Source organism: Leekyejoonella antrihumi (assembly GCF_007845645.1).
GTDB classification, from domain to species: domain Bacteria; phylum Actinomycetota; class Actinomycetes; order Actinomycetales; family Dermatophilaceae; genus Leekyejoonella; species Leekyejoonella antrihumi.
In genome coordinates this window covers 57,672-115,342 of record NZ_VCQV01000001.1, presented here as the reverse complement: position 1 = coordinate 115,342, position 57,671 = coordinate 57,672, and the positions used below count along the sequence as shown (strand labels likewise).

At 67.9% G+C, this 57,671-nt stretch carries 51 protein-coding genes and 3 tRNA genes (2 of these 54 cut by a window edge); 36 read left to right on the top strand and 18 right to left on the bottom strand.

All coding sequences use genetic code 11. The features are described from left to right. Window positions 1-216 carry the 3' end of a GntP family permease gene (locus FGL98_RS00525; protein WP_146314705.1) on the top strand. Its footprint begins 1,257 nt before the window's first position, so 216 of the gene's 1,473 nt are visible here — the last part of the coding sequence; its start codon lies off the left edge, out of view; the stop codon is at window positions 214-216. 44 nt (window positions 217-260) lie between these two features. Here FGL98_RS00525 and FGL98_RS00520 read toward each other — a convergent pair whose 3' ends face one another. Next, window positions 261-2,183: an acyl-CoA dehydrogenase family protein gene (locus tag FGL98_RS00520; RefSeq protein ID WP_146314704.1), complete on the bottom strand. Its 1,923-nt coding sequence runs from the start codon at window positions 2,181-2,183 to the stop codon at window positions 261-263. Between the two features lie 4 nt (window positions 2,184-2,187). After that, window positions 2,188-2,931, bottom strand: a complete 744-nt coding sequence (locus tag FGL98_RS00515; RefSeq protein WP_186525893.1) for a TetR/AcrR family transcriptional regulator — start codon at window positions 2,929-2,931, stop codon at window positions 2,188-2,190. Between the two features lie 164 nt (window positions 2,932-3,095). On the opposite strand from FGL98_RS00515, the gene FGL98_RS00510 reads away from it, so the two are divergent. The 11 genes from FGL98_RS00510 (at window position 3,096) to FGL98_RS00460 (ending at window position 10,791) form a co-directional block, all read left to right on the top strand. Continuing rightward, on the top strand, window positions 3,096-4,379 hold the full coding sequence (locus tag FGL98_RS00510; RefSeq protein WP_146314702.1) for an acetyl-CoA C-acetyltransferase: 1,284 nt from the start codon (window positions 3,096-3,098) through the stop codon (window positions 4,377-4,379). Continuing rightward, window positions 4,376-5,740: a 3-oxoacyl-ACP reductase gene (locus FGL98_RS00505; RefSeq protein ID WP_146314701.1), complete on the top strand. Its 1,365-nt coding sequence runs from the start codon at window positions 4,376-4,378 to the stop codon at window positions 5,738-5,740. Before FGL98_RS00510 ends, FGL98_RS00505 begins: the two co-directional genes overlap by 4 nt. 4 nt (window positions 5,741-5,744) lie before the next feature. Continuing rightward, a complete protein-coding gene (locus FGL98_RS00500) occupies window positions 5,745-6,644 on the top strand; it encodes a MaoC/PaaZ C-terminal domain-containing protein (RefSeq protein WP_222431936.1) in 900 nt (299 codons plus the stop codon). A 55-nt stretch (window positions 6,645-6,699) separates the two neighbouring features. Beyond that, a tRNA-Thr gene (locus FGL98_RS00495) sits at window positions 6,700-6,772 on the top strand. A gap of 51 nt (window positions 6,773-6,823) precedes the next feature. Then, window positions 6,824-6,897 (top strand) — tRNA-Met (locus FGL98_RS00490). A gap of 76 nt (window positions 6,898-6,973) precedes the next feature. Beyond that, on the top strand, window positions 6,974-7,144 hold the full coding sequence (gene rpmG / locus FGL98_RS00485) for a 50S ribosomal protein L33 (RefSeq protein ID WP_146314699.1): 171 nt from the start codon (window positions 6,974-6,976) through the stop codon (window positions 7,142-7,144). Window positions 7,145-7,239: 95 nt separating this feature from the next. Next, window positions 7,240-7,686 (top strand): FAS1-like dehydratase domain-containing protein, encoded by a 447-nt coding sequence (locus FGL98_RS00480; RefSeq protein ID WP_146314698.1) that lies wholly within the window; start codon window positions 7,240-7,242, stop codon window positions 7,684-7,686. Further along, window positions 7,686-8,111 carry a MaoC family dehydratase gene (locus FGL98_RS00475; protein ID WP_146314697.1) on the top strand — a complete coding sequence of 142 codons (426 nt, stop codon included), beginning with the start codon at window positions 7,686-7,688 and terminating at the stop codon, window positions 8,109-8,111. The genes FGL98_RS00480 and FGL98_RS00475 overlap by 1 nt, the downstream gene beginning before the upstream one ends. A gap of 7 nt (window positions 8,112-8,118) precedes the next feature. Continuing rightward, the gene (locus FGL98_RS00470) at window positions 8,119-9,192 is read left to right on the top strand and encodes a UDP-N-acetylmuramate dehydrogenase (RefSeq protein WP_222431935.1); all 1,074 of its coding nucleotides are present in this window, start codon (window positions 8,119-8,121) and stop codon (window positions 9,190-9,192) included. Window positions 9,193-9,291: 99 nt separating this feature from the next. Then, complete coding sequence (locus FGL98_RS00465) at window positions 9,292-9,663, top strand: hypothetical protein (RefSeq protein WP_146314695.1); 372 nt, start codon at window positions 9,292-9,294, stop codon at window positions 9,661-9,663. 135 nt (window positions 9,664-9,798) lie between these two features. Continuing rightward, window positions 9,799-10,791 (top strand): hypothetical protein, encoded by a 993-nt coding sequence (locus tag FGL98_RS00460; protein ID WP_146314694.1) that lies wholly within the window; start codon window positions 9,799-9,801, stop codon window positions 10,789-10,791. A 102-nt stretch (window positions 10,792-10,893) separates the two neighbouring features. Here the strand turns inward: FGL98_RS00460 and FGL98_RS00455 are convergent, their stop codons facing one another. After that, entirely contained in the window at window positions 10,894-11,925 is a 1,032-nt protein-coding gene (locus FGL98_RS00455; protein WP_146314863.1) for an adenosine deaminase, read from the bottom strand. A 210-nt stretch (window positions 11,926-12,135) separates the two neighbouring features. Between FGL98_RS00455 and FGL98_RS00450 the strand changes: the two genes are divergently transcribed. The 11 genes from FGL98_RS00450 (at window position 12,136) to FGL98_RS00400 (ending at window position 28,522) form a co-directional block, all read left to right on the top strand. Continuing rightward, window positions 12,136-12,208 (top strand) — tRNA-Trp (locus tag FGL98_RS00450). 32 nt (window positions 12,209-12,240) lie between these two features. After that, entirely contained in the window at window positions 12,241-12,504 is a 264-nt protein-coding gene (gene secE, locus FGL98_RS00445; RefSeq protein WP_186525892.1) for a preprotein translocase subunit SecE, read from the top strand. 123 nt (window positions 12,505-12,627) lie between these two features. Continuing rightward, on the top strand, window positions 12,628-13,587 hold the full coding sequence (nusG, locus tag FGL98_RS00440) for a transcription termination/antitermination protein NusG (protein WP_146314693.1): 960 nt from the start codon (window positions 12,628-12,630) through the stop codon (window positions 13,585-13,587). A 90-nt stretch (window positions 13,588-13,677) separates the two neighbouring features. After that, window positions 13,678-14,112, top strand: coding sequence for a 50S ribosomal protein L11 (gene rplK / locus FGL98_RS00435; RefSeq protein WP_146314692.1), 435 nt, complete (start codon window positions 13,678-13,680; stop codon window positions 14,110-14,112). Window positions 14,113-14,205: 93 nt separating this feature from the next. Continuing rightward, window positions 14,206-14,925 carry a 50S ribosomal protein L1 gene (rplA, locus tag FGL98_RS00430; protein ID WP_146314691.1) on the top strand — a complete coding sequence of 240 codons (720 nt, stop codon included), beginning with the start codon at window positions 14,206-14,208 and terminating at the stop codon, window positions 14,923-14,925. 163 nt (window positions 14,926-15,088) lie between these two features. Then, the gene (locus tag FGL98_RS00425; RefSeq protein WP_146314690.1) at window positions 15,089-15,580 is read left to right on the top strand and encodes a glutathione peroxidase; all 492 of its coding nucleotides are present in this window, start codon (window positions 15,089-15,091) and stop codon (window positions 15,578-15,580) included. A 316-nt stretch (window positions 15,581-15,896) separates the two neighbouring features. Continuing rightward, window positions 15,897-16,493 (top strand): 50S ribosomal protein L10, encoded by a 597-nt coding sequence (rplJ, locus tag FGL98_RS00420; protein ID WP_146314689.1) that lies wholly within the window; start codon window positions 15,897-15,899, stop codon window positions 16,491-16,493. Window positions 16,494-16,583: 90 nt separating this feature from the next. Next, window positions 16,584-16,967, top strand: coding sequence for a 50S ribosomal protein L7/L12 (gene rplL, locus FGL98_RS00415; RefSeq protein ID WP_146314688.1), 384 nt, complete (start codon window positions 16,584-16,586; stop codon window positions 16,965-16,967). A 174-nt stretch (window positions 16,968-17,141) separates the two neighbouring features. Beyond that, the gene (locus tag FGL98_RS00410; RefSeq protein WP_246136309.1) at window positions 17,142-20,630 is read left to right on the top strand and encodes an ATP-binding cassette domain-containing protein; all 3,489 of its coding nucleotides are present in this window, start codon (window positions 17,142-17,144) and stop codon (window positions 20,628-20,630) included. A gap of 372 nt (window positions 20,631-21,002) precedes the next feature. Continuing rightward, window positions 21,003-24,491: a DNA-directed RNA polymerase subunit beta gene (rpoB, locus tag FGL98_RS00405; protein WP_146314687.1), complete on the top strand. Its 3,489-nt coding sequence runs from the start codon at window positions 21,003-21,005 to the stop codon at window positions 24,489-24,491. 131 nt (window positions 24,492-24,622) lie between these two features. After that, window positions 24,623-28,522: a DNA-directed RNA polymerase subunit beta' gene (locus tag FGL98_RS00400; protein WP_146314686.1), complete on the top strand. Its 3,900-nt coding sequence runs from the start codon at window positions 24,623-24,625 to the stop codon at window positions 28,520-28,522. Window positions 28,523-28,723: 201 nt separating this feature from the next. Here FGL98_RS00400 and pstB read toward each other — a convergent pair whose 3' ends face one another. From pstB to FGL98_RS00355, 9 genes are all read right to left on the bottom strand, one after another. Next, window positions 28,724-29,500, bottom strand: a complete 777-nt coding sequence (gene pstB, locus FGL98_RS00395) for a phosphate ABC transporter ATP-binding protein PstB (RefSeq protein ID WP_146314685.1) — start codon at window positions 29,498-29,500, stop codon at window positions 28,724-28,726. 30 nt (window positions 29,501-29,530) lie between these two features. After that, on the bottom strand, window positions 29,531-30,454 hold the full coding sequence (pstA, locus tag FGL98_RS00390) for a phosphate ABC transporter permease PstA (RefSeq protein WP_146314684.1): 924 nt from the start codon (window positions 30,452-30,454) through the stop codon (window positions 29,531-29,533). After that, the gene (gene pstC, locus FGL98_RS00385) at window positions 30,451-31,434 is read right to left on the bottom strand and encodes a phosphate ABC transporter permease subunit PstC (RefSeq protein WP_246136294.1); all 984 of its coding nucleotides are present in this window, start codon (window positions 31,432-31,434) and stop codon (window positions 30,451-30,453) included. Before pstC ends, pstA begins: the two co-directional genes overlap by 4 nt. Window positions 31,435-31,454: 20 nt before the next feature. After that, window positions 31,455-32,603 (bottom strand): phosphate ABC transporter substrate-binding protein PstS, encoded by a 1,149-nt coding sequence (gene pstS / locus FGL98_RS00380; protein WP_222431934.1) that lies wholly within the window; start codon window positions 32,601-32,603, stop codon window positions 31,455-31,457. 214 nt (window positions 32,604-32,817) lie between these two features. Then, window positions 32,818-33,456, bottom strand: a complete 639-nt coding sequence (gene phoU / locus FGL98_RS00375) for a phosphate signaling complex protein PhoU (protein ID WP_146314682.1) — start codon at window positions 33,454-33,456, stop codon at window positions 32,818-32,820. A gap of 120 nt (window positions 33,457-33,576) precedes the next feature. Next, on the bottom strand, window positions 33,577-34,530 hold the full coding sequence (locus FGL98_RS00370; RefSeq protein WP_146314681.1) for an NUDIX hydrolase: 954 nt from the start codon (window positions 34,528-34,530) through the stop codon (window positions 33,577-33,579). Beyond that, on the bottom strand, window positions 34,527-36,824 hold the full coding sequence (locus FGL98_RS00365; protein ID WP_146314680.1) for an RNA degradosome polyphosphate kinase: 2,298 nt from the start codon (window positions 36,822-36,824) through the stop codon (window positions 34,527-34,529). The genes FGL98_RS00370 and FGL98_RS00365 overlap by 4 nt, the downstream gene beginning before the upstream one ends. 5 nt (window positions 36,825-36,829) lie before the next feature. Beyond that, the gene (gene mshD / locus FGL98_RS00360; RefSeq protein WP_146314679.1) at window positions 36,830-37,774 is read right to left on the bottom strand and encodes a mycothiol synthase; all 945 of its coding nucleotides are present in this window, start codon (window positions 37,772-37,774) and stop codon (window positions 36,830-36,832) included. Further along, window positions 37,771-38,487 (bottom strand): winged helix-turn-helix transcriptional regulator, encoded by a 717-nt coding sequence (locus FGL98_RS00355; RefSeq protein WP_146314678.1) that lies wholly within the window; start codon window positions 38,485-38,487, stop codon window positions 37,771-37,773. The genes mshD and FGL98_RS00355 overlap by 4 nt, the downstream gene beginning before the upstream one ends. 105 nt (window positions 38,488-38,592) lie before the next feature. Between FGL98_RS00355 and FGL98_RS00350 the strand changes: the two genes are divergently transcribed. Together FGL98_RS00350 and FGL98_RS25155 are read left to right on the top strand one after the other, a co-directional pair. Further along, entirely contained in the window at window positions 38,593-38,832 is a 240-nt protein-coding gene (locus FGL98_RS00350) for a MoaD/ThiS family protein (protein WP_146314677.1), read from the top strand. Between the two features lie 15 nt (window positions 38,833-38,847). Further along, complete coding sequence (locus FGL98_RS25155) at window positions 38,848-39,627, top strand: hypothetical protein (RefSeq protein WP_186525891.1); 780 nt, start codon at window positions 38,848-38,850, stop codon at window positions 39,625-39,627. Between the two features lie 76 nt (window positions 39,628-39,703). On the opposite strand, the gene FGL98_RS00340 is transcribed toward FGL98_RS25155, so the two are convergent. Beyond that, window positions 39,704-40,201 carry a heme-binding beta-barrel domain-containing protein gene (locus tag FGL98_RS00340; protein WP_146314675.1) on the bottom strand — a complete coding sequence of 166 codons (498 nt, stop codon included), beginning with the start codon at window positions 40,199-40,201 and terminating at the stop codon, window positions 39,704-39,706. 32 nt (window positions 40,202-40,233) lie between these two features. Continuing rightward, complete coding sequence (locus FGL98_RS00335; protein WP_246136293.1) at window positions 40,234-41,310, bottom strand: LCP family protein; 1,077 nt, start codon at window positions 41,308-41,310, stop codon at window positions 40,234-40,236. Window positions 41,311-41,382: 72 nt separating this feature from the next. Here FGL98_RS00335 and ygfZ point away from each other — a divergent pair, with 72 nt between their 5' ends. The 4 genes from ygfZ (at window position 41,383) to FGL98_RS00315 (ending at window position 44,760) form a co-directional block, all read left to right on the top strand. Beyond that, the gene (gene ygfZ, locus FGL98_RS00330) at window positions 41,383-42,429 is read left to right on the top strand and encodes a CAF17-like 4Fe-4S cluster assembly/insertion protein YgfZ (RefSeq protein ID WP_146314674.1); all 1,047 of its coding nucleotides are present in this window, start codon (window positions 41,383-41,385) and stop codon (window positions 42,427-42,429) included. A gap of 104 nt (window positions 42,430-42,533) precedes the next feature. After that, complete coding sequence (locus FGL98_RS00325; RefSeq protein WP_146314673.1) at window positions 42,534-42,881, top strand: helix-turn-helix domain-containing protein; 348 nt, start codon at window positions 42,534-42,536, stop codon at window positions 42,879-42,881. Between the two features lie 97 nt (window positions 42,882-42,978). Next, on the top strand, window positions 42,979-43,623 hold the full coding sequence (locus tag FGL98_RS00320; RefSeq protein WP_146314672.1) for a hypothetical protein: 645 nt from the start codon (window positions 42,979-42,981) through the stop codon (window positions 43,621-43,623). Window positions 43,624-43,788: 165 nt separating this feature from the next. Continuing rightward, the gene (locus FGL98_RS00315; protein WP_146314671.1) at window positions 43,789-44,760 is read left to right on the top strand and encodes an asparaginase; all 972 of its coding nucleotides are present in this window, start codon (window positions 43,789-43,791) and stop codon (window positions 44,758-44,760) included. 215 nt (window positions 44,761-44,975) lie between these two features. On the opposite strand, the gene FGL98_RS00305 is transcribed toward FGL98_RS00315, so the two are convergent. Then, window positions 44,976-48,245 carry a S41 family peptidase gene (locus FGL98_RS00305; RefSeq protein WP_222431933.1) on the bottom strand — a complete coding sequence of 1,090 codons (3,270 nt, stop codon included), beginning with the start codon at window positions 48,243-48,245 and terminating at the stop codon, window positions 44,976-44,978. A gap of 130 nt (window positions 48,246-48,375) precedes the next feature. On the opposite strand from FGL98_RS00305, the gene FGL98_RS00300 reads away from it, so the two are divergent. The 4 genes from FGL98_RS00300 to manA are packed head-to-tail and all read left to right on the top strand — an operon-like array spanning window position 48,376 to window position 51,744. Continuing rightward, window positions 48,376-48,705, top strand: a complete 330-nt coding sequence (locus FGL98_RS00300) for a DUF2516 family protein (RefSeq protein WP_146314670.1) — start codon at window positions 48,376-48,378, stop codon at window positions 48,703-48,705. Continuing rightward, the gene (locus tag FGL98_RS00295) at window positions 48,702-49,502 is read left to right on the top strand and encodes an alpha/beta fold hydrolase (RefSeq protein ID WP_246136292.1); all 801 of its coding nucleotides are present in this window, start codon (window positions 48,702-48,704) and stop codon (window positions 49,500-49,502) included. The genes FGL98_RS00300 and FGL98_RS00295 overlap by 4 nt, the downstream gene beginning before the upstream one ends. Continuing rightward, window positions 49,499-50,551, top strand: a complete 1,053-nt coding sequence (locus tag FGL98_RS00290; RefSeq protein WP_146314668.1) for a zinc-dependent alcohol dehydrogenase family protein — start codon at window positions 49,499-49,501, stop codon at window positions 50,549-50,551. Before FGL98_RS00295 ends, FGL98_RS00290 begins: the two co-directional genes overlap by 4 nt. Beyond that, window positions 50,551-51,744, top strand: coding sequence for a mannose-6-phosphate isomerase, class I (gene manA, locus FGL98_RS00285; protein ID WP_146314667.1), 1,194 nt, complete (start codon window positions 50,551-50,553; stop codon window positions 51,742-51,744). The genes FGL98_RS00290 and manA overlap by 1 nt, the downstream gene beginning before the upstream one ends. 118 nt (window positions 51,745-51,862) lie before the next feature. On the opposite strand, the gene FGL98_RS00280 is transcribed toward manA, so the two are convergent. Both FGL98_RS00280 and FGL98_RS00275 read right to left on the bottom strand, forming a co-directional pair. Continuing rightward, window positions 51,863-53,479, bottom strand: coding sequence for an APC family permease (locus FGL98_RS00280; RefSeq protein WP_222431932.1), 1,617 nt, complete (start codon window positions 53,477-53,479; stop codon window positions 51,863-51,865). A 7-nt stretch (window positions 53,480-53,486) separates the two neighbouring features. Then, window positions 53,487-53,879: an OsmC family protein gene (locus FGL98_RS00275; RefSeq protein ID WP_146314666.1), complete on the bottom strand. Its 393-nt coding sequence runs from the start codon at window positions 53,877-53,879 to the stop codon at window positions 53,487-53,489. Between the two features lie 144 nt (window positions 53,880-54,023). Between FGL98_RS00275 and FGL98_RS00270 the strand changes: the two genes are divergently transcribed. After that, complete coding sequence (locus FGL98_RS00270; protein WP_146314665.1) at window positions 54,024-54,953, top strand: LysR family transcriptional regulator; 930 nt, start codon at window positions 54,024-54,026, stop codon at window positions 54,951-54,953. A gap of 169 nt (window positions 54,954-55,122) precedes the next feature. Here the strand turns inward: FGL98_RS00270 and FGL98_RS00265 are convergent, their stop codons facing one another. Beyond that, a complete protein-coding gene (locus FGL98_RS00265; RefSeq protein WP_246136291.1) occupies window positions 55,123-55,914 on the bottom strand; it encodes a class I SAM-dependent methyltransferase in 792 nt (263 codons plus the stop codon). A gap of 59 nt (window positions 55,915-55,973) precedes the next feature. Here FGL98_RS00265 and mshA point away from each other — a divergent pair, with 59 nt between their 5' ends. Together mshA and FGL98_RS00255 are read left to right on the top strand one after the other, a co-directional pair. After that, complete coding sequence (gene mshA, locus FGL98_RS00260; protein ID WP_186525890.1) at window positions 55,974-57,275, top strand: D-inositol-3-phosphate glycosyltransferase; 1,302 nt, start codon at window positions 55,974-55,976, stop codon at window positions 57,273-57,275. 23 nt (window positions 57,276-57,298) lie between these two features. Then, a protein-coding gene (locus FGL98_RS00255; RefSeq protein WP_146314663.1) for a type III secretion system chaperone family protein crosses the window boundary here: on the top strand, window positions 57,299-57,671 show its 5' portion. 158 nt of this gene lie beyond the right edge of the window; the window shows 373 of its 531 coding nt (coding positions 1-373); its start codon is at window positions 57,299-57,301; its stop codon lies off the right edge, out of view.

The following is a 57,671-nucleotide window of genomic DNA, read 5'->3' as shown; positions in this document are numbered from 1 at the left end:
GGGCACACCCTCAGTCAGCCGCACCTGGCGTTGCTGGTGCTTGCCGTCGGTTCCGGATCGCTGTTCTTCAGCCACGTCAACGACGCCGGATTCTGGCTCGTCAAGGAATACTTCGGTCTCACGGTCTGGCAGACGATCAAGTCCTGGTCGGTGATGGAGACGGTGATCTCCGTGGTCGCCCTGATCTGCGTGCTGATCATCGGCACCATCGTCTGATGAGGCACCGGCCGCGCGAGGGACGCGCGGCCGGTGCTGGCGGGTCAGAGCTGGGCGATCGGTGCGGTGATCAGAGCGTCGGGGATCGCGAAGGCATCGACCAGGTCGAGCGCACGCGGCCGCAGGGCGCGGCACAGGTCGTTCACGGCGGCCGTCACCGAGCGAGATCGCGTGGTGGTGAGCCGTCCGTGCTCGAGGAACCAGGCGCGGTCGTCCTCGATCGAGGAGAGCGCATACAGGCTCAGCACCTGACCGAAGAGGTCCTTCGCGGGCCCGTCGGCCATACCGTCCTCGGCCTCGCACGCGGCCTCCATCACGCACCGGTCGATATGCGTTCGCGCGGCGAACAGCACGTGATCCTGCGCCCCGTTGAACAGCTCGAACGCGTTGTCCTTGGTCGCCTTGCGCAACCGCAGACCCACGGTCTCCAGCGTGTGGTCGGCCCGCTGCTCGAACATGGACAACTGCCAGCCGCGGTCGTCCATCGCCGACTCGTCGTCGCGACCCTTGGCAGCGTCCACCAGCCGCTGCAACCCGGCACGGCCCGTCGTCCGCTCCACGAGGCCTTCGGCGACCTGGCGGGTCACCATGCCGACCATCTCGGTGACATCCAGATCACCCCACATGGACTGGTATTCGGTGAGCAGCCCCTTCGCGACCAGCTGCAACAGGACCGTGTTGTCACCCTCGAACGTGGTGAAGACGTCGACGTCCGCGCGCATCTGGGCGAGCTGGTTCTCGGCCATGTAGCCGGCGCCACCGCAGGCCTCCCGACACGCCTGGATCGTGTCAAGCGCATGCCAGGTGGTCACCGCCTTGAGGCCGGCGACCCGGCTCTCCAGCTCGCGCTGCGCGACCTTATCCTCCTCCTGGCCCTCCGGCCGGGGCGTGCCGTGCAGCTCCTGCAACCGCTCGGTCACCGCGTTCTGCGCAAGGCTCAGCGCGTAGGACTTCGCCAGGCGGGGGAGCAGCTTGCGCTGGTGTGCGAGGTAGTCGAGGACGACGATCTCGTCATCCGACCCGGGCGCCTCGAACTGCCGGCGCTGGGCGCCGTACCGCACGGCTATGGCCAGCGCCTTCTTGGCGGCGGACCCCGAGCCGCCACCGACGCATACCCGCCCGCGCACCAGGGTGCCGAGCATGGTGAAGAACCGCGCGTTCTTGCCCTCGATGTGCGAGACGTAGATCCCGTCGTCGCCGATGTCGCCAAAGGCGTTCAGCAGGTTGTCCTTGGGCACGTGGACCTCATCGAAGCTGAACGTGCCGTTGTCCACCCCGGGCAGGCCGGCCTTCACGCCGTTGTCACCGATCGTGACGCCGGGCAGCGCATTGCCGCCTGCGTCGCGCACGGGCACGAGAATCGCGTGCACGCCGTGGTTCTCGGCACCGGTCACCAGCTGGGCGAATACGACGGCCATTCGACCGTCGCGGGCGGCGTTGCCGATGTAGGTCTTCTTCGACGACGGTGTCGGCGAGGTGATCACCAGCTCCTGGGTGTCGGGGTCATAGGTGGCGGTCGTCTCCAGCTGCTGCACATTGCTGCCGTGTCCCTCCTCGGTCATCGCGAAGGAGCCGAGCAGCCTGGCCGTCATGATGTCCTCGAGGTAGGCCTGGTGATGCCGCTCGGTGCCGAGGCGGGCGACTGCGCCACCGAACAGCCCGAACTGCACGCCGGTCTTCACCACCAGCGAGAGATCTCCGTAGGCCTGCATCTCGAACATCACGCACGATGCGCCGTAGTCGAGGGTCCCGCCGTAGGCCCGCGGGAAACCGATTCGTCCGTAGTCGCGCTTCGCGAGCTCCAGCAGCTGCCGGTGCACCCGCTCACGCTGAGCCTCGACCGGCTCCCCGGGCTCGCCGAGTGCCCACTCGGGTTCGAGGTCGGTGCGTGCTCGCTGCCTCAGGTCCTCCCAGTGGCCGTCGAGCAGGTGGCGGAGCTCGTCGATGGCTACGGACTGTTCACTCATCGGGTCACCATTTTCTCTCGGGGTCGTTTTCGCTCGGACGGCCTGCCTTCTGCGGCGCGAGGACGCCGGTCAGTCCGACGGCGGCAAAGTCCGCCAGGTGCCGGACAATCACCTCGCGTGGTTCGCGAGCGGGGTTGCCCAGCCACCGGTCCGCGGCCGCGCGGACCAACCCGATCAGCCCGTGAGCCCAGGTTGCCGCGGGTGCCGGGTCCTTGTCGGCGGTGGTGAGCGCGGTGCTGAATATCTGGGTGAGGGTGTCGGCGATCGCGTTGGTCAGGCCGACCACCGGATCGGACTCCGGCGGCACGCCCAGCAGCGGCCGTCGGACGACGAACCGGTAGACCTCCGGGTCGCGCTCGACCAGGTGCAGGTAGGCGTCGATGACCGCCATGAGCACCTCGTGCAGGTTGCGGCCCAGGAGGCTCTCGGCCGGGTGGGAGGCCCCCGCGGACGGGGCAATCTGCGGTGACAAGGCCTGGCGCAGATCGGACATGATCTGCGCATCCACCGCCTCGCAGACGGCAAGATAGAGGCCGAGACGGTCTCCGAGATGCCGGTAGATCACGGTCTTGCTGGTGCCGGCCTGTGCGGCGATCTCGTCCATGCCGACCGTGGCGCCGTGCTTGCGGATGGCGACGATGGCAGCCTCGGTGAGCTCTCGTCGGCGCGTCTGACGGTGTTGCGTCCAGCGGGTGTGTCGACCGTCCACTCGAGGGCCGGTCACCGCACCGTCTTCCGTCACGTCCATGGTCCACGAGAGTATCCGAAACTGGGTGTACCTGCTACTCTCGGTATCGGTAAATGGTGAGTTGCCCGCCGGCCGATGAAGGTTTTCCCCGGTCAGGTTGCTGGTGCGACTCACCTCAACATGAGCCCTCACGAAGGGCGTCGTTCGACACTGTGGAGGGTCCCATGAGCCAACGTGACGCATACGTCATCGGCGGAAACCGCATCCCATTCGCCCGTTCGGGCGGCAAATATCTGAAGGCGTCCAACCAGGACCTGCTGACCACGACCATCGAGGGTCTGGTCGCCCGCTTCGGTCTGGGCGGCGAGCGCCTCGGCGAGGTTGTCGCCGGCGCCGTGATCAAGCACTCGCGCGACTTCAACCTGACCCGAGAGGCGGTGCTCGGCTCGCACCTCGACCCGCACACCCCTGCCTACGACATCCAGCAGGCCTGTGGCACCGGCCTCGAGGCAGCGATCCTGGTCGCCAACAAGATCCGGCTCGGCCAGATCGAGTCCGGCATCGCGGGAGGCAGCGACACCACCTCGGACGCGCCGCTGGCAGTCAACGACGACCTGCGCAAGACGCTGATGAAGGTCAACTACGCCAAGACTCCGCAGCAGCGGCTGAAGGCGCTCGCCAAGATCCGGCCGGGTCAGCTCGCCCCCGAGCAGCCGAAGAACGCCGAGCCGCGCACCGGCCTGGCCATGGGTGACCACCAGGCGATCACCACCAAGGAGTGGGGGATCACCCGCGAGGCGCAGGACGAGCTCGCCGTGCGCAGCCATCAGAACCTCGCGGCGGCGTACGACCGCGGCTTCTTCGACGACCTGGTGACTCCCTACCTGGGCCTTACCCGCGACAACAACCTGCGTGCCGACAGCACGGTCGAGAAGCTCGCCAAGCTGAAGCCCGCGTTCGGCAAGGGCGATCCGGCCGCCACGATGACCGCCGCCAACTCCACCCCACTGACCGACGGCGCCTCGGCCGTGCTGCTGGGCAGCCAGGAGTGGGCCCAGGAGCGCGGCCTGACACCGCTTGCCCGGTTCGTGGACGGTGAGGCGGCCGCGGTCGACTACGTGCACGGCGACGAGGGCCTGCTGATGGCACCGCCGTATGCCATCGCCCGGCTGCTGAAGCGCAACAACCTGTCCCTGCAGGACTTCGACTTCTACGAGTTCCACGAGGCCTTCGCCTCGACCGTGCTGTGCCACCTCGCGGCGCTGGAGAGCCCCGAGTTCTGCAAGCAGCGACTCGGCCTGGACGAGCCACTCGGGCCGATCGACCGGGACAAGCTGAACGTCAACGGGTCGTCCCTAGCCGCCGGCCACCCGTTTGCGGCCACGGGTGGGCGGATCGTCGCCTCGCTGGCCAAGATGCTGCATGAGAAGGGCTCTGGCCGCGGACTGATCTCCATCTGTGCCGCGGGTGGCCAGGGCGTCGCCGCAATTCTGGAGGCAACCGCATGACCGACAAATACGCACAGCTGGTCAATCACGGCATCGGTAAGAAGGTCGCCACCCAGGTCGGCCTGCCCCGTCCGCCCCGCCTGCGCCGTTACGAGCCCGGCCAGGAGCTGCTCGAGGGGCCGGCCGCAGTCGGCGGCATCGGCCAGAGCCCGGTGACGCAGACCGTGGCGGCCGTCATCAAGGCCTCCGGCGGCGCCGTCGTCGACGCCGCCGCGGACACCACTTATGCGGACAAGCCGGCCGCCGTGGTCTTCGACGCCACCGCGGCGCGCACCCTCAAGGAGCTCGAGGAGCTGCGAGCCGCCGTCGGACCGGCGGTCAAGGCGCTCGGTCGTTGCGGACGAGTCATTCTCATCGGCACGCCGCCGGATGAGCTGGCGGACGCCGAGGCCGCGGCGGCCCAGCAGGCGCTCGAGGGCATCATGCGCTCCATCGGCAAGGAGCTGCGGGCCGGTGGCACCGCCAACCTGATCTGGCTGCAGGGTGAGGCCCGGGGGGACTCGGCTGCGCTCGCCGCGCCGCTCCGGTTCCTCCTGTCCAGCCGGTCGGCCTACGTCTCGGGCCAGCCGGTCCGCGTCGTCGCGGGCGACGTCCCCGAGGTCGACGACTGGCAGACCCCGCTCAAGGGTGAGGTCGCGGTCATCACGGGCGCGGCGCGAGGGATCGGCGCCGACATCGCGCACGTCTTCGCCCGTGCCGGCGCCAACGTCATCGCGGTCGACATCCCGGCCGCCGGTGATGCCCTCGCCAAGGTCGCCAACGGGATCGGAGCGGTGGCCCTGCAGCTCGACATCACCTCCGTGGATGCCGGTGAGCGCATTGCGCAGGCGGTCGCTCGCGTGGGCGATCACCTGGACGTGATCGTCCACAACGCCGGCATCACCCGCGACAAGCTCTTCGTCAACACCGACGCCGACCGTTGGGGCAGCGTCATCGACGTGAACCTCGCCGCACAGTTCCGCATCAACAAGGTGCTGCTGGATCCCGCCACCAAGGGCGGTCTGAAGGATGGCGGCCGCATCGTGGCCGTCGCCTCCACCAGCGGCATCGGCGGCAACCGCGGGCAGGCGAACTACGCGGCCTCCAAGGCGGGCGTCATGGGCATGGTGCGGCAGCTGTCGAAGAACCTGGCCGACCGGCACATCACGGTCAACGCGGTGGCGCCGGGCTTCATCGAGACCGAGATGACCTCGAAGATCCCATTGGCCACGCGCGAGGTGGGCCGCCGGATCAACTCGCTGCTGCAGGGCGGCCAACCGGTCGATGTCGGCGAGACGATCGCGTTCTTCGCCGAGCCGGGTTCGGCCGGGGTCACCGGTCAGGTCCTGCGCGTCTGCGGCCAGTCCCAGTTGGGCGCCTAGCCCGATGAGCCGAATGATCGAGCTGACCTCGACGCCGGCGCTTGTCAAGCTGTACGCCGCTGCGGTCGCCACCTCTCGCGGCCGCGGCGGCAAGAGCCCGCTGCCGGACGTGCAGGTGGTTCGCAGCGGCATCCACGTCGATCCGGCGCACCTGGCCGACTACGACCAGGTATGCGGTTTCGCCCTGCGAGATGAGCTGCCCGCCACCTACCTGCACAACCTGGCGTTCCCGCTGCAGGTCACCCTGTTCGTGGACAAGGGCTATCCGTATCCGCTCACCGGCAGCGTGCACCTGGCCAACCGGCTCATCCAGCACCGCCCGGTGCGGCTGGCCGAGGAGCTCACCGTACGCGTCCGGGCGGAGAATGCCCGGCCGCACAGGAGCGGCGTACAGGTCGACGTGGTCTCTCAGGCGCACGTCGGCGACGAGCTGGTGTGGGAGGGCCTGGCGACCTACCTCTATCGCGGTCAGCAGATGGAGGGAGAGGCGCAGCCTCGGCCGCCGGAGCCCGAGGCCGTCAGCGGTGCTGGGGCGACCTGGCGGCTGCCCGGCGACCTCGGCCGGCGCTTCGCCGGGGTGAGCGGCGACATCAACCCGATTCACCTGCATCCGCTCACGGCCAAGGCAATGGGATTCCCCAGGGCGATCGTGCACGGGATGTGGAGCCAGGCCGCAATGCTGGCCGGCATCGAGTCCCGGCTGCCGCCCGCCTACGTCGCCGACATGTCCTTCCGGAAGCCGGTGCTGATCCCGGGCACGGCGACGTTCGTGGCACATCGCGCCCCGGACGGCTCCTGGGATCTGGCGCTGCGCAACCCGAAGAAGGACACGGTGCTCGTGCGGGGCGCCGTCACACCGGCTATCGCGGTGTCCAATTTCGTAAATGGAGAGGTCGTCGGGTAGCCTTTCCGCTGCACCGCCGAGCGGTGGCCGGACGGTCACGCCCTGGTGGAGGCAGGCCCCTATAGCTCAGACGGTAGAGCGTCTCCATGGTAAGGAGAAGGTCAACGGTTCGATTCCGTTTGGGGGCTCTGGTGAGCAGCTGGCAGCGGAATACTTCCGGCTGCGAGCCGGTTCTCCGAGGCGGGATAGCTCAGCTGGTTAGAGCGCACGACTCATAATCGTGAGGTCGCGGGATCGAGCCCCGCTCCCGCTACTGAACGAGGCCCGCACCGACGGGCCGAAGCAGACCGTAGTACCACCCACAGAAGATTTCGAGAGCAGGTTGCCCCGTGGCTACAAAGAGCGCAGACGTTCGCCCCAAGATCACCCTGGCGTGCACGGAGTGCAAGGAGCGCAACTACATCACCAAGAAGAACCGCCGCAACAACCCCGACCGGGTCGAGCTGGCGAAGTTCTGCCCGCGTTGCGGCAAGCACACCGCCCACCGCGAGACGCGCTGAGCGCACTCCGCACAACTCCTCGCAAACGGCCACCCTGGGACACCCTGGGGTGGCCGTTGACGCGTCCGGCGCTACCCGATCAGTAAGGTCAAGGCATGGCTGTGAATCCAAAGGTGGAGGGCCGCACCTATCCGGCGACGAAGCCGTATGTCGTCTCCCGGGCCAAGATCGCGGAGTTCGCGCGTGCGGTGGGGGCCACCGACCCCGTGCACCTCGACCCGGCCGTCGCCAGAGAGCGCGGCTACTCCGACGTGATTGCCCCGCCTACCTTCGCGGTGCTGGTGGCCCAGCAGGCCGAGGCGCACGTCATGACCGACCCGGAGGCCGGCATCGACTACAGCCGCCTGGTGCACGGTGAGGAAGGCTTCGTCCATCACCGGCCCCTGGTGGCCGGTGACGAGGTGACGGCGCACACCACGGTCGTGCGCGTCCGCGCCGCCGGTGGCCACTCGATGGTCAACCTGCGCACCGAGGTCGACACGGTGGACGGGGAGAACGTCACGACCACCACCTCCGTCGTCGTGATCAGAGGAGACTCCTAGTGGGCGCGCCAGACTTCGACCAGTTGTCCGTCGGGGATCAGATCCCCGGAGCCACCGTGCACGTCGAGCGCGCCACGATGGTGCGCTACGCGGGGGCGAGCCTCGACTTCAACCCGATCCATTACGACGACCGGTTCGCCACCTCGGTCGGCCTGCCGGATGTCATCGCGCACGGCATGTGGACGATGGGATCGGCCATCCAGATCGTTGTCGACTGGGCCGGTGACGCGGGCCGCGTCGTCGAGTACACCGTGCGGTTCAGCGCTCCCGTGCCCGTCCCGTACGACAGCGGCACCGACGTGGCCGTAGCCGGCCGCGTCAAATCGCTCGATGAGGAGCGCAGGCGCGTCGTCATCGACATCACTGCCTCCGTCGGTGGCGCGAAGGTCCTCAGCCGGGCGCTGGCCACCGTCGATCTGGGCTGAGGCACGGGTGAAACAGGAGTGGGCCGCGCCACTGGCCCCGCTCACCACGATGCGCGTGGGTGGACCCGCGGCCCGACTGGTCACCGTCGAGTCGACCGACGCCCTGGTCGACGCGGTGCGCGAGGTCGACGACGCGGACGAGCCGCTGCTGCTGCTGTCCGGTGGCTCGAATCTGGTCATCGCCGATGACGGGTTCTCCGGCACCGTCGTGCGCATCGCGACGTCCGGTGTGCGGGTGGAGTCGGACGACCAGTGCGGTGGGGTCAACGTGCGGGTTGCTGCGGGGGAGGCGTGGGACGATTTCGTCGCCCACGCCTGTGAGCAGGGGTGGGCCGGCGTCGAGGCGCTGTCCGGCATACCCGGTCTGACCGGAGCGACCCCGGTGCAGAACGTCGGCGCCTATGGCCAGGAGGTGGCCCAGACCATCGCGCAGGTACGGGTCTTCGACCGGCGCACCCAGCAGGTGCATACCTTCGCGAACACGGACTGCGCCTTCACCTACCGGCACTCGATCTTCAAGGCATCGTCGCGCTACGTCGTGCTCGACGTGCTCTTCCAGCTGCGGCCGGCGACGCTGTCGCAGCCCATCGCGTATGCCGCGCTCGCGGACGGTCTGGGCGTCGCCGTCGGTGACCGGGTGCCGCTCGGCGATGCCCGTGCGGCGGTGCTCCGGCAGCGGCGCAGCCGCGGGATGGTGCTGGACCCCGACGATCACGACACCTGGTCGTGCGGGTCGTTCTTCACCAACCCGATCCTGGACCGGACCTCGTTTGCGCAGTTCCGGCGGCGGGCGGCCGACCGGCTGGGGTCGGACGGGCCGGTGCCGCCGGAGTTCCCGGCCGTGGACGGGCGGATCAAGACCGCCGCCGCCTGGTTGATCGACAAGGCCGGATTCGCCAAGGGCTATGGGATGCCGGGGCCGGCGGCGCTGTCGACCAAGCACACCCTCGCCGTGACGAACCGCGGTGACGCCAAGGCTGCCGACGTCGTGGCCCTGGCACGGGAGGTCCGTGACGGCGTCGAGGAGGCGTTCGGCGTCCGGCTCGTCAACGAGCCGGTCCTCGTGGGCCACCAACTCTGAGTCTCTCAACACCCCTTCCGCGGCACCCCCGTCTGACGCTCTGGTGGCTTGCCGCATTCAGTGGGATCATGGGAGGGGTAGCTGCACCGGAGGTGGGCCATGGAAGCGCTCGCGATCTTTGTCGGTATCTGTGTCGGACCGGCGGCGTTCTTCCTGCTGCTTGGATGGTCGTGGCGCGCCTGCAACGGGATGCGCCCCCTGCGCCGCCGCTCGACCTCGGCGCCGACTCATCCGCCGGTGGAGCGGATGGCGGTCGATCTGCACTGGCTGGCCGACGAGATGTGCCGATTGCGGGTCTCGCGCGCCCCAGCCAAGGTGCACCGGCTGACGGCGGTGGGCCTGGCCTACGACGACACGCTGCGGATGTGCTGCGACGCGCTGGACGTGCCGGTCCCGGATGGCCGGGAGCTGGACGGTGTGGAGCGACTGCAGCTCGAGGCGGAACTGGCTCAGGCCGGGCTGGACTGGTAGGTCCACCCGCCGAGAGGCATACACACCGATCGAGCGGCATACAAAATGTGTGCACCTCTCGGGCGCAAGTATGCCTCTCGGTGAGGCTGTGGATAACTTCCGTGGTCGGGCTCTGCGCAGTGGCAGGCTTCCGGAATGTCGCACGGTGCTGCCACGGACCCACTCCACCCGGCCGACCGGCTGGAACCGCAGCCGCCGTGGCCTGATCTGAGATTGGTCACCGCGGCCACGCTCGACCGGCTCGGAATCGACCCGGCACGTCCGGCCGCCGACGGCATGCTGCCATTTCGGCGGGTGCGTAAAGGAATCTATGTCTGTGGCCCTGCGGACCTGCCGCCTGAGGAGATCCTGCTGCTGCGTGCGTATGCCGTGGCCGCGGCGGCAGGCGGCACCCCGCTCTTCTCACACCACACGGCTGCGGCCGCCTGGGGCATTCCGACCATCGGACGTCGGCCGGCGCTGATCGAGCACATCACCGCCGCGGGCACCACGGGCCGCACGCCCGGTGTGCGGCGACGTCGCGCGCAAGAGATCCCGAACGGTGTCGAGGTGAACGGTCTGATGGTCACTGCCCCTGATCGCACGGTCATCGACCTGGCCAGGGAGGTGCCGCTGGAATCGGGGCTCGCCGCAGCGGATCATGCTCTGCGCGAACGGCTGTGCACGACGCAGGACCTGCGCGACCAGGTCGATCTGCTGAAACCCGGGGCGCGCGGCAGACGCAAGGCGAGACTCGTCATACGCCTGGCGGACGCCGGCTCCGAGTCCGTCGGAGAGTCGCTGAGTCGTGCGCGGATGTTTCAGCTGGGCATTCCACGGCCAGTGCTGCAGGTGAGGTTCGACGACGAGGATGGTTTCATCGGCCGGGTGGACTTCTGGTGGGAGGAGCTCGGGTTGATCGGCGAGTTCGATGGGCGGCTGAAATACCGCGCGACACCGCAGCTGACTGCTGAGCAGGCCTCGCAGGTCCTCTGGAAGGAGAAGCTTCGTGAGGACCGCCTGCGTGGTGGTGGGCGGCGGCGGGTCGCTCGGTGGGTGTGGAACGACGCGCTGGACAGCATGCAGTATCAGGAAGTGATGAGGCGGCATGGACTACGAACCGATGCCCACGAGACCTGGGACATCTGACATCTGACAGGCCCGCGCCGAGAGGCATACAAACCGATCGAGCGGCATACAAAATAGGTACACCTGTCGGGGTGAATGTATGCCCCTCGGCGAGTGGGTGGGTCAGGCCGGGTCGGCGGACAACCAGGCGTCGATATCGGCCAGCGTCTGCTTCTTGATGCCCTCCGGCGCGAATGACACCCGCACCGACGAGCGGGCCAGTTCGGCCAACTGCCCATCGGTGAACCCGTGATCCTCCCGCGCGGAGCGGTACTGATCGGCCAGGCGGCTGCCGAAGAGCATCGGATCGTCCGCGCCCAGCGCGATCTGTGCGCCGGCATCGACCAGCCGTCGCAGCGGCACCTGTGCCGCAGTCGCGTAGACCCCGAGCGCGACATTCGAGCCGGGACACACCTCGAGGGCGACGCCACCGTCCACGATCCGGTGGAGGATCTCGTCGGACTCGACGCTGCGGACCCCGTGCCCGAGGCGAGTCGGGGCCAGCGTGTCGAGCGTCTCGCCGATCGCCCGAGGACCGAGCAGCTCACCCGCGTGCGGCACGGAGGGTAGCCCGGCTCGGCGAGCGAGCGAGAAGGCAGGCGCAAAGTCCCTCGTGTCGGCGCGGCGTTCGTCGTTGCTCAGGCCGAAGCCGATCACTGCACCCGGCCCCTCGCCGACGTGCCGCGCCGCGAGACGGGCGAGCGTGCGTGCCTCGAACGGATGGCGCATTCGGGACGCGGCCACGATCACGCCGACGCCGATCCCGAGGTCATCGGACGCCGACCGGGCCTCGTCCAGCACGATCTCCAGCGTCGGCGTGACACCGCCCAACCGCGCGGCGTACGTCGTGGGATCAACCTGGATCTCCAGCCAGCGTGATCCCTCGGTCGCGTCGTCCTCGGCGGCCTCGCGCACCACCCGGCGCAGGTCGGACTCATCCTGGACACAGTGCCGTGCCGCGTCATAGAGGCGCTGGAAGCGGAACCAACCGCGTTCGTCTGCGCCGCTCAGCTGCGGTGGCCAGGAGGTTCGGAGCGCATCCGGGAGGCTCAGGCCGTGCTTGCGAGCCAGATCGTGCACCGAGCCGATGCGCATCGATCCGGTGAAGTGCAGATGCAGGTGTGCCTTGGGCAGCGCCACCACGGAGCGAAGCATCGGCTGCATGCCTCGACCGTATCGGCTGGCGGCGTCGGGAACGGCGCAGCGTCGATCCGAGTTGGCCTTGGTATGAGGTGGTCGCGTACACTCCTGCGAGGGTGGCTGACAAAGCCATGCTGACGGCTGTCCGCGAACGGGTCGGATCGGTAGTCAGCCTCTGGATCACCTGGCCATCCAGCTGCGCCGGATCCCCAAGTCCGGTGGCAAAGGGCACTAGCTCAATTGGTAGAGCACCGGTCTCCAAAACCGGGGGTTGGGGGTTCAAGTCCCTCGTGCCCTGCGTTCAAGACCATCGATTGGAGAGAAGGCGTCGTGACTGACACGAGGACCACTGCCGGCCGTGGCGCCGCTCGTGGTCCCTCTGCGAAAGGGCATGGCAGAGTGGGCGTTTTCGCCAAGATCTCGCTGTACCTCCGCCAGGTCATCGATGAGATGCGCAAGGTGGCGCGGCCAACGCGCGACCAGCTGGTCGACTACACGCTTGTCGTGATCGCGTTCCTGGTCGTCGTGATGGCTTACGTCGTGGGTCTCGACCAGCTCTTCCAGCGGCTGGTCAGCTGGGCTTTCGCCGGGTAGCGAAACAGGGCGGGCCGACGCGGCCTGTCGACGGGCCACCGCGTGCCAGCCGGTGACTGCAGTGCAGGACGGACGTTCCGGCAAGGGAACGCTACGAACATGGACGAAGAGGGAATCAGGTCAATGACGGATCAGTGGACGCCCGAGGCGCAGGCCGAGGAGCCGGAGGCGCAGGTTGCGCAGCCGACTGACGACGCCGCAACCCCCGGCGACGCTGCCCAGGCAGCCGACGATGTGCCCCAGGATGAGGACACCTCGCAGGAGGCGCTGCCCGAGCAGCAGGTCGACGGACCCAACTCCGAGGCCGACCCGAGCGCGACGGTGGAGGACGAGGCCGTGATCGTCGAGGGTGAGGAGCCCCCTGCGGACGAGACCGACGCTTCCGACGCCAACGCCGAGACCGACGAGGCCGACGCCGGTACCGACGAGGCGACTGCAGAGGACGCGGAGACGGCACCGACGGTCGACCCACGGGAAGCCTTCATCGCCGACCTGCGCGCACAGTTCGGGCAGTGGTACGTCATCCACTCCTACGCCGGGTATGAGAAGCGGGTCAAGACCAACCTCGAGAGCCGCATCACCAGCCTCGACATGGAGGACTACATCTTCCAGGCCGAAGTGCCGATGGAGGAGTTCACCGAGATCAAGAACAGCCAGCGCAAGACGGGCACCCGGGTGCGGATGCCGGGATACGTGCTGGTGCGGATGGACCTCACCGACGAGAGCTGGGGCGCAGTGCGCCACACCCCGGGTGTGACCGGGTTCGTCGGCAACGCCCACCAGCCATCCCCGCTGTCGATCGACGAGGTCGTCACGATGCTGAACCCGGTCTTCGAGGACGACCAGGAGTCGGACTCGAAGTCCGCCGGAACAGGTGCGCAGCAGTCGGCCAAGTCCTCCTCCAGCCCCGAGGTCGACTTCACCGTTGGCGAATCCGTCACCGTGATGGAAGGCCCCTTCGAGACGCTGCCCGCCACCATCTCCGAGATCAACACCGACACCCAGAAGCTCAAGGTGCTGGTGTCCATCTTCGGCCGGGAGACCCCGGTCGAGCTGTCGTTCAACCAGGTTGCCAAGATCTGAGGCGAACGACGCGGTCCTCCTGATGAGGACGGCACTGCAACCGGGTCATCGCCCACGGCGTGGGCCCACAACAAGGTAAGGACGAAAGACATGCCACCGAAGAAGAAGAAAAAGGTCTCCGGCTTCATCAAGCTGCAGATCAATGCGGGTCAGGCCACCCCGGCCCCGCCCGTCGGCCCCGCGCTTGCTCAGCACGGTGTCAACATCATGGAGTTCGTCAAGGCGTATAACGCCGCGACGGAGAACCAGCGCGGCAGCGTGATCCCGGTGGAGGTCACGGTCTTCGAGGACCGCTCCTTCACCTTCATCACCAAGACCCCGCCGGCCGCCGAACTGATCAAGAAGGCCGCCGGTGTCGCCAAGGGCTCGGGCGAGCCGCACACGAACAAGGTGGGCAAGCTCACCAAGGACCAGGTTCGCGCGATCGCCGAGCAGAAGCTGGCCGACCTCAACGCGCATGACGTGGAGATGGCCTCGCGGATCATCGCCGGCACAGCACGGTCGATGGGCATCGAGACCGAGTGACGACACCGGTCGATCGACTGGTCGACCGGTCTGCACCAACCCCGTGGATGGGCCTGCTTCGGCCCGCAGAACCACATCTCTGAAGGAGACAAAATGAAGCACAGCAAGTCCTACCGCAAGGCGGCGGAGACGATCGACGCCGACACGCTCTACTCACCGATGGACGCCGTGCGGCTGGCCAAGTCGTCGGCCGCCACGAAGTACGACTCGACCGTCGAGGTCGCCTTCCGGCTCGGCGTCGACCCGCGCAAGGCCGACCAGATGGTTCGCGGCACCGTCAACCTGCCGCACGGCACCGGTAAGACCGCCCGTGTGCTGGTCTTCGCCAATGGCGACAAGGCCGCCGCGGCGCAGGCTGCCGGTGCGGACTTCGTCGGCTCCGACGACCTGCTCGACAAGGTTGCCGGTGGCTGGACCGATTTCGACGCGGTCGTCGCGACCCCGGACCTGATGGGCAAGGTCGGTCGGCTGGGTAAGGTGCTCGGCCCCCGTGGCCTGATGCCGAACCCGAAGACCGGGACCGTCACGATGGACGTCGCGAAGGCCGTGACCGAGATCAAGGGCGGCAAGATCGAGTTCCGTGTCGACAAGCACTCCAACCTGCACTTCATCATCGGCAAGGTGTCGTTCGATGAGCGGAATCTGGTCGAGAACTACGCCGCGGCGCTGGACGAGATCCTGCGGGTGAAGCCGTCGTCGTCGAAGGGTCGCTACATCACCAAGGCGACCATGTCCACCACGATGGGCCCCGGCATCCCGCTGGACTCATCGCGCACGCGCAACCTCACCGAGGACGAGTCCGAGCAGGCCTGAACCGCCACACGTCCAGAACGGCCGCCACCCATTGCGGGTGGCGGCCGTTCGGCTTCCGCGGAGCGATGACGAGCCGAGCAGGTCGAGTCCGATCCCGGTGTCCTGGGTGCCTGAGCGGCCACTGCCCGGGCGGGCGCTGCGAGCGCGGCATAGAGTCGATCACATGAGCCTTCACGAGATTCCCCTGACAGCCCTCGATGGTGCGCCGACCTCGCTCGGCGACTACGCCGGTAAGGCGCTGCTCGTGGTGAACGTGGCCTCCAAGTGTGGGATGACACCGCAGTACACCGGCCTCGAGCAGCTGCAAAAGACCTACGGTGAGCGCGGATTCAGCGTGGTCGGGTTCCCCTGCAACCAGTTCGGTGGCCAGGAGCCCGGCAGCGCGGAGGAGATCCAGACCTTCTGCGCCACCAAATACGGAGTGACGTTCCCGATGATGGGCAAGATCGAGGTCAACGGTGGGGGACGCCACCCGGTCTACACCGAGCTGACTCGGCACGCGGACGCGTCAGGGGAGGCAGGCGACGTCCAGTGGAACTTCGAGAAGTTCCTCGTGGCACCGTCCGGCGAGGTCGTCGCCCGCTTCCGGACGCGCACCGAGCCGACCTCGGACGAGGTGATCTCGACCATCGAGGCGAACCTGCCCTCGACGTAGGCGGTGGGGTCGACCCTCGCAAGGGTCCGGCGCCATGCCGCCAGCCGACGTCGCCCGTACTCGATTTGGCGGTAGGCCACCGTGGGCCTTACCCTGAGTGCACCAAAGACCGCCGGTTGTCGCTGCACCATTTGCAGTGACCGAAGGTCCGCCGATGCGGGCGACCAGCGCAGGTGAAGCTAGGCATCACGCCGAGCAGCACGGTCTACGTTCGCGTATGCCATCTGCCGCCTCTGCGAGCCCCGCGCCATCTGCGCCGGGGCTCGTTTCGTTGTGGCCTCCGAGCGACCGGCACTCATCCCGGAAGGAGGTCCGCATGGCGAAGACCGACAAGCAGGCAGTCGTTGCCGAGTTGACGGAGCGATTCCGCAGCTCGAGTGCGGCCGTGCTGACGGAGTATCGCGGCCTGTCCGTGGCGCAGCTCACCGAGCTGCGCAGCTCCCTTCGCGAGCACGCGACCTACGCCGTGGTGAAGAACACGCTGACCAAGCGTGCTGCTGCGGAGGCCGGTATCACGGCCTTCGACGGGCAGCTCGAGGGTCCGTCCGCGATCGCCTTCATCACCGGTGACCCGGTGGAGGCGGCCAAGGGTCTGCGTGACTTCGCCAAGGACAACCCTGCTCTCGTCATTCGAAGCGGTGTGCTGGACGGCAACCCGCTCGACGCCGAGGGCATCAACAAGCTCGCGAGCCTTGAGTCTCGTGAGGTCCTGCTCGCCAAGCTGGCAGGCGCGATGACCGCGTCGCTCAGCCAGGCGGCCAGCCTGTTCGCGGCACCGCTGTCGCAGACGGCGCGGGTCATCGAGGCGCTGCGCGCCAAGGTCGAGGCCGAGGGCCCCATGCCCTCGCAGGCTCCGGCCACCGACGTGCAGGAGAGCAGTGCAGACGTCGCCGAGGGTGGCGACGAGTCGTAGGCCACGAGCCTGCGACAACCACAAGCGCAACACCCACGCCACTGACGGCATACGACCCACGGGTCGTACACAAACGAAAGGACGCCAACCATGGCGAAGCTCAGCACCGACGAGCTCCTTGACGCTTTCAAGGAAATGACCCTGATCGAGCTCTCCGAGTTCGTCAAGCAGTTCGAGGACACCTTCGACGTCACCGCGGCCGCCCCGGTCGCCGTTGCCGCCGCAGGCGCCCCGGCCGGTGGCGCCGAAGAGGCCGCCGAGCAGGACGAGTTCGACGTCGTCCTCACCGCTGCCGGTGACAAGAAGATCCAGGTCATCAAGGAGGTCCGTGCGCTGACCTCCCTCGGCCTGAAGGAGGCCAAGGACCTCGTGGACGGCGCCCCCAAGGCCGTCCTGGAGAAGGTCGACAAGGCTTCCGCCGAGAAGGCCAAGGAAGCCCTCGAGGGCGCCGGCGCCTCCGTCGAGCTCAAGTGAGCACCACCCCTCGACGTGCTTCGCGAAACGTCGCGGGGACCCCGACGGGTTGAGGGTTAGACCGACAACTCTCGCAGTGAGCGGGCCCGACCGGTTACGGTCGGGCCCGCTCTTCTGTGCGCATAAATGACTCGCGCCCTGTCGGTGATCGGCCGTACGCTGCAACGCGCCATGATGACCCTCACCCGAACGCCGTCGGCGGCGACACCTCCCATCGTCTCCGCGCAGCGGCAGGTGGGCTGGCGCCGGATGCGGAGCCCGATCACGCTCATCGCACTGAGCGCGTCGTTTGTGGCCGCGCTCGGCACAACCTTCGGCACCGTCGTCGCCGGGCGGCTGGCCGAGCATGCAACCGTCGCCCTGGTCTGGCTGTTGCTGCTGCTGGTGGTCGGCGGTGCGGTGCTTGACACGGTGGGCCGATTCTTGTGGGCGGGCGTGGTCGATCGGGCCGAGGGCCGGCTACGCGGGGATCTGCTCGATGCTGCTCTTCACCAGCCGCTCGCCGCTCTCACCGAGCAGGCCGTCGGCGAGGTCCTGGATCGCGTCGACGACGACACGCACGAGGTGGGCACGCTGGTGCGCACCCAGCTGTGGGGCGTGCTGCGGGCGGGGTCGGCGCTCCTGCCGATGTGGGTGGTCGCGAGCATCACCTGGTGGCCGGCCTGGATTCTCTTCCCCCTGACTGCGGGCCTCACCGTTGTGGTGATGCGACCGCTGCTGGGCGTCATCGCCGAACGCAAGGTCGTGGAGGAGATGGCCTGGACCGACCATGCTGCGGCGCTGGAAGAGAGTATTGCGGGCCGCGACGACCTGCGCACCAGCCTGGGCCAGTCCTTCGCGGTGCAGCGACTGGCTCAGCTCTCCGCACGGGTGCACGACCTTTTCTTCCGGGTGATCGTGTTCGAACGACGACTCACGCTGCGCGCCGGTGTGACGATGCACGGGCTGCTGGCTGGTGTCGCGGTGGCCGGCGTGGCGCTGGCGAGCGCACACCAGCTCTCGGTGGCGCAGCTGGTCACTCTTTTCCTGCTCACCAGCACGTTCGTCGGGCAGATCCACAACGTGGCGCACCAGCTGCCCGACCTGCAGGCCGGTCTGGGCGCGGTGCTGCGGCTACGCCAGATGCTGGCCGTCGCACCGGAGCCGGTAGGCGGTCGGAGCCTGCCGGCCGGCGCTCTCGATCTGGAGTTTCGGGGCCTGCACTTCTCCTATGGAGACGGCGGGTTCGCGCTGCGCGATATCGACCTGCACGTGCCCAGCGGGCAGAGCATCGCGCTGGTGGGCCGAACCGGCTCGGGCAAGTCGACGCTGGCGTCCCTGGTCTCTCGAGCCGTCGATCCGGAGCCGGGCGCGGTCCTGCTCGGCGGGTCCGATGTCCTCGATCTCGACCTGCACGAGCTGCGGGACGCCGTCGGAGTGGTCACCCAGCGCACCGAGATCATCGCCGGCACGCTGCTGGAGAACATCACGCTGTTCGCCGACAAACCGCGCGAGCGCGTCGAGGCGGCGGTGGTCGAGCTGGGCCTGGACGAGTGGGTCGCCGGGTTGCCGGGTGGGCTGGACACCCTGCTCGGGCCCGGCGGCGCTTCGCTGTCCGCGGGAGAGGAGCAGCTGCTCGCCTTCGCCCGGTTGCTGGTGCGGGACGTACGCCTGGTGGTGCTCGACGAGGCCACTGCCCGGATGGATCCGCTCACCGAGTCGAGAGTCGTGGCCGCCGCGCACCGGCTGCTCGTCGGTCGCACCGGAATCATCGTCGCGCACCGTTTGTCGACCATCCAGCGCGCGGACCTGGTCGCCGTCCTTGATCAAGGGCGGCTGATCCAGGCCGGCCCGAGGGCGTCATTGGCCGGCGCGCCCGGCCGCTTCCGGGAGCTGCTGCTGGCCGCGGATTTCGACCACGAGTCCGAGCCCGAGGTGGTCACCGGGGCGGTCGGTGGTGGGCGCCGCAGGGGCGTTCCTCCCGTGCGACCGGAGGTGGGGTGCGGTCCGTCGCTCGCCAAGGGCATTGCGAAGGCTCTCGCTGTGCAACCGGGCTGGGGCCTGGCCTCCATCGTGCTGTTCTTGACGGCTGCGCTGTTGGGATCGGTCGGTGCAGTGACCGGGTACGTCTGGGGACACACCGTGCAGGACCTTGGCGACGGGGGCGTCAGCGTGTGGTGGGTGGTCGCGCTGGTCGCCTGTGTAATGGCGGGGCCGCTGCTGCTCGCCGAGGCGATCGCACGCTACCCGCGGTGGTGGGTGGAGGTGCTGCTGCGCGTGCGCATGTCGGTGTTACTGGGCCAGACGGCCCAGCGACGGCTGAAGCGCACCCCTGCCGGTGAGGTGGTCGCTCGCGCCATGGACGCCGACCGGTACGCCCGGTATGCCGACCGCTGGGTCGACCTGGTCACCGGCGTGGTCATCGTGGTGGTCACGGCCGTCGCCGCCGGCACGTATCTCGCAGGCCTGGTGCTCGGCGGCGTCCTGGCCGTCTCGGCATTGGCCTCCGCCATCGGCCGTCCGATCGCGGGCCGCTCGGCGACCCAGGCCTCTGCCGCGCGAGCAGACTTCGGCCGTGCGCTGGTGTCCTCGCTGGAGTCGGCGCGCAGCATCAAGCTGGCCGGCCGCACGCCGGACGTGCACCGTCACCTGCGTGAGGTCGACCGTGGCCGAGTCGACGCCGCGGTTCGTGAGCACCGTGTTCAGGCGGTGCTGGACGGGGTCCCGACCGCCATGGTCCAGCTCGGCGCGGTGGCCGCGTGGGCCGCTCTCCTGTGGAATGTCTGGGGTCTGGCCACGGCGCTGCTCGTGGTGAACGCCGTCAATGGGTTCGACTGGTTCGGCCGGGTGGCCGGGGCGGTGGTCACCGAGGCACCCGGTACCCGGTCCTGGCAGGTGGCCACCAGCCAGATGGCCGGTGGAGTCGACCTGATGGATGTCCCCCCCGGCGTCGACCTGGTGACCGGTGCGGCCCCGTCGGTGCCCACGCCGGCGCGCACGCCACTGGAGTCCTTGGTCCTTCGCGATGTGAGCATCATCCATGACGATGGCACCATCGGGGTAGAGACCATCAACCTCGAGGTTCGCCGTGGCGAGCTTGTGCTGCTGCTGGGGCAGGTCGGCTCGGGCAAGTCGAGCCTGCTCGGCGCGCTGGCGGGGTTGCTGGAGCACACCGGCTCCATTCAGTGGAACGGCCGGGAGATCGAGGACGCGGAGTTGTTCTTGCGGCCCGCCCAGGTGGCGTACGTCGCGCAGGTCCCGCGGGTGCTCAGTGGCACCTTCGCCGACAACATCCAGCTGGGATTCCCGCGCGCCTTCGACGAGCCGGTCTCGGATGCCCGGTTGGCTCCGGATGTGGAGACCGCCGGTGGTCCGCATGCGCTGATCGGGCACCGTGGTGTGCGCCTCTCCGGCGGCCAGGTGCAGCGCCTGGCGCTGGCTCGAGCGCTCGCCGCCGATGCGGAGCTGCTGTTGGCCGACGATGTCTCCAGCGCACTCGACGCCGCGACCGAGATCGAGCTGTGGCACGCGCTGCGCAGCAGATCCGCCACGGTGGTCGGCGCGACCTCCAAACGGGCCGCCCTCGCGCAGGCCGACCGAGTGGTCGTGCTGCACGAGGGCCGGGTCGCGGCGATGGGCCCCTGGTCCGAGCTGGTCGACGACTGGGCACATCTTGCCGGCTGATCTGCGGCGCCCGGGACCGGCGTGTCGCAGCGGGAACCTCACGAATCGTGGGATTACCGGCGCGTAGTGCTTGACCCGTGGCGCGCCAGGGTGCACTCTCAACGGAGTCGAATGACTTGGCTGGGGGACGTGTGTGGTCCGACTGGACACGCACGGGCAAGAGGGGTATGCTGTTGCTTTGCGCTGCCCTTTACTCAGCCAACCCACCTTTTCCATGGCCCTCATCTCGCGCGTGCGCTGACCTGTCAGGTCGACGCGATGTGACTTGCGGCGCCAGTGCCACCCTGCCCGGGGTGACGGCGACGGTGGAGCGGCCAGGTGGGGTGCGCGCGACCGAACCGCCCGCTGTTAGGCCTGTGGAAGGATCCATCCTTGGCTGCCTCGCGTACTGCGACCAAATCTCTGTCCTCGGCAAAGACGGCTTCGGGCCGCCTGTCGTTCGCGAAGATCCATGAACCACTCGAGATGCCCGATCTGCTCGCACCGCAGACGGAGAGTTTTGACTGGCTGCTCGGCAACGAGCGCTGGCAGGAGCGCGTCGCCGCCGCGAAGGCGGAGGGACGCAACGACCTCGCCGAGCGCTCCGGCCTGGAGAACATCTTCGAGGAGATCTCACCGATCGAGGACTTCTCCGGCTCGATGAGCCTCTCGTTCCGTGATCACCGGTTCGAGGACGTCAAGTACTCCGTGGAGGAGTGCAAAGAGAAGGACATGACGTATGCCGCTCCGCTGTTCGTCACAGCGGAGTTCATGAACAACACCACCGGCGAGATCAAGAGCCAGACGGTCTTCATGGGCGATTTCCCGCTCATGACCGACCGCGGCACCTTCGTCATCAACGGCACCGAGCGCGTCGTGGTGTCTCAACTGGTGCGTAGCCCCGGCGTCTACTTCGAGCGCAACCTGGACAAGACCTCCGACAAGGAGGTGTACACCTCCAAGATCATCCCGAGCCGCGGCGCGTGGCTGGAGTTCGAGATCGACAAGCGTGACACCGTCGGCGTGCGCGTCGACCGCAAGCGCAAGCAGTCGGTCACCGTCCTGCTGAAGGCCCTCGGCTGGAGCGAGGCGAAGATCCTCGAGGAGTTCGGCGACTACGAGTCGATCCGGATCACCTTGGAGAAGGACCACACCGCCACGCAGGACGAAGCGCTGCTGGACATCTACCGCAAGCTGCGCCCGGGCGAGCCGCCCACCCGTGAGGCTGCCCAGAACCTGCTGGACAACCTCTACTTCAACGGCAAGCGCTACGACCTGGCCAAGGTCGGCCGCTACAAGATCAACAAAAAGCTCGGCCTGGAGGCCGACCTGTCGCAGTCCACCCTCTCGGTGGACGACATCGTCGCGACCATCCGGTACATCGTCGCGCTGCATGCCGGCGACAGCACCCTCAAGGGTCACCGGAACGGCGAAGAGGTCGACCTGCGCGTCGAGGTTGACGACATCGACCACTTCGGCAACCGCCGCCTGCGCAACGTGGGTGAGCTCATCCAAAACCAGGTCCGCACCGGCCTGTCCCGGATGGAGCGCGTCGTGCGCGAGCGGATGACCACCCAGGACGTCGAGGCGATCACGCCGCAGACGCTGATCAACATCCGACCGGTCGTGGCCTCCATCAAGGAGTTCTTCGGCACCAGCCAGCTGTCGCAGTTCATGGACCAGAACAACCCGCTGGCCGGTCTGACGCACAAGCGTCGGCTGTCCGCGCTTGGCCCCGGTGGACTGTCTCGTGACCGCGCCGGCATGGACGTGCGAGACGTCCACCCGTCCCACTACGGCCGCATGTGCCCGATCGAGACGCCGGAAGGCCCGAACATCGGCCTGATCGGCTCGCTCGCGTCCTACGCTCGGATCAACGCCTTCGGCTTCATCGAGACTCCGTACCGCAAGGTCGAGAGCGGCGTGGTCACCGACGAGGTGCACTACCTGACCGCCGACGAGGAGGACGAATTCGTCATCGCGCAGGCCAACGCCGCGCTGGACGATGCCGGTCACTTCGTCGAGGACCAGGTGCTGGTCCGCACCAAGGGCGGAGAGGCCAGTGACGTTCCGGCCGACGACGTCGACTACATGGACGTCTCCGCCCGCCAGATGGTGTCGGCGTCCACCGCGCTGATCCCGTTCCTCGAGCACGATGACGCCAACCGCGCCCTGATGGGTGCGGCCATGCAGCGTCAGGCGGTGCCGCTGGTGCGGTCCCAGGCGCCGCTCGTCGGCACCGGTATGGAGTACCGTGCCGCGCTGGACTCCGGCGACGTCATCCGGGCCGACAAGGCCGGTGTCGTCCAAGAGGTCTCCGCGGACCTGGTGACCGTCATGAACGACGACGGCACCTATACGACCTACCGCGCCTCCAAGTTCACCCGAAGCAACGCCGGAACCTGCTACAACCAGCGGGTCATGGTCAACGAGGGTGACCGGCTGGAGCAGGGTGGCGTCATCGCGGACGGCCCCGCGACCGACGGTGGTGAGATGGCGCTCGGCAAGAACCTGCTGGTGGCCTTCATGCCGTGGGAGGGCTACAACTACGAGGACGCGATCATCCTGTCCCAGCGTCTCGTGCAGGACGACACGCTCTCCTCGATTCACATCGAGGAGCACGAGATCGATGCACGCGACACCAAGCTGGGCCCGGAGGAGATCACCCGGGACATCCCGAACGTCTCCGAGGAGGTCCTGGCCGACCTGGACGAGCGCGGCATCATCCGCATCGGCGCCGAGGTCCGCGACGGCGACCTGCTGGTCGGCAAGGTCACCCCGAAGGGGGAGACCGAGCTGACTCCGGAGGAGCGCCTGCTGCGCGCGATCTTCGGCGAGAAGGCGCGGGAGGTCCGCGACACCTCGATGAAGGTGCCGCACGGCGAGACCGGCACCGTGATCGGTGTCAAGGTCTTCGACCGCGAGGAGGACGGCGACGAGCTGCCCCCGGGCGTGAACCAGCTGGTGCGCGTCTACGTGGCCAACAAGCGCAAGATCACCGATGGTGACAAGCTGGCCGGCCGGCACGGCAACAAGGGTGTCATCTCCAAGATCCTGCCGATCGAGGACATGCCCTTCCTGGAGGACGGCACCCCGGTCGACGTCGTGCTCAACCCGCACGGTGTGCCCCGCCGGATGAACCTGGGCCAGATCCTCGAGCTGCACCTCGGCTGGGCTGCCAGCCGCGGCTGGCAGATCGAGGGCGAGCCCGAGTTCGCCGTAGGGATCCCTGAGGATGCGTACGACGCACCCGCCGGGTCCCGGGTCGCGACGCCGGTCTTCGACGGCGCGTCCGAGGACGTCATCACCGGTCTGCTCGACTCGACGCGCAAGACCCGTGACGGTCAGCGTCTGGTCGGCGCATCGGGCAAGACCCGGCTGTTCGACGGTCGCTCCGGCGAGCCGTTCCCGGAGCCGGTGTCGGTGGGCTACATGTACATCCTCAAACTGCACCACCTGGTGGACGACAAGATCCACGCCCGCTCCACCGGTCCGTACTCGATGATCACCCAGCAGCCGCTGGGCGGCAAGGCGCAGTTCGGTGGCCAGCGATTCGGTGAGATGGAGGTCTGGGCGCTGGAGGCCTACGGCGCGGCGTACGCGCTGCAGGAGCTGCTCACCATCAAGTCCGACGATGTGAACGGTCGCGTGAAGGTCTACGAGGCCATTGTCAAGGGCGAGAACATCCCCGAGCCGGGCATCCCTGAGTCCTTCAAGGTGCTCATCAAGGAGATGCAGTCGCTGTGCCTGAACGTCGAGGTGCTCAGCAGCGACGGGCAGACGATCGACTTGCGCGACCCCGACCAGGAGGTCTTCCGCGCCGCGGAGGAGCTCGGCATCGACCTGTCTCGGCGTGAGCCCAGCTCGGTGGACGAGGTCTGATGACTGCTTCCCGTATGCCGCGCGACGTTCCTTGCCGCGGCATACGGGAAGGTCAGGCGACCTAACGAAAAACTACTGACAACCATCAGACTTCAGACTTTGAGAACAACCCCCGAGAGAAGGCAGCAAACGTGCTGGACGTGAACTTCTTCGACGAGATACGTATCGGCCTGGCCACCGTGGAGGACATCCGCGAGTGGAGCCACGGTGAGGTGAAGAAGCCCGAGACCATTAACTACCGGACCCTGAAGCCGGAGAAGGATGGTCTGTTCTGCGAGAAGATCTTCGGTCCCACTCGGGACTGGGAGTGCTACTGCGGTAAGTACAAGCGGGTGCGTTTCAAGGGCATCATCTGCGAGCGCTGCGGCGTCGAGGTGACCCGTAGCAGCGTGCGCCGTGAGCGGATGGGCCACATCGAGCTCGCCGCCCCGGTGACGCACATCTGGTACTTCAAGGGTGTGCCGAGCCGGCTGGGCTACCTGCTGGACCTGGCCCCGAAGGACCTCGAGAAGGTCATCTACTTCGCGGCCTACATGATCACGTCGGTTGACACCGACCAGCGGCACAAGGACATGCCGTCCCTGGAGGCGCAGATCGAGGTCGAGAAGAAGGAGCTGGAGAACCGCCGCGACAGCGATGTCAACACCCGCGCCGCCAAGCTCGAGGCCGACCTGGCCGAGCTGGAGACGGAGGGCGCCAAGGCTGACGCTCGCCGCAAGGTCCGCGAGTCGGCCGAGCGCGAGATGAACCAGATCCGCAAGCGCGCCGACCTGCAGATCGAGCGCCTGGAGCAGGTCTGGGACCGCTTCAAGAACCTCAAGGTCCAAGACCTCGAGGGCGACGAGGTGCTCTACCGCGAGATGCGGGACCGTTTCGGTCTCTACTTTGAGGGCGGTATGGGTGCCGCGGCACTGCAGAAGCGCCTGGAGACCTTCGACCTCGACGCGGAGGCCGCGTCGCTGCGCGAGACCATTGCCACCGGCAAGGGCCAGCGCAAGACCCGCGCCCTCAAGCGGCTGCGCGTCGTGATGGCCTTCCTGCAGACCAAGAACAACCCGACCGGGATGGTTTTGGACTGCGTCCCGGTCATTCCGCCGGACCTGCGCCCAATGGTGCAGCTGGACGGTGGCCGTTTCGCGACCTCCGACCTGAACGACCTCTACCGCCGCGTGATCAACCGGAACAACCGGCTCAAGCGACTGCTTGACCTGGGCGCTCCCGAGATCATCGTCAACAACGAGAAGCGCATGCTGCAGGAGGCTGTGGACGCGCTGTTCGACAACGGCCGTCGTGGCCGCCCGGTCACGGGCCCGGGCAACCGTCCGCTGAAGTCGCTGTCCGACATGTTGAAGGGCAAGCAGGGCCGGTTCCGTCAGAACCTGCTCGGCAAGCGCGTCGACTACTCCGGCCGCAGCGTCATCGTCGTCGGTCCGCAGCTGAAGCTGCACCAGTGTGGTCTGCCCAAGCAGATGGCCCTGGAGCTCTTCAAGCCGTTCGTGATGAAGCGTCTGGTCGACCTGGACCACGCCCAGAACATCAAGTCGGCCAAGCGGATGGTCGAGCGGGCCCGTCCGGTCGTCTGGGATGTCCTCGAAGAGGTCATCACCGAGCACCCGGTCCTGCTGAACCGTGCACCCACGCTGCACCGCCTGGGCATCCAGGCCTTCGAGCCGCAGCTCGTCGAGGGCAAGGCGATCCAGATCCACCCGCTGGTCTGCACCGCGTTCAACGCCGACTTCGATGGTGACCAGATGGCAGTCCACGTGCCGCTGTCGACCGAGGCGCAGGCCGAGGCCCGCATCCTCATGCTGTCGAGCAACAACGTGCTCAAGCCGGCCGATGGTCGCCCTGTGACCATGCCCGGTCAGGACATGATCACCGGTCTGTACTTCCTCACCTACGAGGAGGGCAAGGCGGTCCGTGAGGACAACCCCGAGCAGCTGCGAGCCTTCAGCGGCCCGGCAGAGGCACGGATGGCGTTCGACCGTGGCGAGATCCTGCTCGGGTCGCGCATCAAGATGCGCATCTTCGGGTATGTCCCGCCGGCCGGCTACGAGCTGCCCGAGGGCACCGCGGTCGACGAGCAGGGCCTGGCCGAGACGTTCGTGCTCGACACGACCCTGGGCCGGTTCCTGTTCAACGAGACGCTGCCCGAGGACTACCCGTACATCAACAACGTGGTGGACAAGAAGGGCCTGTCCGCGATCATCAACACGTTGGCGGAGCGCTACCCGAAGGCTCAGGTTGCGGCGTCCCTGGACGCGCTCAAGGAGGCAGGCTTCTCCTGGGCGACCCGATCGGGTTGCACCGTGGCCATCTCCGATGTGCAGACGTCGGCCGGCAAGTGGGAGATCCTCGCCAAGCACGAGGTGCGTGCGGCCAAGGTCCAGCAGCAGTACGAGCGCGGTCTGATCACCGATGACGAACGTCGTACCGAACTGATCGAGATCTGGACGCAGGCGAGCAACGAGATCGCGGCGCAGATGCAGGAGAACTTCGACGCGAAGAACCCAATCTTCCGCATGGTGTCCTCGGGCGCCGGTGGTAACTGGTTCCAGGTCCGGCAGATCGCCGGGGCGCGTGGCCTGATGGCCAACCCGAAGGGCGAGATCATCCCGCGTCCGATCAAGTCGAACTTCCGTGAGGGCCTGACCGTGGTCGAGTTCTTCATCTCGACGCACGGAGCCCGTAAGGGTCTGGCCGACACCGCGCTGCGTACCGCCGACTCGGGTTACCTGACCCGTCGTCTGGTGGACGTGTCGCAGGACGTCATCATCCGCGAGGACGACTGTGGCACCGACCGTGGTCTGGTGCTGCCGATCGGGCAGCGCGCGGCCGACGGAACGCTGGTGGCACACGAGGCGATCGAGACCTCGGTGTATGCCCGCACGCTGGCCACCGACGTCGAGATGGACGGGACGGTACTCGCCAAGGGCGGTTCCGACCTGGGTGACGTGAGCCTGGACAAGTTGCTGGCCGCAGGTGTGGAAGAGGTCAAGGTTCGCTCGGTGCTCACCTGTGAGTCCCGTGTCGGCACCTGCGCAAAGTGCTACGGCCGTTCGCTGGCGACCGGCAAGACGGTGGACATCGGCGAGGCGGTCGGCATCATCGCCGCCCAGTCGATCGGTGAGCCCGGCACCCAGCTGACGATGCGCACGTTCCACACCGGTGGCGCCGCGGGTGAGGACATCACCCAGGGTCTGCCGCGTGTGGTCGAGCTCTTCGAGGCTCGTACCCCCAAGGGCATGGCCCCGATTGCCGAGGCCACCGGCCGCGTCCAGATCGAGGAGACCGACAAGGCTCGTCGCATCCTGCTGACGCCGGACGACGGGAGCGACGAGCACGCCTACCCGGTGAGCAAACGCGCCCGACTGCTGATCTCCGACGGCGAGCATGTGACCGTTGGTCAGCTGCTCGTCGTGGGTGCGATCGATCCGAAGCAGGTGCTGCGAATCCTCGGTGCCCGCGACGTGCAGAAGCACCTGGTCGATGAGGTCCAGGCGGTCTACCGCCCGCAGGGTGTGTCGATCCACGACAAGCACATCGAGGTCATCGTGCGGCAGATGCTGAAGCGGGTGACGATCATCGAGGCCGGTGACACGACCCTGCTGCCCGGTGAGCTCGCCGAGCGCACCCGGTTCGAGGACGCCTCCCGCAAGGCGGTCGCCGAGGGTGGTCGCCCGGCATCGGGTCGCCCCGAGCTGATGGGCATCACGAAGGCGTCGCTGGCCACGGACTCGTGGCTGTCGGCGGCATCGTTCCAGGAGACGACGCGAGTGCTCACCGAGGCGGCCATGCACGCCAAGAGCGACCCGCTGCTCGGCCTCAAGGAGAACGTCATCCTCGGTAAGCTCATCCCGGCCGGCACCGGTCTGCACCGGTACCGCAACGTCAAGGTTGAGCCGACCGAGGAGGCCAAGGCGGCGCTGTACGCCCTGCCGGACTACCAGGCCTACGACTACCCGGTCTTCGGACCGGGTTCGGGTGAGGCCGTCCGACTGGACGACGCGTCACTGGGCTTCGACTCCTAGGTCAACCCCACGAAGTCTTCGCTGGTCCCTTGCTCAGTACTTCGCGGGGACTCCACGTAAGGCAACGGGAGAGCGCCCGGCCTCCGAAAGGAGGCCGGGCGCTCTTTGCTGACTGTGCACCTTTCGCTTCAAAGGGCGCAGCTACAGCTGCGCCCTTTGGAGCGGAAGTGCACATCTGAGTGAGTGCTGCGGGTGGTCCGGTCAGCCGAACCGACCAGAGATGTAGTCCTCGGTCACCCGCTGACTGGGCGTGCTGAAGATCGTTGCAGTGTCGTTCATCTCGACCAGTCGGCCGGGCTTTCCCGTCGCGGCGAGGTTGAAGAATGCGGTGGAGTCGGACACCCGTGCGGCCTGCTGCATGTTGTGGGTCACCACGACGACCGTGTAGTCCGCTTTGAGCCGACCGATCAGGTCCTCGATGGCGAGCGTCGAGATGGGGTCCAGCGCCGAGCACGGCTCGTCCATCAGCAGCACCTGCGGCTCAACGGCGATCGCGCGAGCGATGCACAGCCGCTGCTGCTGACCACCGGACAGACTGACCCCGGGCTTGCCCAGTCGGTCCTTCACCTCCTCCCAGAGGTTGGCGGCGCGCAGCGACCGCTCCATGGTCTCGTCAAGGGTCGCTTTCTCCTTGACCCCGTTGAGTCGAAGGCCGGCCAGGACGTTGTTCCGGATCGACATGGTCGGAAAGGGGTTGGGGCGCTGGAAGACCATGCCGATCGTCCGGCGGACGGCGACCGGATCAACGCCCGGCGCATACAGATCCTCACTGTCGAGGGTCACGGTGCCTTCCACCCGGCCGCCGGGGGTCACCTCATGCATCCGGTTGAGGGTCCGCAGGAAGGTCGACTTGCCGCACCCGGAGGGTCCGATGAAGGCCGTGACCGAACGCGGCGCGATGGTCATGGTCACATCCTCGACGGCCTTGAAGTCGCCGTAGTAGACGTGTAGGTCGCTCACGTCAACGCGCTTGCTCATGGATCTCTCTCCGCAGTAACGACAAGGGAATCAGCTCTTGACTCGAGTCAGGTGCCCGAGCAGTCGCCCGGCCAGGTTGATTGCCAGGACCAGCACGATGAGCGTGCAGGCCGCGCCCCAGACCCGGTCCGCGCTGATCGGATCGCTGCTCATGAACTGCACGTTGGTGTTGATGAGGGTGGGCAACGCGGCCATGCTGCCGGAGAACATGTTCTGGTTGAGAAACTGGGTGTAGGAGGCCACCAGCAGCAGCGGCGCGGTCTCACCGGCGACTCGCGCGAAGCCGAGCAGACCTCCGGTGACAATGCCCGACATACAGCTGGGCAGCACGACGCGCAGGATGGTCTTCCACTTGGGCACACCCAACGCGTAGGCCGCCTCACGCAGCTCATTGGGAACCAGTCGCAGCATCTCCTCAGCAGACCGCGTGACCACCGGAATCATCAGCAGCACGAGGGCAAGTGATGCACATGCGGGGACCAGCGTGAGCTTGAACGTCGTGACCCACACCGCGTAGATGAACAGCGCGGCGACAATCGATGGCACGCCGCTGAGGATGTCGACCATGAAGCTCACGATGCGTGCAATGCGCCCGCGCCCATACTCGACCAGGTAGATCGCGGTCAGGATCGCGATGGGCACCGCGATGAGCGAGGTCAGCGCGGCCATCAGCAGTGTGCCCACGATTGCGTGCCTCGCGCCGCGGACCTGGTGGTCGAACCCGGCGGGGCCGACTCCGGACTGGTCCTTGTTCCACCAGGTGAGGTGCAGCATGGAGGGCAGGCCGCGGGACAGGACGGTCCACATGATCCAGACCAGCGGAACCAGGGCTATGGCGAAGGCCAGCCAGATCAGTGCGGTGGCCGCGCTGCTGCGAAGGGTCCGCCCACGTGAGCGGCCGGGTGCCAGCGCAGTCGTGCGCGGGGCGGGCGCAGCGCGCAAGAGCGTGCTCATTCGGAGAAGTCTTTCTTGCCATCGATGATCAGCCGAGCGACGGCGTTCACGACGAAGGTCAGCAAGAAGAGCACCAGGCCGGCCGCGATGTAGGCGCCGGTGCCAAGACCCGGTGTCAGCTCGGCCGCATCACTGGCGATCTTGGAGGCGAAGGTTTCGCCGCCGTTGAAGAGCGACCACGTCCACGCCGACCCCTGGGGGAGCGCGGACAGGATGAACATGACGGCGATGGTCTCGCCGAGCGCTCGCCCGAGCCCGAGCATGGCGCCGCTGATGATGCCGGCGCGTCCGTAGGGCAGCACAGCCGTGCGCACCATCTCCCACTTCGTCGCGCCGATTGCGAGGGCCGCCTCCTGCTGGGCTGCGGGTGCCTTGGCCAACACCTCGCGGTTGATCGCGGTCATGATCGGCAGCACCATGATCGCGAGCACGATGCCGACGAGCAGCATCGTCGTGCCGCCACTGATCGCCGATACGCCGCCGAACAACGGGATCCAGCCGAGCAGGTGCTGTATGCCGTCCTGGATCGGGGCAAACTTCGGCGCCACTATGTAGGCACCCCAGAGGCCGTAGACGATCGAGGGGACTGCAGCGAGCAGATCTATCAACACAGCGGCCGGGCGCGACAGCCACGGTGGCGCATAGTGAGTCAGGAACAGCGCGATCCCAACCGAGAAGGGCAGAGCAATCGCGAGGGCGAGCACTGAGGTCGCCACGGTTGTCCACAACAGCTGCAGGATGCCGAAGCTCATTGGCACGGAGACGTCCCACGAGCGAGAGGTGAGGAAGTTCGCCTGGTCGTGCAGGAGGGCGGGGACCGCGTGCACGACCAGGAACACCGTGATCAGCACCACGATGAGGACGACGAGCACTCCCGCCGTGGCCGCGGCCCCGTGGAAGAGGCGATCGCCTCGTCGGCCCCGCGCGGCGGCACGGCGGTCGGGGCCGAGGCCTACGGGCTCACCCGCTCGCCCCACCACCCGCAGGTCGGTGCCGTTGCTCAGGAGACTGCCTTGATCGTCGTCGCGACCTTGGACTGGATCCCGGCCGGGAGCGGAGCTGAACCGATCTTGGGCAGCGTCGCCTGGAACTCAGGTGACGCCATGTAGGACAGGAAAGACCGCACATCCTGTCCGGTCTTCGGCTGGGCGTACTTGGAGCAGACGATCTCGTAGGTCACCAGGATCAACGGATACGCCCCCGGAGACTTGGTGGCGTAGTCGATCTTGAGCGAGAGATCCTTGCCAGTGCCGACCACCTTTGCCGATGACACACCCTCGGCGGCTGACTCGGCGCTGAGCGCGACCGGTCCGCTGCCGCTGTCGATCTGGGCCATCTGCAGGGTGTTCTGGACCGCGTAGGACCACTCGTCGTAGCCGATCGCGCCGTCCGTGGACTTCACCGCGGCGGATACGCCGGCGCTTTTTGCCTTGCCCTGTCCGACCTTGCCGGTCCATGACTTGCCGTGGGCGGCCGGCCAGTCGGCGCCGTCCGTCGTGTGCATGTAGTTGGTGAAGTTGTCCGTGGTGCCTGAGGAGTCGGACCGGAAGAAGACCGAGATCTTCGTGCTGGGAAGTTTCGCGCCCTTGTTGGCCGCAGCAATCGCCGGATCGTTCCAGGCAGTGATCTTGCCGCTGAAGATTTTGGCGATCAGCTTCGGAGTCAGAGTCAGCTTGCCCACGCCCTTGAGGTTGTAGACCACGGCGATGGGTCCGGTGACCATCGGTAGGTCCCAGGCGTCCGACGTGCAGGCCTGCTTGGCCTTGGCCGGCTCGCCCTTGTCCGGGCTCAGTGCAGAGTCCGAGCCGGCGAAGTCGATCTGCTTGGACGTGAAGGAGGTGATTCCTGCGCCGGATCCCGTGCCGTTGTAGGAGATCTTCGCACCGGGGCACTTGGCCTGGTAGGCGGAGATGGCCTGGGTGATCGCGTTCTGCTGGGCCGTCGAACCGGCGGCGCGCAGACTGCCGGTGAAGCAGTCGGCCGACCCGCTTGCCTGGGCCGTTGCATTGCTCGCCTGGCTTGATCCGGATCCGGCTATGGCGCCCGATGACGAGCCGCTGCCGGTGTTGCTGGCAGACCCGCAGCCCGCGAGTGCGGTGGCCGCGATGACTGCGACGCCTGCGATGCGGGCGGGCTTGTTGATAATCACAAGTGCTGCCTCTCAATTGCGTTCCGTGGACGGGAGATTCGCCCGTCGAGATGGACGCTAGAGACCGGTGATGGCTGGCTGGGTGTGACGCCGTGAATCCGCAGCGAACGGACTGGGGCGGGTTCGAGTACGCCCTGTGTCAAACAAGGAATGGCGCGGTGAACGTCGGTGAGCAACAGGTGAACGGCAGGTGCGTCATCCGGTCCGGGCACGCTCAGTAGCGTCCGGTCACAAGGTAGATGATGCGGTTCGCGACCGATACGGCATGGTCGCCGAAACGCTCGTAGTAGCGACTCACCAAGGTGATGTCGACTGCCGCCTCGGTGCCGTGCTTCCAGGTGTCGTCGAGCAGGTGGCCGAAAATGCGACGGTGCAACGCATCCATTGCGTCGTCGGCGCCTTCGATGGTCATGGCGGCGTTGACGTCACGCGTCGATATGGCGGTTCCCGTCGACTTCGCCAGGTGCACAGCGGCTTCCATCATCGACGTGATGACCTCTCGCAGCTCGTCGGGTATGGCGTGCTCCGGATGCCTTCGGCGAGCGACCTTCGCGATGTGGCGGGCGAGGTCGCCCATCCGCTCGATGTCGGAAGCCATCTGCATGGCGGTGATGACGCTGCGCAAATCGGTCGCCACCGGTTGCTGGCGGGCCAGCAGATCCACCACGAGGTTGTCAACCGCTCGACGCATTTCGTCGAGGTCGTCGTCGGCCGCGATCACGCTCTCGGCGAGGTGCTGGTCGGCATCGAGGAGCGCACGGGTGGCGCGTTCGATGGCCGCCCCGGTCATGCGGGTCATCTCGACAAGATCGTCGGTGATGCTGCTGAGGTCATCGTGGAATGCATCGCGCATGAAGGTCTCGTCCTTGGTCGAAGAGTCCGCCGGCAGATGCTCGGCGGACCCGACGATGACACCGTCAGATGAATGCCGGCCCGCCGTGGAGTGAACAACGCGTGCCACCGCGAGTGCGGTTCAGCTGTTCGGGAGGTGCCGCTCGACCGTGACCACCTTGGCGCCAGGGCCAGATCCGACGACCTGGCACACGATCGCCTCGCCCTTCTCGAGTCCGGTCCTGGCCAACTCGACCAGCAGCTCCTCGGCCAGTGAGCCAGGTATCGCCTGATCGTAGAGGCGGGCGAGCATCGATGGCAGAAGGGGCCGATGTGTACACAGTGCAACGGGATTCGCACGATCCAGCGCACGATCCACATGTTGCAGCACCTTCTTGGGGTTGCTCTCGAAGCCGTCCTCGGAGAGCCCTCCCTTGCGGCGTAGGTCAACGTGAGCGAACTTCGCATAGGGCGCGACAGTGTCGACGCAGCGCACGGCATCGGAGGTCACCACGCGGGAGACGCCGTATGCCGACAGCAGTGGCACCAGATCGGTCGAACGCCTGCTGCCGGTGTGGTTGAGCGGTCGCACGAGGTCGTCCTCGCTCCAGTGGCTGCGGCCGACGGCCTCGGCATGCCGAACCACGATGAGCGGCCACGTCTCCAGGACGTCCTGCCGGTCCGCCTTCGCGACGGCCTGCAGCTGCAGCGCGTCGCGCTCGTAGGTCAGCTTGGCATGCGCGTCTGGCACCGTGAGCCAAAGAACCTCGTCGATCTCGTGCTCGAGCGCACCGCTGCCGCCTGCGACCTCAGCCGCCCAATATCGGACCTCTTTCATCCTGTCCCGCGGCACGACATAGACAGAGGTTGGTAGCGGCATGCCGAGCCGCGGTACCAGGCCTGTCTCTTCGGCGACCTCGCGGGCCGCCGCCGTCGTCCAGGCCTCATCCTCCTCCAACTTGCCCTTGGGCCAGGACCAGTCGTCATATTTCGGCCGGTGGACCAGTGCGACCTGCAGCTCCATGCCCTTCCGGCGCCACAGGACGGCACCGGCCGCAGGGATGGTGCCCGACTGGGTCTGCGTCTGCGTGGTCATCGACGTCGTGCCTTACGCCGCCGCTTCGAGTAGGCGGAGATAAGGTCGCTCTGTAGGTCGTGCAACGGGATTCCCTCTTCGTCGAGGTGGTGGCGCTCCCAGCGACCGTCGCCGTGCAGGTGCCAGGTGGCGGTCTTGTCGGCCATGGCCGTGTCCATGAGGTGGGCCAGACTCTGGACGTGTCGCGGTGTGGTGACCCGCACGAGCGCCTCGACCCGGCGATCCAGATTGCGGTGCATCATGTCCGCGCTGCCGATGTAGACGGTGTCTTCCTCGTCCTCGATGACGAAACGGAAGATCCGGGAATGCTCCAGGAAACGGCCGAGCACGGAGTGCACCCGGATGCGGTCGGACAGGCCGGGCACCCCAGGGCGCAGGGCACAGGTCCCACGGACCCAGATGTCGATGTCGACGCCGGCCTGCGAGGCGAGGTAGCACGCATCGATGATCTTCTCATCGACGAGCGAGTTGACCTTCATCTGGATGCGTGCAGCGCGGCCGTCCGATGCGGCCTTGACGACCCCGTCGATGTGGCTGACCAGGCCGGAACGCACCGAGCGTGGCGCCACCAGCAGGCGCTTGAACTTCGACCGCGGAGCGAGGCCGGACAGCTGGTTGAACAACCGAGACAGGTCCTCGCCGACGTCCCGATCACAGGTCAGCAGTCCCAGATCCTCATACAGTCGAGCAGTTTTGGGGTTGTAGTTGCCGGTGCCCACGTGGCTGTACCGCACCATCGTGTCGCCCTCGAGGCGGACAGCAAGGCAGAGCTTGGCGTGCGTCTTCAGGCCCACCATGCCATAGACGACGTGCACTCCCGCACGCTCGAGCTGGCGAGCCCAGGTGATGTTGGCCTGCTCATCGAAACGGGCCTTGATCTCGACGACGGCCAGCACCTGTTTGCCGGCCTCGGCGGCATCGATGAGGGCATCGATGATGGGGGAGTCTCCGCTCGTCCGGTAGAGCGTCTGCTTGATCGCCACGACCTGCGGGTCGTTCGCGGCCTGCTCGATGAACGACTGGACCGAGGTGGAGAACGCATCATACGGGTGGTGCAGCAGAATATCGCCAGATCGCATGGCGGAGAAGACATCTGGAGCTGCCGCTCGCTCGACCGGCGCCAGGTCCGGGTGGGTCATGGCGACGAACGGTGGCCACCGCAGCTCGGTCCGGTCGAGGTCGGCGATGATGTCCAGGCCACGTAGGTCGATCGGCTCGGGCAGCCGGTAGACCTCATCCGCGCCGACCCCAAGCTCTCGCACAAGTAGGTCGAGCACGTGATCGTCCATGTTGTCGGCCACTTCGAGCCGGACCGGCGGGCCGAAGCGGCGCCGCGTGAGCTCCTTCTCCAGGGCTGTGAGCAGGTTTTCCGCGTCGTCTTCTTCGACCTCGACGTCTTCATTCCGCGTGACCCGGAACATGAACTGCTCGCGGACCTGCATACCAGGGAAGAGATACTGCAGGTGCTGGGCGATGACGTCCTCGAGTGTGACGAATCGCGCTGTGTAAAGGGGTTCCTCGGCCGGATCTGCAGGCAGCCGCATGAGTCGTGGAAGCAGCGGCGGGACCTTGATGCGAGCGAAGTGCTCTCGGTCTGTCTTGGGGTTGATGAGGATGACCGCGAGGTTGAGTGAGAGCCCGGAGATGTAGGGGAACGGGTGAGCCGGGTCGACCGCCAGGGGTGTCAGGACGGGGTAGATCCGGGAACGGAACGCCGTGTTGAGGTGCTCGCGATCCGCCTCCGTCCACTCCTCGGGGGGCAGGATGCGGATTCCCTCGTCCTCCAGCGCCGGCCGGATGTGGACCTGGAAGACCTGCGCATGCAGCTCCATGAGCTTGTGCGCGGTGCGGGAGATCTCGTCCAGGGCCTCGCGTGGTTCGAGCCCGGAGGCGGAGCGCACGGCCAGACCCGTGGCAATCCGACGTTTGAGGCCGGCGACGCGCACCATGAAGAACTCGTCGAGGTTGCTGGCAAAGATGGAGAGGTATCGCGCCCGCTCCAGCAACGGCACCGCCGGGTCGATCGCCAGCTGCAGGACCCGCTCGTTGAACTGCAGCCACGAGATCTCCCGATCCAGGAAGCGGTCCTCGGGCAGGCTGTTCGAAATCGTTGCCGCCGGCTGGGCCACCCGGACGAACCGGCCGTTCGCGCCCCGAATACGACCGGCCACTCGCCGGTTCAGGCGGACCAGGGATGCGTCGCTGGCCACCGTCTCCGCGTTCGAACGGGTCTCGTCAGGCAGCGGCTCCTCGAATGGAGCCTCGTCGTCGGCCTGCTCAGCATGCGTCTGCATGGTTCCTATGGTGTCAGCATTGGGTGAACGGCGCGTGAATACATCACATCGATGCTGGTTCGTTCGAACCCGAGCCGGGTGTAGGTCGCGACCGCCGGGCCATTGTCGCCCTCCACATAGAGGTCGATCGTCTGCAGGCCGCGGCTCGCCAGGTAGGCCAGACCGAGGCCGGTGACCGCGCGACCGAGGCCACGGCCCTGGTATGCCGGGTCGACCGCCACCACGTATACCTCGCCCTCGCCGGAGTCCGGTTCGGCGACCTTCGTCCAGTGCGATGCGACCAACCGGTGCGGGCTCACCGCGGTGTCCTCGATCAGCAGCAGCCCCTCTGGGTCGAACCAGGGTTGCGCGATCCGATCCTGCAGGTCGTCCATGGTCATGCGGCCCTGCTCCGGGTGGTGCGCGAAGGCGGTCGCGTTGAGGTCCAGCCAGGCCTGTGCGTCCTGGTCCGGCACGAACGAGCGTGCGGCGAACCCGGCAGGGACCACCGGGGCATCGGGGGCACCTGCGGCCCGCGGGCGAATGGCGGGCTCCGCGTCGACAGCGCGCTGCATACGCCACAGGTTGCGGCTGACCTGGAGGTCGTAGGCACGGGCGAGCGCCTGTGCGGCCGGCAGGTCTCCATGCGCCCACAGCTGCGCGTCGGGGCGTTCCTGCAACAGCGCGTCGATCAGCCGGCGGCCCAGACCCCGGCCGCGCGCGTCGGGCCGCACCGCGGCCTCTGCCGAGCCGTCGTCGGCGAGGACCGCGGCACCCACGAGTTCGGCGTGGCCGATGGTCGCCAGGCGCAGGCCGGCCGCTGCGCCGTGCTGGGGGAGTCGTCGCAGCCCGAGCGTGGTGGCTTCCGAGAACGGTGCCATCCCGTCGGTGTCTGTCGCGGCGTCGGCCAGCGCCAGAACGGCCGCGACCTGCGCGTCGGAGGGATCGGCCGGCCATTCGAGGGTGCTCATGATCCCTGGACCGTACTCGGGAGCTCCTGTTCGGTCACACCCTGCGTGCTGACGAACCGGTAGCCGACGTGTCGCACCGTGCCGATGAGCGACTCGTTCTCGGGGCCGAGTTTGGCGCGCAGCCGCCGGACGTGGACGTCGACCGTGCGGGTGCCGCCGAAGTAGTCGTAGCCCCAGACCTCCTGCAGGACCTGGGCGCGAGTGAACACCCGGCCCGGGTGCGCAGCAAGGTACTTCAGCAGCTCGAACTCCTTGTAGGTCAGGTCGAGCAGACGGCCGCGGATGCGTGCTGCATACGCGTCTTCGTCGATGACCAGGCCGCCCGCCGTGATTGGGGCCGCCGGTTCGTCCGGCTGTCGGCGCTCGTGTCGCGCGATCGCCAGCCGGATCCGTGCCTCCACCTCGGCCGGTCCCGCGGTCTCCAGAAGTACGTCGTCGGTGTCCCACTCGGTTGTCAGCGTGGTCAGCCCACCCTCGGTGAAGACGGCGATCAGCGGTGCGGACAGGCCGCTGCTGCGCAGCATCCGAGAAAGTCCTCGGGCACCGGCAAGGTCACGGCGCGCGTCGAGCAGCACCAGATCGAAGGCGGGCGGGTCGACCATGGATCGTGGGTCGGTCGGCAGGATGCGGACCGTGTGCCCGAGCAGTCCGAGCGCGGGCAGCACCTCGATGCTCGCGCCGCGAGCATCGGTGAGCAGCAGCACCCGTGCCATGCTGATGAAGAATACGGGGCGCGAGCCGATTAGGCCCGCCGAGATCGCCTGAAGTGGGATGTGCCACATTTGGGGCGCCGCGTGAGGCTGACCCCAGGAGGTGCCATGAGCAAGATTGTTGTCCGCTACTGGGCGGCTGCCAGGTCCGCCGCAGAGATCGACCAGGAGACATTCGAGGCGGACACTGCGGGTGCCGCGCTCGCCTCGGCGAAGCAGGCTCACCCTGCCCTCGCGACCGTGCTGGAGGTCGCCACGCTGCTGGTCGACGGGCGCCGCGCCGACATCGACACGGCGCTTGCCGATGGCAGCACGGTGGAGGTCCTGCCGCCGTTCGCCGGCGGGTGATGGGAGGATGCGCGAGTGCGCCATGACACCGATGACCACGGACCCGACCGTCTGCTGACCCCGTATGCCGTGATCTGCGGCATCATTGCGGCCGGCCTGCTGATCCTGGGCGCTTTCGTCGACGAGCAGGTGGTCTCTGCGGCCTTTGTGCTGGCCGGTCTGGTGTTGGCCTGGGGGTGGCCGGTGCTGCTCGGCCTGCCGCGGCCCTCAACCAGCGCCCTGGTGCTGGTGGCCGGCGTGGTCGCCATGGCGGTGGTGGACCTGTGGTCCGACCCGGACGACGGCATGCGGTGGCTCACCGCGGCGCTGGCGATCGTCCTGGTACTCGCCTTTTTGCATGAACTGGTGCGCACCGACGGTCGTGAGCACCTTGTGCTGTCGATCGCGGGGGCGGCCTTCGGCCTCGGCATACTCGCCAGTGGTGCGTTCTTCCGGCAGGCGATGGCCCGCGAGCACGGCGATCTGGCCATCGTGGCCGCCGTCGGAGCGACCGCCCTCGGCCTGCTGGTGGACTACCTGTGCCACCGGAGTCGGCGGCTGGCGGAGTGGGCGCTGCCGACCGCGCTGCTGCTCGGAGCGGTGCTCGGGCTGATCATCGGCCTCGCGAGCGGCGCCCCGTGGAACGTGCTGCTGGTGACTGGACTCGTCTCGGCCGGCCTGTCACACGCCCTGCGTCGGGTGGTCGGCGTCCTCCCGACGACCGCGGACCCGGCCGCCCAGCTGGCGATCGGCTCGAGCGGCACCCTCGTAGCCGGACTGGTGCCGTACGTCGCGCTGTGGGCCCTCGTCCGCTGACCCCATCTCGCCGAGTGGAGTAGATAACGCTCGAGTGGAGCACAAATATGTGCGCCACTCGGCGGGGGGTGTGGGGTCAGGCGACGCGCTTGAGCTCGGCGGAGACGTGGCTCTGCAGGGTCTGCCCCATCGCGGCCATATCCATGGCCCACATCAGGTTGGAGTTCACGTAGCCGTAGAGCCGCGAGCCGGCCGCGTACTCCTTGGCGGAGCCGCTGCGCAGCACGCCATCGGTGCGCAGCTCGACCTTCGCGGGCGAGGTATTGCCGTAGTACAGCTCGACGACCCCCGTGGGGTGGGTGAGCAGCACCTCGACCTCGTTGTCGGGCCGGGGACGCCAGAAGCCGAGCTCGGTCGCCAGCGGGCGCACCTTGTTGCCGTCGGCGTCCAGCAGCCAGGTGCGGCTCTCCCAGCGCAGGAAGGGTCGGCCGTCGTGGCTACAGGTGATCTCCTGGCCGAAGTTGGCCGACTCGATCGTGGGGTACCCCACGACGCCGGCTCCCTCCCAGCTGCCGAGCAGCCAGGCAAGCGGTGCCAGCTCGTGGGGCATGTCGGGGTCGAGCTCAAAGGGCATCTGCGCCTCCGTGGGTTGATGGCCGGTTGCGGTCAGCGGATGGTGTTGCGGGGGCCGGTGTAGGCGCTCATGTCGTCGATCGCCAGCGAGTGACCCAGCTGCTTCATCTTGGGCTCGTTGACCACATCGATGTCACCCGCGACCTTGTTGTAGGCGAACCCGGTGAAGGGCGCGGTGAAGAAAGTGAGGTCGTTGCCACGGATGTTGCGCAGCTTCAGTGCAGTGTCTCGCATGTATGCCGTGGTCATCCCGTCGTCGACCACGGTGGTCTTGGTGATGTCGTCCAGGATATTCGAGAGCGTGATGGGATTCAGCAGAGTGCCGGCCTTGAGCGTCTTTTGCAGGACGGCCTTGATCCAGGCCTGCTGATCGCGGCCGCGATCGATGTCGCCCTCCTTCAGCTGGTGACGCTCGCGGACGAATCCGAGGGCCTGGGTGCCGTTCATGTGGTGGAAGCCTTTGGTGAGGTGGCCGAAGCCGTTCTCGTCGAATGCCTGTGCCACGTAAACGTCGACGCCGCCGAGGTCGTCGGTGACCTTGGCGAAGCCGGTGAATCCGATCTGGGCGACGTGGTCGATGTGCACACCGAGCATGTCCTGCATGGTGGTGACCAGCAGGGGTGCGCCCCCGTAGGCGTACGCGGCGTTGATCTTGTTCTTGCCGTGGCCCGGGATCGGCACGTAGAGGTCTCGAGGGAAGTGAATGACCTGGATGCTCTTGTAGTTGTTGCTGATGTGCACCAGCTGGATCACGTCGGATCGTGAGTCGACGTGGATGTTCGACGGGTCACGCGAGTCCGACCCGAGCAGCAGGATGTTTTGGGCGTTGCCGGCCTGCGCGACGCGCGCCGGGCCCCCGGGTGTGGTCGGTAGCAGCGCCGAGTGGTGGACGTTGGAGTCCAGCAGGTGGTTCAGGTACAGCGCGAACCCGACGCCTGCCAGCACCACGATCAGCACCAGAGTCAGCAGCGTCAGCAGCGCCACCTTGACCCTGCCGGCCTTGCGGCGTCGTCTGGTCGGTGCGGCGGCCGCCGCACCGGGTGCGCCGTCATCGAAGTCGCTGGTGGGCTGCTGGTGGTCCGGGTCGTCCGGCCCGAGGTCATCGGCCATGGGCTGAAGTGTAGGTCGTGTCCTTGGCGCGGGGCCGGTGAAGCGCCGTGCGCGTGGTCGTAGCCTGGGTGGGTGAGCGACACGACTGCAGTAAGCACTCTTCTGTCCACCCCGGGCGCCGTCGAGGATGTGGGCCGGGATGCGGGCGTCGCCTCGCACTACGGCGACCCGTTGCGCGAGCAACGGTTGCTGACCGATGGGCTCGGGGTGGTCGATCTGTCGCACCGCGGCGTGGTGCAGGTGACCGGCCCTGACCGGCTCACCTGGCTGCACTCGATGACGACCCAGAAGATCGACGACCTCCCGCCGTATACCTCCGTCGAGTCGCTGGTGCTCAGCCCGAAGGGGCACATCGAGCACTCCCTGCACCTGGTCGACGACGGCGAGACCACCTGGATCACGGTCGAGCCGGGGACCGCACCCGCGCTGGTGGAGTGGTTGCGGTCGATGCAGTTCATGCTGCGCGTCGAGGTGCAGGATGTGACCCCGGCGTATGCCGTGCTCGGCGAGCCGATCAACGCGGAGTCGACGGCGCAGGAGCTGGAGTCGCACGGCGTGATCGCCTGGCGTGACCCGTGGCCCGCCATGGGTCCGGACAGCGCGGCATACGGCCGCACGGATCCGCATCCGGCGACCGGCCGTGCCTGGCGGGAGCTGATCGTGCCACGGGACACGGTGCTGCAGATGGTGGACGACCGCCCGCTGGCAGGGATGTGGGCGCTTGAGGCGCTGCGCATCGATGCGTGGCGGCCACGGGTGCTGTGGGAGACGGACCACCGCACGATCCCGCACGAGCTGGACCTGCTGCGGACGGCGGTGCACCTGCACAAGGGCTGTTACCGAGGGCAGGAGACCATCGCGCGGGTGCACAACCTCGGCAAGCCGCCGCGGCGGCTGGTCTTCCTGCATCTGGACGGATCCGGGCACACGCTCCCGGATGTGGGCGCCGAGCTGGTCGTATCCGGCGCGGAGCGTCCGATCGGTCGGATCACGTCCGTCGGCCGCCACTATGAGGACGGCCCGATCGCGCTGGCCGTGATCAAGCGCAACACCCCGGTGGATGCGGTGCTCGAGGCGGGCACCGTGAGCGCGGCGCAGACGGTCATCGTCGAGCCGTAGAGCCCGGTTTTGGAGGGCCTGGACCGGCTCACTGCAGGTGTAGTGACGGAGATCACGCTTGCCGCGGCTTGCAAAATGCTAACCAAAGCAAGCACACTGTAGTCATGAGCCCGAACCCCGTGACCGACCTTGGTGGCTACCTCAAGGACCAGCGCACCCAGGCGCAGCTGTCCTTGCGGCAGCTGGCAGATCGCGCGGGCATCAGCAATCCGTACCTCTCGCAGATCGAGCGCGGACTGAAGAAGCCGAGCGCGGAGATCCTGCAGGCCCTGGCCAAGGGACTGCGCATCTCGGCCGAACAGCTCTACGTGCATGCGGGCATCCTCGACGCCCCGACGGACGACGAGTTGTCGGCGCTCGACGTGCGACGGGCGATCCTCGCGGATCCTCGTCTCGATGAGAGGCAGCGCAAGGTGCTGCTGGACGTCTACGCGTCGTTCATCGGCGACTGAGTCACTCCACGAAGTGGGCGCACCGACTCGGTCACTCGACCTAACTGACAAAGCCACGACACCGGCAAGCGCCGGAATCAACGAAAGGAAACTGGCCATGGCCATGGACATCAAGAAGACTCTGACCGACGCCACCCCGTTCTACGCGCTCGTCGGCGCCGCCGACCAGGTCGTCACCGACGTCAAGGGCGCACTGGGTCAGGCGCAGGCGCGCACCCTCGCCCTGCGCGGTGAGCTGGAGCCGAAGTCGCTGCAGACCAAGGTGACCGGCACGGTTGCGGAGGTTCGCACCCGGGTCGAGGCCCTGCCCGGCACCGCGACCGCCCGTTTCGACGCCGTCACCGATGGTGTCGAGAAGACCTACACCGACTTCGCGAACCGCGGTCAGAAGGTCGTCACCGACCTGCGCAACCGCCCCGAGGTCAAGAGCGTCAGCGAGCGCGCCGACCAGCTCGTCGGTCAGGGCAAGGACGCCGTCGGCACCGCGCGCAAGGTCATGGACGACACGCAGACCACGGTCCGCAGCACCGTGTATGCCGGACGCAAGCAGGCCGCGCAGGAAATCGCCGACGTTGCGGGCAAGGTTGAGTCCGACGCGAAGACCGCTGCGCGCAGCAACGCTGCCAAGGAAGGCCTGACCAAGAAGGAGTCGGACGCCAAGCCGGCCGCCAAGAAGACCACCGCCAAGAAGGCTCCGGCGAAGAAGACCACCGCGAAGAAGACCAGCTCCAGCAAGGCCTGACAACGCAGGTGGGTGACATCGTCGCCTGCTGATCACACAGCGAACCCCACGAGGTCTCCTCGTGGGGTTCGCTGCGTCGTGCCCCACTGGTTCCAGGCATGCCGTGACGGGCGCTGGGGGTAGGCGGTCGCGGTCGTTGATCTGCCCCGTCTAGTGTGCTGATCCGTGACCACTTCTTCTGCGCATGCCCTGTCCACTGCCCCCGTCCTCGCCGAGGTGGAGCGCAGCGGTTTCGTCGAGTCCGTGCACCACGGAGTTGCCGTGGTCGTGGCTGTTGACGGATCGATCACCCGCCAGGTCGGGGACGTCACGGCACCCTGCTTTCCGCGGTCGTCCAACAAGCCGGTCCAGGCGCTGGCGATGCTGCGTGCCGGACTGGATCTCGACGGACCGCTGCTCGCGCTCGCGGCGGCCAGCCACTCCGGTGAGGACTTTCACCTCGAGGGCGTGCGCGCGATTCTCGATGGCGCCGGGCTTACCCTCGACGACCTGCAGAACACCCCTGACCTGCCGCTGGACGTGCAGGCTCGTGACGCCTGGCTCCGGGCCGGGCACGGCCCGGAGCCCATCACGCAGAACTGCTCGGGCAAGCACGCCGGGATGCTCGCGGCCTGCGTCGCGGCCGGTTGGGACACCGCGACCTACCGGGACCCGCAGCACCCGCTGCAGCAGCTGATGGCGCGGACCCTGGCCGAGCTCGCGGGAGAGCCGGTCGCGGCGACCGGCACCGACGGCTGTGGTGCGCCGGTCATGGCGATCTCGCCCGCCGGCCTGGCGCGAGCCTTCGGTCGCATCGCGAGCGCCGCGCCCGGCACCCAGGAGGCGAGGGTTGCGGACGCCATCCGCGCCAATCCCGAATACCTCGGTGGCACCCGCCGTGATGTCACGGCGCTGATCCGCGGCGTGGACGGGCTGATCGCCAAGGACGGTGCCGAGGCGGTGTATGCCGTGGGGCTGGCCGACGGCCGCGGTCTGGCCGTCAAGATCGCGGACGGCGGAGAGCGTGCCCGTGCGGTGGTCATGGCGCAGCTGCTGCGCCGGGAGGGCGTGCAGGCTGGCGTCCTCGACGAGTTCGGGCACCAGTCCGTCCTCGGCCACGGGGAGCCCGTGGGTGAGGTGCGGGCGGTCGGTCTCTGATGCGCGCGGTCCTTCAGCGGGTCGCCAGCGCGTCGGTGAGCGTCGGCGAGGATGTGGGCGGACGGACCGACCGTCCGGGGCTGCTCGCACTGGTGGCCGAACCGCTCGTCGACGTCTGAAGCGCCGCCGAGAGGCATACCTCGGCACCGAGCGGCATACCAAATTGGTGTGCCGCTCGGTGGGTTTGTATGCCCCTCGGCGGGCGGGCAGGCGGGTTAGGGCAGGGGCGGGAGCGCCGGAGGCCGGCGGGCCGGTTCCTGCTCCAGCCGGTCCCGGATCTCCAGGAGAGCGCGGTCGAGCTGTACATCGCGACCGGCGACGCGGTCCCGAACCGACACCTGCACCTCGATGTCCGGATCGACACCGTGGTTCTCCACACCCCAGCCGAAGTCGTCGAACCAGAAGGCGTATCGCGGCTGGGTGACCACGGTGCCATCGACAAGGTCGTACCGGCCGTCGATGCCGATGACACCGCCCCAGGTGCGGGTGCCGACGACGAGGCCCAGCCCCAGGGATCGAATGGCGGCGGTCACGATGTCGCCGTCCGAACCGGCATACATGTCAGTCACGGCCACCATCGGCCCGCGCCGCGCATCCAGGGGGTAGGACGTCGGCCGGGGGCCGCGGGCGTGAGACCAGCCGATGATGCGGCGGGCCAGCTTCTCGATCACCAGCTGTGAGGTGTGACCGCCGCTGTTCCCTCGCACATCGACGATCAGGCCGTCCCGGCCGACCTCCGTGCGCAGGTCGCGGTGCAGCTGCGCCCACCCGCCCGACACCATGTCGGGGATGTGCAGGTAGCCGACTCGCCCATCGGTGCGCTCGTGCACGTGGCGGCGTCGATCGGCCACCCAGTCCTGGTAGCGCAGTGGCACCTCGGTCGAAAGTGGCACCACCGCAACGGCCCGCCTGGCACCGCAGTCGGCCGGGGCGATCGTCAGCTCGACCGGGGTGCCGGCCGACCCCAGCAGCAGCGCCTCCGGCGGGCAGGTGCGAGACGTCGCCCGACCATCGACGGCCAGGATCGCGTCACCCTCGGCCGCGGCCACTCCGGGCGCAAACAGCGGTGACCGAGCGCGCGGCTCGGACGACTCACCCGGCACGATGCGGTCGATCCGCCAGGCAGCGCCGTCGAAGGACAGGTCGGCGCCGAGGAGGCCCTGGCCGGTGCCGGAGGCGGGCGGTTCCGGTGGGGTCATGCAGTAGGCGTGAGAGGTGCCCAGCTCGCCCTGCATCTCCCAGATGAGGTCCACCAGGTCGCTCCTGGTGGCCACCCGCTCCAGCAGGGGCGCATAACGGTCCCGGGCGGCGGCCCAGTCGATGCCGCCCATGTCGGCGCGCCAGTAGTGGTCGCGCATCAGTCGCCAGGCCTCGTGGTACATCTGCGTCCACTCCTGCAACGGCTCGACACGGATGCGTGCGCGCCCGAGGTCGACGGTGACATCGTCCGGGTCGTCTTCGCTCACCTTGCGTTCCGCCGGCAGCAGTCGAAGCTTGTCGCCGTCCTGCACCAGCAGCCGTTTGCCGTCCCCGGTGCTGCGAACGCCGTCGGCGCCGTCGACGAGCGTCTCGACCTTGCCGGTCTTCAGGTCCAGCCGTTCCAGGGTTGCCCGTGGCGGCTCGTCGTCGACATGGGCAAGGTCCGAGCCCAGCTCGCCATGCGTGGGTTGGCGCAGCCAGACCAGGGCACCCTCAACCGCCTGTAGGTCCTGGTAGCGCCCGCCTGCCACCGGCGCCGGCACGATCCGCTGGTCCAGGCCCGGCAGGTCGACGGTCGTGCGGTGCGGCGCGGCAGGCTGGGCCGAGCGTCCGTCGGCGCCGGCAGCCCCGTCCGGTGCTGGTTCGGCATCGAACCACCGACCGCCGACCTGCGGTTCGAACGGTGAGGGCGTGGTGGCGCCGAGCGGCAACAACATCGGCCGGCAGCCACCGGGAAAGGACAGGTCGAAGACGAACGCGTCATAGACGGGATCGAGGCTGCGCACCGACAAGAAGGCCAGGTGCGAGCCGTCCCGGGTGAACACGGGCTCGGTGTCGGTGAATCGCAGCGGGGTCACGTCGAACGGGCTCGTGTCGGGCCGCCCCACCTCGAGCATCCGAATGTTGCGCAGCGGTTCCGGCCCGGGCGCGGACCACGCGAGCCAGCGCGAGTCCGGCGAGAAGGCCAGACCGGCCACGTCGCCCTGGTCGGTTGTGTCGACCTCGATCGGCGTGACTGGCTGCGCCGGCGACCCGACCGGCACCGCGACGAGGAGCAGCCTGCCGTCGTGGGTCGCCAGCGCGAGCAGGCGCCCGTCGGGCGCCGCCGCCATGTCCAGCACCCGTCCCACCAGTCCCGGGGCGACCAGCCGGTCGGTCGACCCACCCTCGATCCCACCGATCTCGACGGCGTCATCGCCGTCCACGTCGCTGACCCAGGCCACTCGGTCGGTGGACCCGAGCACGGTCGGCAGCCTGCGGCGTGCGTCCGAGCTGTCCGCCAGCGCACGGGCCGGTCCGTCGCGGTGGGGCAGCCAGAGCACGCGGCCATGCACCTCCACGGCGCTGGCCCGGCCGCTGCGGTCGGTGCTGAGGTGCTGGATCTTCTTGGCGGTGACCGCGATGTGCTGCGGGCTCAACCCGTTGCGGGCGCCGCCGAGGCGGATATCCAGCTGCCGTGGCTCGGTGCCCGGAGCGAGTGAGTCCAACAGATGCAGTCGGCCTCCGGAAACGTAGACCACCTGCCGGCCGTCGCTGGTGGCGTGCCGGGCATAGAGCTCGTGATCGGTATGCCGGACCAGTGAGTCAACCTGAGGCGTGGCCTCATCGACGGCCAGGCTGTAGAGCTGACCGCGGCCCTCATGATCCGACAGGAACCCGATGCGCTCGCCGCCGTCGGTGCGGGTCCACAGCGGGCCCACCAGCCCGGACTCCAGCTCGCCGAGGATGCGGTCGTAGTCACCGTCGCCGGTGGCATCCCACCACAGCTGTGCGGCGGTGCCTCCGCGGTAGTGCTTCCACCAGGCCGGTTCAGACAGGTTCGCGGTGGACATCAGGGCGCCGCCGGACAGCCCCTGCTGTGGTGCGAGCGCCAGATCGTGCACCCACCCGATCGGCAGCCGGCGACCGGGGCCGCCGTCGACCGGCACGGCATACGCGAACTGGCGGGAGCGATCCGCCTGCCGGGCGGCACTCACCACGATCACCTCGTCCTCGTCGAGCCAGCCGCGGACGGTCGTGCCCGGGCTGCCCCAGAAGGTCAGTTGCCGCGTGGCCCCGCCGTCGACCGGAGCGACGTAGACCTCCTGGCAGGTGGGTGAGCCCGAGGCCCATGCGACTCGGGTGCCGTCGGGGGAGATGTGCGGGCAGGTGGCCGGCCGGTGGTCGGTGCTGATCCGATAGGCCCGACCACCACCGGTGCCGGCCATCCAGACATCGTCGTCGGCCACGAACGCGACCTGGTCGCCGCGGACAGCGGGAAAGCGAAGATAGGCGTGGATGCTCACCCCGCCGACCCTAACCCGAGACGCGATCAGGATCACGAGATCGGCGGGATCGGTCAGGTGCCGGCGCCCGGGTCGATGCCGCGAGCGCATCATGGTGTGTCTCGTGTGCCGTGGCGTTTAGGCTGGAGACATGTTAGACGGACTGTGGCAGGTGCAGAGCCTGGTGGCGTTTGTGCTCGGGATCGTGCTGTTTGCGATGGAGGTCTTCGCGCTCATCGAGGCGGTGCGGCCGCGCTCCGAGGCGTACGTGGCTGCCGGCAAGCTGACCAAGCCGATCTGGATGGCGATCACCGCGGTGTGCGCGGTCCTCGGCCTGCTCACGATCAGCAACCCGCTGAACCTCTTCGGGGTGCTGGCCGTCGTGGGAGCGGCCATCTTCCTGGCCGACGTCCGACCGGCTCTGCACCGCATGCTGGGGCAGGGCAAGAAGAGCCGGTCGAACCCGTTCGACCGTTGGTGACCGCGACCTCGCACCGTCGCACGTCCCTGCTGCCGATCGCCGACGGCGCCCTGGAGTACCTGCTGACCGGCAAGGGCGCGCCAACAACGGTTTTCGGTCACGGACTGGCCGGGTCCATCGACACGACCAGGCCGTTCGGATCGGCGGTCGCCGGCACTCGCGCGTTCTTCCATTTCCGGGGGCACGGGGCGTCCAGCTCGCCGGAGACTCCGTGGACGTATGCCGCGCTCGCGGCCGAGCTGCGGGCGGTCGCCGACGCGGTTGACGCCACCCAGGCGCTCGGGGTCAGCATGGGCGCCGGCGCGCTCTGCCACGCGCTCGAGGAGACCCCGGACCGGTTCGACCGCATCGTCCTGGTCATTCCGGCGATTCTGGACACGCCGCGCACGGACCAGGCCCTCGACCGACTGCTGCAGATGGGTGAGCTGGCACATGACCACGACGTCGACGGCGTCTTCGACCTGATGCTGCGGGCGCAGCCTGCCCCCATGCGTGATCGTCCTGAGGTGCGGACCTGGTGCCGGCGCCAGGCCGAGACCATCGTGCGCACGGATGTCGGCCGTGCGCTGCGCACCATCCCACACGAGGTCGCGATGACGGGCCGGGACGCGCTGCGCGGCATACCGGCGCCGTTGCTGGTGCTGGCGCAGGAGGACGACCCGGCGCATCCGGTCTGGGTGGCGGAGCAGATCGCCGCCCTGGTGCCGGATGCCACGCTCGAAGTGCTGCCACCCGGCGGCATTCTGTGGTCGCACCGTTCCACCGTCCGTCATCTGATCGGAGAGTTCCTGTCGTGAAAGCCACCGTTCTGCACAGCCCTGGAGACGTGCGCCTGGACGAGGTACCGGACCCGCGGATCCTCGACGACACGGATGCCGTCGTGCGGGTGGTCGCGGCATGTGTGTGCGGATCCGACCTGTGGCCCTACCGCGGGATCAACCCGGTGACCGAACCGGTGCGGATCGGTCACGAGTTCGTCGGCGTGGTCGAGGAGATCGGGTCGGCGGTCCGGAGCCTGCGCGCCGGCGACTTCGTCATCGCACCGTTCATGTTCTCCGACAACACCTGCCCGCACTGCCAGGTGGGTATCCAGTCGGCGTGCCCCTCCGGCGGGTTCTGGGGCCGCGAGGACCGGCAGGGCAAGACGGTCGACGGGGCACAGGGCGAATACGTGCGGGTGCCGCTGGCGGACGGCACCCTCGTCACGGTGCGGGACCACGACGAGGCCATGATCCCGTCGTTGCTTGCGCTGTCGGACGTGATGGGCACCGGCTGGCACGCGGCGGTGGCAGCCAATGTGCGCGAGGGTGACACGGTGGTCGTCGTCGGTGACGGCGCGGTCGGACTCAGTGGCGTGCTCTCGGCAGCTCAGATGGGCGCTGCGCGGATCATTGTGATGTCCAGACACGAATCTCGGCAAAAACTCGCGACCGAGTTCGGGGCAACGGATATCGTGGCAGCCCGGGGCGACGAAGGGGAGGCGCAGGTGATGGAGATGACTCACGGAGTCGGTGCGGACGCCGTGCTCGAATGTGTCGGCACAGGCGAATCGATGGGCACCGCACTGACCGTCGCGCGACCGGGAGCCACCGTCGGTTATGTCGGTGCGCCGCACGGGGTCGAGCTGCCGGTGGCAGCGATGTTCGGCCGAAATGTCGGACTGGCGGGTGGAGTGGCACCGGCCCGCCAGTACCTGCCGAACCTGCGGGATGCCGTGCTTTCCGGGCAGATCAATCCGGGCAGGGTGTTCGACCTGCAGCTGCCCCTGGACGAGGTGGCGGAGGCCTATCGCGCCATGGACGAGCGTCGTGCGATCAAGTCGATGCTGTGGGTCGGTCGATCCTGATGCACCGCCTCCACCCACAGGTGCTGCACTATGCCTGGGGGTCGCACGACGTCATCGCGAAGCTGACAGGTCGACCAGGGCCGACGACGGAGCCCGAGGCCGAGCTGTGGATGGGGGCCCACGAGAAGGCCCCGTCGGGCATCGACGTCGATGGTCAGCGGACGACGCTCGACGAGCTGGTGGAGTCCGACCCTGCTGCGATGCTGGGCGACTCGTGCTCCGCTGCCTTCGAGCGGCGGCTCCCGTTCCTGCTGAAGGTGCTCGCGCCGAGCCGGCCACTGTCCATCCAGTGCCATCCGGATGCGGAACAGGCCCTCAATGCCCCCGAGGGCACGTATACGGACGGCTGGCCGAAGCCGGAGGCCCTGATCGCGGTCACGGAGTTCGAGATCTTTGCTGGGACCCGCCCCTTCGACGAGGTGCGGACGATGGCCGAGCGGTTGAACATCGCCGACCTGACTCGGCGCGTCGAGAGCGCGGCAACGGCCGGGTGTCCCACGCGGGGACTGCTGTCCGAGCTGTTGCTCCTTGCGGACGAGGAACGCATCGCATTGGTGCGGAAGGTTGTTGAGGGGTGCCGCAACCTCTCCGACGAGGAGTGCGACGGGCCGGCTGGTGTCGTGGCGCGCGTGTCGCACCTGTTTCCGGACGACATCGGTCTGGTAGTACTGCTGCTGATGCGCCACCGTGTCCTTGAGCCGGGTTCGTATGTGTTCGTTCCGGCCGGTGTGCTGCACGCGTACTCGGGCGGCACCGCCGTCGAGATCCTCGCGAACTCCGACAACATCGTGCGAGCAGGCCTCACGCCCAAGAAGATCAACATCTCCGAGCTGCTGCGGATCGTCGACGTCGACAAGACGATGGGACCCGCGCAGCCGTCGGTGACCGGCCGCGCGCGGACCTATCCCACGGATGCTCCGCACTTCCAGCTGCATACGATCAGCCCTGGCACCGAACCGCAGAACGTCCCAGGCGATGGCATTCCCCGAATCATGCTGGCACTGCATGATTCGGTGACCCTGGAGACCGCCGTGGAGACGCTGAAGCTGGCCGGCGGTGAGTCCTGCTTCGTTCCCGCCTCCGAAGGCCCGGTGACCGCCTCCGGCAGGGGCGAGCTCTTCATCGCCACAACCGGCCCACGTTCCCATCTCGACCCAGCACCCACTCGCCGATCTAGCACTCACCCTCGCTGATCGAGTAGCGCGCGTATCGAGATCTGGTGAGGCTTCGTGGGGAGGTGATGGGGGTCTCGATACGGCTCGCGCTGCGCGCTCGCCTACTCGACCAGCGGGTGGGGTCGGCGCTGGACGCTTAGCAGATGCCGCACTCGTCCGCGGGTGCCGTTCGCACGTGGGCGATCCCGCTGCGCAGCGCCCATCGGAAGATCGCCAGCGACAGGGCCGCCACAAGGCACGAGTCGAGCGGCGCCGGCAGGGCAGACGTTCCGCCGAAGCTGCCCAGCCGGGACAGGATGAGCAGCGCCACGAGGTAGGTCACGAGCCAGCTGCCCTTGAGCAGCTCGGCACGCAGGGAACGGCCGCGCGACATGATCGCAAACACTGCCACGCCGATCAGGATCAGGGGAATGACCAGCCGGAGTTGATCCCAGCCGGACCAGTAGACGAACTCGCCGGCTGCGACGAAGCTTGCCGGCGCGATCCAGGGCATTCCGCGCGACCAGGCGGGCACCATGTTGTTGTCCGTGCGTCGGAAGATTGCGGCGGCGACCGCGCTGGTGAGGTAGGTGATCAGGTACATGTCGCCCATGACCGCCACGATGCCCTGCCAGCCGCCGAACGGTAGGAGGAAGAGCACGATGATGCCGAGGTTGAGCACCAGCGCCCGACGCGGGATCCCCGACTTCGCATGCACGGCCATGAAGAAGCGAGGCAGGATGCCGCTCTTGCCGAGGGCGTACGTGTGCCGGGCGTTGAGCCCGACCCCGACGTTCGCCGAGGCTCCGGGGGAGAGCACCGCATCGGCATACAGCAGCATGGACACCCACTGCAGGTTCATCACCAGGGCGAGCTGGCCGAACGGGGAGGTGAAGTTGACACCGCTCCACCCGTGCCCGAGGAAGCTGTCCGGGACGGTGAAAAGGAACGTGAGCTGGAGCGCGGCGTAGAGGCCGACGGCCAGCACGATCGCCGCGATCACGGCCGCCGGAATGGTGCGGCGCGGGTCCTTCGCCTCGCCGGAGAAATCCACCGCAGCCTGGAAACCATTGACGGAGTATACGATTCCTCCGGTGGCCAAGGCCGTGAAGCAGGCTGTGTAGCCGTAGGGGGCGAATCCGCCATGGCTGGTCATCCGGCCGGAGTGGAATCCGGAGATGAGGAGAAGGATCACGGTGACGATCGGGACGGCGACCTTGACCACCGTGATGAGGTTGTTGAACCGCGCGAATACCTTGACGGCGAACCAGTTCACGCTCGTCAGGAGGGCCGCGAACAGCATTCCGACGGCGACACCGGGCACCGTGAGTCGGTCGCCGCTGTACAACCAGGGCAGGTAGTGGGCGCCGTACCCGAGGATGGCGCTGATCTCGGCGGCGGTGCCACCGACGGACAGCAGGGTCGACCAGCCGACGAGAGATCCCACCAGTCGTCCGCTGGCATACAGCGGCCAGCGAACGGTGCCACCGTCTTCTGGTCTGGTGACCCCCAGCTCGACCATGACCATCGCGACCAGTGCGCACAGCAGACCCGCCCCGATCCAGGACAGCAGTGACGCTGGGCCGGCGATCTTCGCGGAGTACATCGCGGCGAACAGCCACCCAGATCCGACGATGTTGGAAAAGCCGATGGCGGTGAGACTCCAGAAGCCCAGATGTCGGCGGAGCAGGAACTCCTGGGCGCCGGCCGACGCGCCGCCGCGGTGCTGGTCCAGCGAGGTGGGGCTCGAGTCAACGGTGTCTGACATGGTCATGGCCTGTTCATGCCTCGGATCGGGAGTGCGTGGCGACCGTCAGCTCCGGTGCGTGTTCGAGGGTCGAGTGGATGGTGCAGCGGCGGCTCGCCCGCACCAGGGCGTCGACCTGCATCTCCGGCAGGCCGGTCGGTGTCTGGAGTATCGCGTTGACGCGGGACATTCTCCGCGGTCGGTTCGCCATCTCGCCGGACACCCGGACCGACAGCCCGTTCGCGGGGATGTTGTTGCGTTCGGCGTAGTCGAGCACCGTGCCGAGCATGCAGCTGCCGAGCGCGGCGAGCAGGAGCTCGGTCGGCTCCATGCCGTGGTCCCCGGCGCGCACTTCGACGTCATCGGTGTGGGTGGTGAAGTTGTGCCCGGTCGTGTGCCGGGCGGTCACGGTGTAGAGGTCAGCCATGGTGTCATCTCCGCTGGTGGTCGAATCTCGGACGGGCCGATGAGCCGTTCAGCACTCACCGCCGCCGCAAGTGTGGCCTGGATCTCGCTAAACCTGCACACAGGAAATATGGGTGCTACCCAAAATTTTGGTTATGGTTGGCGAATGCTGGACACCCGACTTCTGCGAACGTTCCACCAGGTGGTGGAGTCCGGTTCGTTCTCCGCGGCAGCGCGCACGCTCGGCTACACCCAGCCGGCGATCAGTCAGCAGATCCGCACCCTGGAGAAGGCGGTGGGCACGCCGCTGTTCATCCGCACCGGGCGCAAGATGGTGCTGACCGAGGCCGGTGAACTCCTGCTCCGGCATGCCGTAGGCATCCTGGCGGACCTGTCCGCCGCGCAGAGCCAGGTCGCAGCGATCCGGCACCTGGCCGCCGGTCGGGTCCGGGTATGCACATTCCCCAGCGCAAGCGCGACGATCGTGGCGGCTGCCGCTGCCGGTCTGCGCAAGTCCAACCCCGGGATCCGGGTCCAGCTCTCCGAGGCCGAGCCGCCGGAGTCACTGGCGATGCTGGAGGCGGGTGAGTGTGACATCGCGCTCGCCTTCAACTACGAGGGAATGCCGGAACCTGGCCGCACTGAGTTCGTGGTGCGGGCATTGCTCGACGATGACATGCAGGTCGTGCTGCCGGTGGGGCACCCACTGTCCCGACGCCGGTCTGTCGACCTGCCGGAGCTGGTGAACGAGAGCTGGATCGCCGGGTGTCCGCAGTGCCGTGCGACGTTCGTCAACGCCTGTTCTCAAGCGGGGTTCGAGCCGGACATCGCCGTGACCACCGACGACAACCTGGCCGTGCAGAGCCTCGTTGTGGCCGGCATCGGTGTCGGGGTGATGCCCGGGCTGGTGCTGTCGTTCCTCCGCCATCCCCAGATCGTCGCGCGGCCCCTTCGCCCGGCGGTCCGGCGCAAGGTGTCGGCCTACACGCTCGCGGACTACACCCGCATACCCGCGACGTCCGTGATGCTCGAGGCACTGACCGAGGCTTCCGGCCGGTTGCAGCGCGGCGCGGTGGGCGACAGCTCCATCTCATAAGCAGAAATATGAGGTTTCGGCGAATTGAGTGGCTTTCACCTTTCGCCACCGGTGACCGGTCACCCGTCCACTTGTGCGCCGAGATCGCAGTTTTCCGCTGTATACCGGTGGCGGTTGACCGAACAGTGCGATCTCGGCGCAGCAGGGGGCAACGGACCGATCCCGGCTGCTAGGGCCTGGGGGCGACGGCATGCCACGCGACACCGAGCTCCCCGAGGCGCCAGCGGTGTGGACCGTCCAGCACCGGCCAGCCCGCATCGCGCAGCGTCCGCGCCGTGACGATGAACCGCTGCCGCGCGCCGTATGCCGCGTGCGGGCTCGCGTGTGCCCAGGCGTCGCCGAGGTCGCGCAGCAGTTGGTGGATCCGTTCACCGGGGACATTGCGATGGATCAGTGCCTTCGGGAGGCGCTCCGCCACGATCGACGGGTCCTCCAGCCCGGCCAGCCGCACCGAGATCGTGAGCGAGATCGGCCCGATGTGGTCGACCGCAATCCACGAGGAGAGTCGGCCGATCTCGTCGCAGGTGCCGTCGACCAGCAGACCCCGAGGCGCCAACCGTTCACGCACCCGGTCCCAGGCACCTCTCACCTGCGACTCGTCATACTGCCGGAGCACGTTGAACGCGCGCACCACCTCGACCTGGCCGGGCACGGGGATCTCGAAACCGCCGTGCCGGAAGGTCAGCCCGGGGCGTTCAAGGGGAAGCGCGGCGCGCACTCGATCGAGGTCGATCTCCAGCCCGACAACCTGCGCGTCGGCCCGGACGCGCCGGAGCCGTTGATGCAGCTCGACGGCCGTCACCGGAGAGGCGCCGAACCCGAGATCGATCGCGACGGGCGGGCGGTCTGTCTGCCGCAGCCGCCACGCCTGTGGTCCGGTCAACCACCGGTCGCATCGGCGCAACCGGTTGGGGTTCGTGGTGCCACGGGTGATGGCTCCCACCGGCCGGTCGCTGCGCACGAGACCAGGCTAGCCACGGCCGCCGCGACGCTGCCGCGAGCCGTGGGACAATGGCGGTGATGTCGACCTCCACCGTGCACCGCGTCGCCATGATCAGCGTGCACACCTCGCCCCTTGACCAGCCCGGCACGGGTGATGCCGGAGGTCTGAACGTGTATGTGGTGGAGACCGCGCGCCGGCTGGCGAAACGCGGGATCGAGGTGGAGATCTTTACCCGGCGCACCTCCGCCGGTCTCGCCGAGGTTGCCCCGATGGCACCCGGCGTCGTCGTGCGACATATCGACGCCGGGCCGTATGAGGGGTTGTCCAAGGAGGACCTGCCGGGCCAGCTCTGCGCGTTCGCCGCCGGGGTGATGCGGCATGTCGCGATCAGCCCCGAAGGGCACTACGACCTGGTGCACTCGCACTACTGGCTCTCCGGCCAGGTCGGCTGGCTGGCCGCGGATCGCTGGAACGTGCCGCTGGTGCACACGATGCACACCATGGCGCGGGTCAAGAACGCGTCGCTCGCAGAGGGTGACCGACCCGAGCCGAGCGGGCGCGAGATCGGCGAGGAGCAGGTGGTGCGCGCCGCGCGCTGGCTGGTCGCCAACACCGACGCCGAGGCGCATGACCTGATCACGCTGTATGACGCGGACCCAAGCCGGGTCCGGGTGGTGCCGCCCGGTGTCGACCTGGAGGTGTTCACACCCGGCAGCAAGTCGGCGGCCAAGGAGGGTGTCGGCCTGCCGTCGGATGCCGAGGTCGTGCTCTTCGTCGGCCGGATCCAGCCGTTGAAGGCGCCAGATGTGCTGGTGCGGGCCGTTGCCGACATGTTGCTGGCAAACCCGGACCGCCGGAAGCGACTGGTCGTGCCGATCATCGGTGGGCCGAGCGGATCGGGGCTTGAGCGCCCCCGCGCGCTGCAGCAGCTCGCGCGTGACCTCGGTGTCGCCGACGTGGTGCAGTTCGTGCCGCCGGTCTCTCGGGCAGAACTGGCTCAGTGGTATCGCGCCGCGGACATCGTTGCAGTGCCGTCGTATTCGGAGTCGTTCGGTCTGGTGGTGCTGGAGGCACAGGCGTGCGGCGCACCCGTTGTCGCGGCCGCCGTCGGCGGGCTCCCGACCGCAGTGGGAGATGCGGGGGTGCTGGTGTCGAGCCACGACCCGGCCGTGTGGTCCAAGGAGCTCGCGGGGCTGCTCGACCACGAGCGCAGTCGCCTGGAACTGGTGGACCGCGCAGTGCCGCACGCCGCCGGGTTCGGTTGGGAGGCAAGCACCGACGCGCTGCTGGGTGTCTATGAGAACGCCTGCCGTGGCGGACAGGGCGACGCCTTGACGTCGATGTTGCTGGAGGACGTGCCCGCCGCCCCGATTCCTTAGCGCACCCCACGAAGTGAGGAACGATGAGCACCACCGATGGAGCGGAACCAGCCGCGCGTGACGATGCCGTCCGCATTCTCGAGGCATTCCTCGCAGACAACGAGGTCGAGTGGGAGGCCGGTGCGCGCGATGACGAGTATGTAGTGAGCCTGCCCGGCGAGCGCAAGCTGAAGACGGTGTGCTCCCTGCTGATCGGCGAGGTATCGCTGACCACCACGGCATTCGTCATCCGTCACGCGGACGAGAATGAGGCCGAGTTCTACCGGTTCCTACTACGCAAGAACCTGCGCCTACCGGGGATCGCCTACAGCATCGACGGCGAGGGTGACGTCTACCTCACCGGACGCGCTCCGCTGGAAGGGATCAGCGTGGCATACCTCGACCGACTGCTGGGGG

Coding starts and splice junctions, on each gene's coding strand:
- FGL98_RS00350 (WP_146314677.1), top strand. CDS start 38,593: ATGAGCAAGATTGTTGTCCGCTACTGGGCGGCTGCCAGGTCCGCCGCA.
- FGL98_RS00460 (WP_146314694.1), top strand. CDS start 9,799: ATGTCGCACGGTGCTGCCACGGACCCACTCCACCCGGCCGACCGGCTG.
- FGL98_RS00510 (WP_146314702.1), top strand. CDS start 3,096: ATGAGCCAACGTGACGCATACGTCATCGGCGGAAACCGCATCCCATTC.
- FGL98_RS00325 (WP_146314673.1), top strand. CDS start 42,534: ATGAGCCCGAACCCCGTGACCGACCTTGGTGGCTACCTCAAGGACCAG.
- FGL98_RS00410 (WP_246136309.1), top strand. CDS start 17,142: ATGACCCTCACCCGAACGCCGTCGGCGGCGACACCTCCCATCGTCTCC.
- FGL98_RS00340 (WP_146314675.1), bottom strand. CDS start 40,201: ATGCCCTTTGAGCTCGACCCCGACATGCCCCACGAGCTGGCACCGCTT.
- mshA (WP_186525890.1), top strand. CDS start 55,974: ATGTCGACCTCCACCGTGCACCGCGTCGCCATGATCAGCGTGCACACC.
- FGL98_RS00480 (WP_146314698.1), top strand. CDS start 7,240: ATGGCTGTGAATCCAAAGGTGGAGGGCCGCACCTATCCGGCGACGAAG.
- FGL98_RS00515 (WP_186525893.1), bottom strand. CDS start 2,931: ATGGACGTGACGGAAGACGGTGCGGTGACCGGCCCTCGAGTGGACGGT.
- mshD (WP_146314679.1), bottom strand. CDS start 37,774: ATGAGCACCCTCGAATGGCCGGCCGATCCCTCCGACGCGCAGGTCGCG.
- FGL98_RS00500 (WP_222431936.1), top strand. CDS start 5,745: ATGAGCCGAATGATCGAGCTGACCTCGACGCCGGCGCTTGTCAAGCTG.
- FGL98_RS00270 (WP_146314665.1), top strand. CDS start 54,024: ATGCTGGACACCCGACTTCTGCGAACGTTCCACCAGGTGGTGGAGTCC.
- manA (WP_146314667.1), top strand. CDS start 50,551: ATGCACCGCCTCCACCCACAGGTGCTGCACTATGCCTGGGGGTCGCAC.
- FGL98_RS00275 (WP_146314666.1), bottom strand. CDS start 53,879: ATGGCTGACCTCTACACCGTGACCGCCCGGCACACGACCGGGCACAAC.
- rplL (WP_146314688.1), top strand. CDS start 16,584: ATGGCGAAGCTCAGCACCGACGAGCTCCTTGACGCTTTCAAGGAAATG.
- FGL98_RS00355 (WP_146314678.1), bottom strand. CDS start 38,487: ATGGCACGGGTGCTGCTGCTCACCGATGCTCGCGGCGCGAGCATCGAG.
- rplJ (WP_146314689.1), top strand. CDS start 15,897: ATGGCGAAGACCGACAAGCAGGCAGTCGTTGCCGAGTTGACGGAGCGA.
- rplA (WP_146314691.1), top strand. CDS start 14,206: ATGAAGCACAGCAAGTCCTACCGCAAGGCGGCGGAGACGATCGACGCC.
- nusG (WP_146314693.1), top strand. CDS start 12,628: ATGACGGATCAGTGGACGCCCGAGGCGCAGGCCGAGGAGCCGGAGGCG.
- FGL98_RS00300 (WP_146314670.1), top strand. CDS start 48,376: ATGTTAGACGGACTGTGGCAGGTGCAGAGCCTGGTGGCGTTTGTGCTC.
- FGL98_RS00365 (WP_146314680.1), bottom strand. CDS start 36,824: ATGCAGACGCATGCTGAGCAGGCCGACGACGAGGCTCCATTCGAGGAG.
- rplK (WP_146314692.1), top strand. CDS start 13,678: ATGCCACCGAAGAAGAAGAAAAAGGTCTCCGGCTTCATCAAGCTGCAG.
- FGL98_RS00320 (WP_146314672.1), top strand. CDS start 42,979: ATGGCCATGGACATCAAGAAGACTCTGACCGACGCCACCCCGTTCTAC.
- FGL98_RS00280 (WP_222431932.1), bottom strand. CDS start 53,479: ATGACCATGTCAGACACCGTTGACTCGAGCCCCACCTCGCTGGACCAG.
- FGL98_RS00455 (WP_146314863.1), bottom strand. CDS start 11,925: ATGCTTCGCTCCGTGGTGGCGCTGCCCAAGGCACACCTGCATCTGCAC.
- FGL98_RS00520 (WP_146314704.1), bottom strand. CDS start 2,183: ATGAGTGAACAGTCCGTAGCCATCGACGAGCTCCGCCACCTGCTCGAC.
- phoU (WP_146314682.1), bottom strand. CDS start 33,456: ATGCGCGATGCATTCCACGATGACCTCAGCAGCATCACCGACGATCTT.
- FGL98_RS00505 (WP_146314701.1), top strand. CDS start 4,376: ATGACCGACAAATACGCACAGCTGGTCAATCACGGCATCGGTAAGAAG.
- pstB (WP_146314685.1), bottom strand. CDS start 29,500: ATGAGCAAGCGCGTTGACGTGAGCGACCTACACGTCTACTACGGCGAC.
- pstA (WP_146314684.1), bottom strand. CDS start 30,454: ATGAGCACGCTCTTGCGCGCTGCGCCCGCCCCGCGCACGACTGCGCTG.
- FGL98_RS00425 (WP_146314690.1), top strand. CDS start 15,089: ATGAGCCTTCACGAGATTCCCCTGACAGCCCTCGATGGTGCGCCGACC.
- FGL98_RS00465 (WP_146314695.1), top strand. CDS start 9,292: ATGGAAGCGCTCGCGATCTTTGTCGGTATCTGTGTCGGACCGGCGGCG.
- FGL98_RS00370 (WP_146314681.1), bottom strand. CDS start 34,530: ATGACCACGCAGACGCAGACCCAGTCGGGCACCATCCCTGCGGCCGGT.
- FGL98_RS00335 (WP_246136293.1), bottom strand. CDS start 41,310: ATGGCCGATGACCTCGGGCCGGACGACCCGGACCACCAGCAGCCCACC.